The organism is Bacteroides sp. L10-4, from assembly GCF_013373675.1.
In the GTDB taxonomy this organism is placed as follows: Bacteria; Bacteroidota; Bacteroidia; order Bacteroidales; family Bacteroidaceae; genus Bacteroides; species Bacteroides muris.
The window spans coordinates 1-57,671 of sequence record NZ_JABXJH010000005.1 but is presented as its reverse complement, the minus strand read 5'-3'; the positions used below and the strand labels follow the sequence as shown (position 1 = coordinate 57,671).

At 46.7% G+C, this 57,671-nt stretch carries 38 protein-coding genes, 1 tRNA gene and 1 pseudogene (1 of these 40 running past the window's edge); 25 read left to right on the top strand and 15 right to left on the bottom strand.

The window, feature by feature from the left end; all coding sequences use genetic code 11:
• The 4 genes from HU824_RS03105 to HU824_RS03090 form a co-directional block, all read left to right on the top strand.
• Positions 1-2,846, top strand: the 3' portion of a protein-coding gene (locus HU824_RS03105; RefSeq protein WP_176468056.1) for a TonB-dependent receptor. It extends 400 nt beyond the left edge of the window; only the last 2,846 of its 3,246 coding nucleotides appear in the window; the start codon falls outside the window, past its left edge; the stop codon is at positions 2,844-2,846.
• A 13-nt stretch (positions 2,847-2,859) separates the two neighbouring features.
• On the top strand, positions 2,860-4,647 hold the full coding sequence (locus tag HU824_RS03100) for a RagB/SusD family nutrient uptake outer membrane protein (protein WP_176468055.1): 1,788 nt from the start codon (positions 2,860-2,862) through the stop codon (positions 4,645-4,647).
• A 39-nt stretch (positions 4,648-4,686) separates the two neighbouring features.
• Positions 4,687-5,526 (top strand): hypothetical protein, encoded by an 840-nt coding sequence (locus tag HU824_RS03095; RefSeq protein WP_176468054.1) that lies wholly within the window; start codon positions 4,687-4,689, stop codon positions 5,524-5,526.
• An 83-nt stretch (positions 5,527-5,609) separates the two neighbouring features.
• A complete protein-coding gene (locus tag HU824_RS03090; protein WP_176468053.1) occupies positions 5,610-6,014 on the top strand; it encodes a hypothetical protein in 405 nt (134 codons plus the stop codon).
• A gap of 327 nt (positions 6,015-6,341) precedes the next feature.
• On the opposite strand, the gene HU824_RS03085 is transcribed toward HU824_RS03090, so the two are convergent.
• Positions 6,342-6,983: an HU family DNA-binding protein gene (locus HU824_RS03085; RefSeq protein ID WP_151875114.1), complete on the bottom strand. Its 642-nt coding sequence runs from the start codon at positions 6,981-6,983 to the stop codon at positions 6,342-6,344.
• 358 nt (positions 6,984-7,341) lie between these two features.
• Between HU824_RS03085 and HU824_RS03080 the strand changes: the two genes are divergently transcribed.
• Positions 7,342-8,670 (top strand): VapE domain-containing protein, encoded by a 1,329-nt coding sequence (locus HU824_RS03080; RefSeq protein ID WP_176468052.1) that lies wholly within the window; start codon positions 7,342-7,344, stop codon positions 8,668-8,670.
• A 179-nt stretch (positions 8,671-8,849) separates the two neighbouring features.
• Here HU824_RS03080 and HU824_RS03075 read toward each other — a convergent pair whose 3' ends face one another.
• Positions 8,850-10,403, bottom strand: coding sequence for an ATP-binding protein (locus HU824_RS03075; protein WP_176468051.1), 1,554 nt, complete (start codon positions 10,401-10,403; stop codon positions 8,850-8,852).
• A 136-nt stretch (positions 10,404-10,539) separates the two neighbouring features.
• On the opposite strand from HU824_RS03075, the gene HU824_RS03070 reads away from it, so the two are divergent.
• The 11 genes from HU824_RS03070 (at position 10,540) to HU824_RS03020 (ending at position 24,354) form a co-directional block, all read left to right on the top strand.
• Positions 10,540-11,661 (top strand): Rid family hydrolase, encoded by a 1,122-nt coding sequence (locus HU824_RS03070; RefSeq protein WP_176468050.1) that lies wholly within the window; start codon positions 10,540-10,542, stop codon positions 11,659-11,661.
• An 11-nt stretch (positions 11,662-11,672) separates the two neighbouring features.
• Entirely contained in the window at positions 11,673-12,287 is a 615-nt protein-coding gene (locus HU824_RS03065; protein ID WP_176468049.1) for a DUF4369 domain-containing protein, read from the top strand.
• Positions 12,259-13,710 carry a DUF6057 family protein gene (locus HU824_RS03060; RefSeq protein ID WP_176468048.1) on the top strand — a complete coding sequence of 484 codons (1,452 nt, stop codon included), beginning with the start codon at positions 12,259-12,261 and terminating at the stop codon, positions 13,708-13,710. The genes HU824_RS03065 and HU824_RS03060 overlap by 29 nt, the downstream gene beginning before the upstream one ends.
• Before the next feature lie 3 nt (positions 13,711-13,713).
• Positions 13,714-15,189: a PD40 domain-containing protein gene (locus HU824_RS03055; protein WP_176468047.1), complete on the top strand. Its 1,476-nt coding sequence runs from the start codon at positions 13,714-13,716 to the stop codon at positions 15,187-15,189.
• A 50-nt stretch (positions 15,190-15,239) separates the two neighbouring features.
• The gene (locus HU824_RS03050; protein WP_176468046.1) at positions 15,240-17,006 is read left to right on the top strand and encodes a DUF6057 family protein; all 1,767 of its coding nucleotides are present in this window, start codon (positions 15,240-15,242) and stop codon (positions 17,004-17,006) included.
• A gap of 1 nt (position 17,007) precedes the next feature.
• Positions 17,008-18,477 (top strand): PD40 domain-containing protein, encoded by a 1,470-nt coding sequence (locus HU824_RS03045; protein WP_176468045.1) that lies wholly within the window; start codon positions 17,008-17,010, stop codon positions 18,475-18,477.
• Between the two features lie 130 nt (positions 18,478-18,607).
• Positions 18,608-19,723, top strand: coding sequence for a glycoside hydrolase family 26 protein (locus tag HU824_RS03040; RefSeq protein ID WP_136009693.1), 1,116 nt, complete (start codon positions 18,608-18,610; stop codon positions 19,721-19,723).
• A 23-nt stretch (positions 19,724-19,746) separates the two neighbouring features.
• The gene (locus HU824_RS03035) at positions 19,747-20,922 is read left to right on the top strand and encodes a glycosidase (RefSeq protein WP_176468044.1); all 1,176 of its coding nucleotides are present in this window, start codon (positions 19,747-19,749) and stop codon (positions 20,920-20,922) included.
• Positions 20,923-20,936: 14 nt separating this feature from the next.
• On the top strand, positions 20,937-22,331 hold the full coding sequence (locus HU824_RS03030; protein ID WP_016273957.1) for an MFS transporter: 1,395 nt from the start codon (positions 20,937-20,939) through the stop codon (positions 22,329-22,331).
• 25 nt (positions 22,332-22,356) lie between these two features.
• Positions 22,357-23,544 carry an AGE family epimerase/isomerase gene (locus HU824_RS03025; protein ID WP_176468043.1) on the top strand — a complete coding sequence of 396 codons (1,188 nt, stop codon included), beginning with the start codon at positions 22,357-22,359 and terminating at the stop codon, positions 23,542-23,544.
• Between the two features lie 18 nt (positions 23,545-23,562).
• Complete coding sequence (locus tag HU824_RS03020) at positions 23,563-24,354, top strand: GDSL-type esterase/lipase family protein (protein ID WP_176468042.1); 792 nt, start codon at positions 23,563-23,565, stop codon at positions 24,352-24,354.
• 313 nt (positions 24,355-24,667) lie between these two features.
• On the opposite strand, the gene HU824_RS03015 is transcribed toward HU824_RS03020, so the two are convergent.
• The 4 genes from HU824_RS03015 to HU824_RS03000 all read right to left on the bottom strand — a co-directional run bounded on the left by HU824_RS03015 (position 24,668) and on the right by HU824_RS03000 (position 32,339).
• Entirely contained in the window at positions 24,668-25,933 is a 1,266-nt protein-coding gene (locus tag HU824_RS03015; protein ID WP_176468041.1) for a DUF2264 domain-containing protein, read from the bottom strand.
• 167 nt (positions 25,934-26,100) lie between these two features.
• Complete coding sequence (locus HU824_RS03010) at positions 26,101-27,372, bottom strand: glycoside hydrolase family 88 protein (RefSeq protein ID WP_136009698.1); 1,272 nt, start codon at positions 27,370-27,372, stop codon at positions 26,101-26,103.
• Positions 27,373-27,440: 68 nt separating this feature from the next.
• A complete protein-coding gene (locus tag HU824_RS03005; RefSeq protein WP_176468040.1) occupies positions 27,441-29,159 on the bottom strand; it encodes a RagB/SusD family nutrient uptake outer membrane protein in 1,719 nt (572 codons plus the stop codon).
• An 18-nt stretch (positions 29,160-29,177) separates the two neighbouring features.
• Positions 29,178-32,339, bottom strand: coding sequence for a TonB-dependent receptor (locus tag HU824_RS03000; RefSeq protein ID WP_255260450.1), 3,162 nt, complete (start codon positions 32,337-32,339; stop codon positions 29,178-29,180).
• 458 nt (positions 32,340-32,797) lie between these two features.
• On the opposite strand from HU824_RS03000, the gene HU824_RS02995 reads away from it, so the two are divergent.
• The 3 genes from HU824_RS02995 to HU824_RS02985 are packed head-to-tail and all read left to right on the top strand — an operon-like array spanning position 32,798 to position 36,129.
• Positions 32,798-34,636 (top strand): heparinase II/III family protein, encoded by a 1,839-nt coding sequence (locus HU824_RS02995; protein ID WP_176468038.1) that lies wholly within the window; start codon positions 32,798-32,800, stop codon positions 34,634-34,636.
• Between the two features lie 56 nt (positions 34,637-34,692).
• Positions 34,693-34,926, top strand: coding sequence for a hypothetical protein (locus HU824_RS02990; protein WP_136009702.1), 234 nt, complete (start codon positions 34,693-34,695; stop codon positions 34,924-34,926).
• Positions 34,927-34,959: 33 nt separating this feature from the next.
• The gene (locus tag HU824_RS02985) at positions 34,960-36,129 is read left to right on the top strand and encodes a metallophosphoesterase (protein ID WP_176468037.1); all 1,170 of its coding nucleotides are present in this window, start codon (positions 34,960-34,962) and stop codon (positions 36,127-36,129) included.
• Positions 36,130-36,711: 582 nt separating this feature from the next.
• On the opposite strand, the gene HU824_RS02980 is transcribed toward HU824_RS02985, so the two are convergent.
• Complete coding sequence (locus tag HU824_RS02980) at positions 36,712-40,692, bottom strand: two-component regulator propeller domain-containing protein (protein WP_176468036.1); 3,981 nt, start codon at positions 40,690-40,692, stop codon at positions 36,712-36,714.
• Between the two features lie 149 nt (positions 40,693-40,841).
• Positions 40,842-40,915, bottom strand: a tRNA-Met gene (locus tag HU824_RS02975).
• 256 nt (positions 40,916-41,171) lie between these two features.
• On the opposite strand from HU824_RS02975, the gene HU824_RS02970 reads away from it, so the two are divergent.
• The 4 genes from HU824_RS02970 to HU824_RS02955 all read left to right on the top strand — a co-directional run bounded on the left by HU824_RS02970 (position 41,172) and on the right by HU824_RS02955 (position 46,040).
• On the top strand, positions 41,172-41,558 hold the full coding sequence (locus HU824_RS02970) for an START-like domain-containing protein (RefSeq protein ID WP_136009705.1): 387 nt from the start codon (positions 41,172-41,174) through the stop codon (positions 41,556-41,558).
• A 76-nt stretch (positions 41,559-41,634) separates the two neighbouring features.
• On the top strand, positions 41,635-43,536 hold the full coding sequence (locus HU824_RS02965) for an LptF/LptG family permease (RefSeq protein WP_136009706.1): 1,902 nt from the start codon (positions 41,635-41,637) through the stop codon (positions 43,534-43,536).
• A 14-nt stretch (positions 43,537-43,550) separates the two neighbouring features.
• A complete protein-coding gene (locus HU824_RS02960) occupies positions 43,551-44,765 on the top strand; it encodes a bifunctional 3,4-dihydroxy-2-butanone-4-phosphate synthase/GTP cyclohydrolase II (protein ID WP_136009707.1) in 1,215 nt (404 codons plus the stop codon).
• Between the two features lie 81 nt (positions 44,766-44,846).
• Positions 44,847-46,040: a pyridoxal phosphate-dependent aminotransferase gene (locus tag HU824_RS02955; RefSeq protein ID WP_176468035.1), complete on the top strand. Its 1,194-nt coding sequence runs from the start codon at positions 44,847-44,849 to the stop codon at positions 46,038-46,040.
• A gap of 336 nt (positions 46,041-46,376) precedes the next feature.
• Here HU824_RS02955 and HU824_RS02950 read toward each other — a convergent pair whose 3' ends face one another.
• From HU824_RS02950 to HU824_RS02940, 3 genes and pseudogenes are all read right to left on the bottom strand, one after another.
• The gene (locus tag HU824_RS02950) at positions 46,377-46,547 is read right to left on the bottom strand and encodes a DUF362 domain-containing protein (protein ID WP_005834872.1); all 171 of its coding nucleotides are present in this window, start codon (positions 46,545-46,547) and stop codon (positions 46,377-46,379) included.
• 467 nt (positions 46,548-47,014) lie between these two features.
• Positions 47,015-47,203: pseudogene (locus tag HU824_RS02945) on the bottom strand (ATP-binding protein); the annotation flags it as partial.
• Between the two features lie 165 nt (positions 47,204-47,368).
• Positions 47,369-49,183, bottom strand: coding sequence for a DNA polymerase III subunit gamma/tau (locus HU824_RS02940; RefSeq protein WP_136009709.1), 1,815 nt, complete (start codon positions 49,181-49,183; stop codon positions 47,369-47,371).
• A 141-nt stretch (positions 49,184-49,324) separates the two neighbouring features.
• Between HU824_RS02940 and HU824_RS02935 the strand changes: the two genes are divergently transcribed.
• Both HU824_RS02935 and HU824_RS02930 read left to right on the top strand, forming a co-directional pair.
• Complete coding sequence (locus HU824_RS02935; protein WP_136009710.1) at positions 49,325-49,633, top strand: septum formation initiator family protein; 309 nt, start codon at positions 49,325-49,327, stop codon at positions 49,631-49,633.
• The gene (locus HU824_RS02930; RefSeq protein WP_136009711.1) at positions 49,630-49,974 is read left to right on the top strand and encodes a hypothetical protein; all 345 of its coding nucleotides are present in this window, start codon (positions 49,630-49,632) and stop codon (positions 49,972-49,974) included. The genes HU824_RS02935 and HU824_RS02930 overlap by 4 nt, the downstream gene beginning before the upstream one ends.
• Before the next feature lie 88 nt (positions 49,975-50,062).
• Here the strand turns inward: HU824_RS02930 and HU824_RS02925 are convergent, their stop codons facing one another.
• From HU824_RS02925 to HU824_RS02910, 4 genes are read right to left on the bottom strand one after another with little or no spacing between them, the layout of a single operon-like run.
• Positions 50,063-51,394: a DUF5125 domain-containing protein gene (locus tag HU824_RS02925; RefSeq protein WP_136009712.1), complete on the bottom strand. Its 1,332-nt coding sequence runs from the start codon at positions 51,392-51,394 to the stop codon at positions 50,063-50,065.
• Positions 51,395-51,421: 27 nt separating this feature from the next.
• The gene (locus HU824_RS02920) at positions 51,422-52,933 is read right to left on the bottom strand and encodes a glycoside hydrolase family 30 beta sandwich domain-containing protein (RefSeq protein WP_136009713.1); all 1,512 of its coding nucleotides are present in this window, start codon (positions 52,931-52,933) and stop codon (positions 51,422-51,424) included.
• Positions 52,934-52,964: 31 nt separating this feature from the next.
• Positions 52,965-54,491 carry a RagB/SusD family nutrient uptake outer membrane protein gene (locus HU824_RS02915; protein ID WP_136009714.1) on the bottom strand — a complete coding sequence of 509 codons (1,527 nt, stop codon included), beginning with the start codon at positions 54,489-54,491 and terminating at the stop codon, positions 52,965-52,967.
• Between the two features lie 18 nt (positions 54,492-54,509).
• Positions 54,510-57,494: a TonB-dependent receptor gene (locus HU824_RS02910; RefSeq protein ID WP_176468034.1), complete on the bottom strand. Its 2,985-nt coding sequence runs from the start codon at positions 57,492-57,494 to the stop codon at positions 54,510-54,512.
• Positions 57,495-57,671: the final 177 nt, after the last annotated feature.

Sequence of the window (57,671 nt, the reverse complement as noted above, 5' to 3'; positions counted from 1 at the left end):
CAGGTGCTACTGTGGAGGTAAAAGGCGAAGACATCGCAAAATTAAATACTACGCAGGCATTGGGTGCTTTGCAGAGCCAGTCTCCGGGTGTAAATATTCAGGCCGTTTCCGGTCAGCCGGGTGATGGATTTAAAGTTACGATTCGTGGTGCCGGCACAAATGGTGATACAAAACCACTTTATATTATTGATGGTGTGAGTGGTGATATCAATAATCTAAATCCGGCAGATATTGAGCGTATTGACGTGTTGAAAGATGCAGCTTCTTGTGCAATTTACGGTTCTGCTGCTGCCAATGGTGTTATTTTGGTAACAACGAAGCAAGGTAAGGAAGGTAAGATTCAAATTAGTTATGATGGAAACATCGGTTGGCAGAATGTTTATAGAATGCCAGATTTGCTGACTGCTAAGCAATATATGGAAGTGCAAGATATGGTGCGTTTTAACAGTGGTGTTGAGCCTCATGATTGGGCACGTTTCATAGATGCGGATTTGTTGACTGCTTATAGGAATGGTTCGAATGAAGGCTCCAATTTCATGGAAGCTTTACGAAATAAAAATGCAGTAACTACAAATCATGCGTTGAATATTACCAGTGGTACGGATCGTACGAAATTCTCTACCGGTCTTGGTTATCAATATCAAGATGGTGTGTTCGGCAATATGGCTAAGTCGGATTATCGCCGTTTCACAGTACGTATGAATTCAGAACACGTGGTTTATCGCAATGATGCTGGTCTTGACGTGGTAAAAGTCGGCGAAAATCTTTATTTCCAACACAAACAGAATCAAGGTCTAGATAATGGTAATCAATATGGTAACATGCTTTCAAATATGTTGCGTGCCAATCCGTTGGTTCCTATCTATAATGAGGATGGTGAATATTTCGGTTATGAAGATTTGAAGAATTCAGGTACTGAAGGCTGGTTTAATTATAATTCATATACCACTAACCCCATTGCTTCTATGATGAATGGGCAGAGTGCGAATAACAAGAGTGCAAGTTTTGGTTTCAACCTTAGTGGATGGTTGGAGATTCAACCTATTAAGAATTTGACGTATCGCGGTCAGGTGAATTATAATCAAAGTTCTTGGTCATGGCGGACTTATTTGCCGGTTTATAAATTGAATGATCAGGGTGATAGCCGCACGATAGACCAGACAACCAATAATACTGGTTTGGGCTGGGGATGGAGTACAACAAATACCATTAACTATAAATTCAACATAGCCAAGCATGATTTCGATGTATTGGTGGGTACTGAATATGGTGAATCTCGTCCGGATTATGGATTTACTCTGAATGCGACAGCTACGAATTCCGTGTTCGGTGACTTGGATCATGCTTATATGTCCTTTGTCAAGAACAATACAGGAAAAGCTACGGTTTCAGGAAAACCTTATGGTGATACTCGTGGAATGTCCTATTTTGGCCGTTTGAATTATAACTTTAATGAAACGTATATGATATCGGCTATCATTCGTGCCGATGGCTCATCTGTGTTTGCGCCAGGCAAACGTTGGGGGTATTTTCCTTCATTCTCGGCTGGTTGGGTAGTGACAAACGAAAAGTTCATGGAAAGTACACAGAATTGGCTTGAATTTTTGAAAGTTCGTGCCGGTTGGGGACAGAACGGTAATAAGAATGCCGTTGATGCCTTTGCTTACCAGGCTACTTTCGCTTATGATGCTTATAGTAACTATTCATTCGGAAATAATAAGGATGGTTACACTTCCGGTGCCTCTCCTGCCCGTTTGGCCAATGAGGAGATTACATGGGAAACTTCAGAACAAACCAATATCGGTATTGATGCACGTTTCTTGAGTGGTCGTCTGGGAGTTACTTTCGATTGGTATGAGAAGAAAACTAAAGATTTGCTGTTGAAAGTTCCCGTAACCCCTACTACCGGTTTCTCAGAGCAACTGAAGAATGCAGGTACGGTTCGTAACCGTGGTGTGGAACTTGCATTGAATTGGAATGATCGTATTGGCAAAGACTTTACGTATGGCGTAAACTGGAACATGGCATACAATAAGAATGAAGTGACTGAAGTCAACAGTACCCGTAAATACAATAACGGCGGTAATGACCTCCTTTCTCAAGGTACTGGCTATATGGCTCGTTTTGAAGAGGGACATCCCATCGGTTATTTCTGGGGATATAAGACGGACGGAGTTATTCAGAACCAAACAGATTTGGAGGCTTATGTTGCAACATTGAAAGATGGTAGTGCTGCTAACTCTTTGCAAGGCAATACGCTGAAACCGGGTGATTTGAAGTTTGTAGATGTAAATGGAGATGGCATAATCAATGCGGAAGATAAGACGGAACTTGGTAATCCTCATCCTGATGTGACAATGGGACTTAGCCTGAACTTCGGTTATAAGGGATTTGATTTGTCTGTTACCGGCTTTGCGGCTTTGGGTCAGCAGGTTGCCCGTTCTTACCGTAAATTTACTGACGGTGAGCAGGAAAACTATACAACTGAGGTGTACAACTATTGGCATGGTGAAGGAACTTCCAATAAGTATCCTTTGATAGCCCGTATGAATGAAGGTGTGAACTGGCAGTCCATTTCCGATATTTATGTAGAAGACGCTGATTATTTTCGTTTGCAAAATTTGACAATAGGTTATGATTTCAAGAGATTGTGGAAGAGCTGTCCGTTCCAGCAACTGCGTGTATATGCAGCAGCACAGAATCTTTTCACTATTACCGGTTATAAAGGAATGGATCCGGAAAATGGTCGCGCCATCAATGGTAATGAGCCTTGGGTGACAGGGGTTGATGTGGGTAATTATCCTACGCCTCGTACCTATATGTTTGGTGTTAATGTTAAATTTTAAAATGATTACTCGTATGAAAAAAATAACCTATTTATTGACTTCTGCATGTATTGCATTGGGCGTTGTGTCTTGTGATATCAATAATGTAGAAAATATGGGTGAGCTTTCAACTGAAAACTTTCCTGTGTCCGAGGCTGATGGTATTGCGGCTTTGGCCGGTATTTATCAGAACCTGAATGCAGTACATGCTTATCCTCAAGAGTCGTTCTTGTATTATGCACAGTTGGCCAGCGATGATGCTTTGGGCGGCGGTGGAACCAATGATAAATTGATGCAGGCTATGGACTTGATAACCAACTATAACGCTGATATGACTAATAATTTCTGGACGTTACGTTATCAGGGTATTAACCGTGCCAATACATTGATTAGTGCATTGCCAAATACGGCTATGAGTGATGAAAGTAAAGCTAAATTTTTGGGGGAGGCACTTTTTCTTCGTGCATACTATCACTTTGATTTAGCTAGTATGTATGGGAATGTTCCTTTGGTTATTGTACCTTCCGGTGAGTTGGTTACGCAGGGTGAAGTTTCAACTCTTTATGGACAGATGCTGCAAGATTTGCGTGATGCCATTGAGATGATGCCTGCTGTTCGCAATACTGATGGTCATGTGGATAAATATACTGCAGAAGCATTGCTAGCCCGTATATTCTTGTTTTATACAGGTATGTATGGGAATGGTGAGACATTGGCTGACCTTACCAACTCTACTTATAATCCGATGTCTTCAGTTGCATTGCCCGACGGGACTACGTTGACAAAAGAAAATGTGATTGCTTATGTAGACGATTGCGTGAACAACTCCGGCTATCAGTTGGTCGACGATTTCCGTTCTTTGTGGGCTTATACGAATCGCTATACAGTGGAAGATTATGACTATACGAAAGGTCAAGAGTTGAAATGGGCAGAGGATGACAATGCCGTAAATCCGGAATCCATGTTTGCCATTAAATTCAATAAGTTGGCTTCATGGTCAACCACTATCGGTTATGGTAATGGAATTGCATTGCACATGGGTGTACGTGGTGGCCAATCCTATGAAAACACATTCCCCTTTGGTCAAGGTTGGGGAGCTGGTCCGGTAGCTCCTAATTTAGTGGATGACTGGAAGAGTGCCGATCGCGATGGTAAGGATGTCCGTCGTGAGGCTACTATTCAAGATTGGACTGAGAAATCTTCTTATACATATGGTGGTTGGGCCGACTTTGTGCAAGAAACTGACTACTACGCAAAGAAGTGGGCACCTATCTCATGCGTAAATGATGGTTCGCAGGAAGAATACATTAAGGTCAGTGATAATCCTTATGTATGCTGTTTTGAGAATCTGATGTATGGCGCTGTTGGCTGGGATCAAGGTGCTAATAATATGCAGTTGAACAATATCCACGATTTGGTGCTCATTCGTTTTGCTGATGTTCTGCTGATGCAGAGTGAGTTGAAGGGGGACGTGGCAGGCATTAATCGAGTACGTCGGCGTGCAGGCTTGGATCCGATTGCTGCATATTCACTGGAAGCCTTGCAGAACGAACGTCGTTGGGAACTGGCACTCGAAGGTATCCGTTGGAACGATATCCGTCGTTGGCATATTGCGGTAGAGGCATTGGAAAGACAAACTAACCAGCCGGTTTATTATTGTGGCATACCTGATAAAAATACAGCGCACAATGGAGGATATGCAACTCGCTATAAGGCTACTGCCGGATTCCAGAAAATGCCCGAAAGCCAGGTGGCTATAGGTAGTGTTGTACAGAATGAAGGTTGGACAGGTGCCGATAGCGAATATAATGGTTGGAAATAATGCCGACTAAATGTTTAATTTTAACAAGCAATTTATAGTATGAAAAAAATATTATTAGCAGCTCCGTTGTTGGCTTTGTTCTTTACGGCTTGCAATCCCATAGTCGAAGAAGTGGGAATGGACAGTAGTGTATCTGCCGACGATTTGAGTAATAGCTTTGAGCTGGTTGCCAAGAGTGAAGGTAACAACAATATTACGGTCAGGCAGTCCACTGCTCGTTATATCAAGGTCTGTTCTGCAGATAATGATGCGGTAGTCGTTGAAGGTACAAGTCAGAATCTTAGTTTTCAGGTTGTGCCTCCTGCACGTGAAGTAAGTTATTATATTTCTACTATCAATCAAGATGGTACAGTTGTAAAGTCTTCTGCGAAATCTTTGAATGTAACGACGTTTACGGACTTGCCTGTTATCTTTGATGCTATTTTTGGTGTTGATGGTGGATTTGGAACTACTACTTGGACGTGGGATGATACTCAATCTCGCTATTGGGGCAATGGTGCTTGGGGAAGTGATACGACGCCCGGTTGGTGGGGTGCGCCCGATCAAGCTGATATTGATGAGCAAGCTGCGGGGAAAGGCATGCCAAACGATGGAGCCGGTGCTTGGTTCTCGCTCAATTTGAGCGGTGTTAATACCAGTCGTGGTGAGAAAGGAACTGTTACGGTCACTACTGATCAAGCTGTAGTTGGTTGGGGAATCGGTACGATGAAATTCAATGGTACTGTGCCTTTGTTGGGTGTATTGCCTAATGATGGCAACCAACGTTGTTACACTTATCAGATTATCAAGGCTGATGGTGAGCATCTTGTGTTGGCGGCTCCTTCGTCCAATGGTTATGAAGGTTGGTTCTTCTGCTATAAGAAGATTCCCAACAAGTAAAAGTCGGTTTTTGAGTAGTTAAAAGCTAATATAGGGGGAACAATGTTATAGTTCCCTCTTTTGACTTACAAATTCTGTGTACAATGAAAAATATATTTTTTACTCTATCTTTTATTTTGTTTGCGTTAGCTGTAAATGCTGGCAATAAACAAACAAATGAGGTTTTTGGACCGTATTCAATGGCAAATAACCTTCCTACTCCGGAAGGATATGCAAGGGTTGTAATAACTTCGACACCCGAATTTACGGGTGGATCTATAACTCTTCTAAATCAGGATACTGATGAAAGTATTATGTTGCACGGAAGTGTTACATATATGAGTATGTGGTTCTATTTTATACCAAGTGGAGTGTATGTTGTTGAATCTATAGCTGATGGTTATTCTGCGGTCGTGAATGCTGATGGTGTCGTAGGCGTTGGTTCGACCGTGACATTTCATAAAAGTGGTCATGTTGGATTTGCAGTTATTGATAATTCCAATAAGTAATCGCTATTTACTGAATGTATGAAAGATTTTTAAACCCAAAGCAGTTGTCGTTACCCCCGACCTTATTGGTCGCCCGTAACATCGGATAATTGTAAATGCATTAACCGAATAGTACAATTGTTTAATGGTTAAATCAGGAAAAGGCGAGTCGTGAGATTCGCCTTTTCGCATTCATTCTCTATTGCCTTTTCGGATGCAATTCACATTCCTTTTTGTATTACCCCTGATGTCAGGGCGCAGAATGTTTCTTTTTATCCCTGCATCTCCTTCACCTCCTTCTCCCATCCTCCTGTTCATCGGCTTTCCCGGTGAAACCGCTTTCCACCCTCATCGCCCCGCCTTTGCATCGCGCGACACACCGTAGTATCCCGGCATGGCCCGGTAGATGGGTTGCGTGGGTTTCCCCACATTCTTCAGCTTGCCCTCTTGCTGCAACCGTTTCAGGTGGACGTTTGCGGTGGTGCGTGCCATGCCGCACAGCGCTTGGAAGTCACTGCGAATCAGCACGTCGTGGTCGGCAAAGTATTCTTTCAGCTTCATGTCTATCTCCACTTCCGAAAGCTTCAGGGAGTGGCGGGTGTATTTGCTGCGGATAGCACTGACTCCCGTCATCGCTTGTTTCAGCCTGACGTCGGGACGGAAGCTGATGCTCTTCAGCCGGAGTTTCAGGTGCTTGTTCGGGGTACTGCGGGTCACTTTCTGTGTGGCTTCCAGGGTGGGGGCGAAGTAGCCCAGCCCTTCGATGTGCACCTCGTGCCCGTCGCGCAGTTCTTCGCCGCAGATTTGCGTCAGACAGTCTATCGCGTTCATCACGTCGCCCACCGTGAGCGAGCTGCGGGCATGCACGCGGTTGTAGAGCTGCCGCATGGTTACTTTCCCGTTGAGCAACGGGCGGGGATGGAGGCCTCTCTCTTCAGGGGCTTCCTCATTGGTGCCTGGATTCTCATACCAGTCATATAGTATTGCCATATCAATAGGTTTTAGTGCGTTCAACGTATTTGTTTCTTCCCTCGGAAGTGTCTTCCTGTAAGTGAACGACTCCGGTCGGCCGAACGAACAACTCGGGCCGTTCGATTGGACGACCATGGTCAGCCGATTGAACGACCCGGGTCGTTCACTTATAAAGAACCTTGCAAAGGTACTGAAAATAAAGGGTTCCGCAGCATAAATAGGTATGTTTGTCAGCAGGAATGATTTTTGAAGAATAATCGGAGAATGGTTTGCAAAACGCCCTCGGCAGGCAGTAACTTTGGCGAAGAGGCGAGAGGAAAGAAAGGGTGATGCCCTTCCCCGGAACCGCCAAACAATCATTTTAATAAAAATACTTATGAAGAAAAAACTGATGACTTTGCGGCAGCACCGACTCTTGAAGGAGGCGGGCCGGCTGATTGCCTTTTCGGAAAGGCTGAAACACGTACAAAAAGAAACGACCGACCGAAACCGGGAGGAGCGGGAAGAGCAGCGCTGCCGGAGCGCGAAAGCCGCAAGCGCCGTGACTGCACTGAGCGGCGACATCGAGGAGTTCCTCACTTCGCGCTACGACTTTCGCTATAATCTGCTGACGGATGAAACCGAGTTCCGCCCCGCCGGACAACGCTCTGCCGCCTTCACCCCCGTGGGCAAGCGCGAGTTGAACACTTTCTGCATCGAAGCCCATGCCGAAGGTATTCCTTGCTGGGACAAGGACCTGAGCCGGTACGTCTATTCCACTTACATCCCTGCCTACCATCCCTTCCTGCTCTACATGGACGAACTGCCCGACTGGGACGGCAAGGACCGGCTGACTGCGCTTGCCTGCCGCGTCTCTTCTCGGCCTCACTGGGTGCGGGGATTCCATACCTGGATGCTGGGACTTGCCTCGCAATGGATGGGCGTGTCCGGGCTGCATGCCAACAGCGTGGCTCCCGTGCTTGTCAGCCGCGAACAGGGACGACGGAAATCCAGCTTCTGCCGTGCCTTGATGCCCGATGTGCTGGCACGCTACTACACCGACAACCTGAAACTGACCTCGCAGGGACAAGCCGAAAGGATGCTGGCGGAAATGGGGCTGCTCAATATGGACGAGTTCGACAAGTATGCCGAAAGCAAGATGCCGCTGCTGAAAAACCTGATGCAGATGTCGGTGCTCAACATCCGCAAGGCCTATCAGCAGAACTTCAGGCAACTGCCCCGTATCGCCTCGTTCATCGGCACCAGCAACCGCTTCGACCTGCTGACCGACCCCACGGGGAGCCGGCGTTTCCTCTGCATCGAGGTGAAGCACGACATCGACTGCACCGGCATAGAGCACGACCGGATTTTCGCCCAACTGAAAGCGGAACTCATTGCCGGACGGCGCAGCTGGTTCACCAAGTCGGAGGAGGAGGAACTGCAACGGCACAACGAGGCTTTCTATCGTGTCAGCCTTGCCGAGGAGGCGGTTCGCAGCTTGTTCCGTGCCCCGCTTCTGGCAGAGAAGAGCATCGACCTGACTGCCGCCGACATCTTTGACGAGTTGCAAAAAACGCATCCCGCCCTGATGCGTGGCAGCAATCCCGTGCAGTTCGGCTCGGTGCTGTTGCGGGCGGGACTGAAACGCCGGCATACGAAGTACGGCAACGTATACGAGGTGGTGAGAAGGAAAAAAGAAGTTTCACCGGAAAGGGTTGAACGATAGGGAAATAATGCGAAAGGTGAAGGGGTGAAGGAAGAGAAAGCCGGTTTATAGTCTCATTACGGATTGACATAGATTCCTATTAATTCAGACAGAAGAACAAAAAGACAAAAGAAAGAAAATATGTTCTTTTGTCTTTTTGTTCTTCTGTCTGAAAAATGTAATGATATGTCAAGCCTTTCTCAATCTTGGCATATCCATTTCTCAATATTGCGTGTCTGTCCGCTGAAGTTCACCCCTATCTTGAACAGTTGCCGTCCGTCGGCTTCGAAAGGCGAGGCGTAATGCTTCTCGTTGATTTGTCGCAACGCTTCTTCGGCGGTGCCTTCCAGCTTGAACTCCATGACGTAGATGTACTTGTCGGTTTTCAGCACGAGGTCTATCCTGCCTTGCGAGGTATGATACTCCACGTTTACATAGAATCCCAGCAGTTTGAACACGATAAAGAGCACATTCTGATAGTGAAGTTCCTGGTCGCGCACAAGCTCGTAGGGGGTGTCGGCAAAGAAGCTTTGAAGGCGGTGGAAGAAGGCGTCGTAATTGCCTGAACGTATTTCTCGAACAAAATTCTGTATCTCAAACGGTGCTTCTACCTTGTTGGTCTTGGCATAGAACGGCAGCAGGAAGCGGACAAAACCTTCTTCTACCTCACGGTTTGGAAAGCCTAATTTATAGATGCCAAACTCTTCATCGTAGTTCTTGATTGTCAAGTACCCGCTTTGGTAAATCACCGGAATGGGGTTGGTGGATTCGGAGTCGATGCTGTTCAGCACTTGGGCGTCGGTCTCCTCGTAGGCCATGCGTTCCAGGTTGTAGTGATGCTTTTTCAGCAGGTTCACTAAATAAGTGGGCGTGCCCGTCTCGAACCAGTAGCTGCCGAACTGTTTTCGGTCAAAGGCATTGAGCAGGCTGAAAGGGTTGTAGATGCCGATGGAGTTGGGGGTGAAGTGGTAACCGTCGTAATACTCCTTCAGCTTGTCGCAGAATTTGTCATACGTCATGCCTTGGGCTTCGGCAAATGCGTGTAATTCGTCTTCCAGATACTCATGCAGTTCCCGGTTGCTGATGCCGCATATGTCGATATACTTATCCCACATCGAAATGTCGTTCAGGTTGTTCAGGTCGCTGAACACGCTTACCTTTCCGAACTTGGTGACGCCCGTCAGTATGGCAAACTGGATGCAGCCGTCCATCGTTTTCAGTACGCCGTAGAAAGGTTTCAGCGTTTCGCGGAACTCCTTTTGCAATGCCTCGTTGCCGATGGCTTGCAGCATGGGCTTGTCGTATTCGTCTACAAGGATGGCCACCATCTGTCCCGTCCGTTCGTAGGCACGCTTCACGATGCCGGCAAAGCGCAGGCTGAGGGACTTCTCCCACGGTTCGGAATCGTAAATCTGTTCCCAGTCGGACAACGCGGCATTCAGGATTTTATCCAAGCTGTCCGGTGTGTCGTACTTTCCGATATTCAGGTCCAAGTGCAGTACAGGACGCTTCACCCAATCCTTTTCCAGTTTCTCTATGGCCAGTCCCTCGAAAAGTTCCTTCTTTCCCAGAAAGTAGGCTTCGAGCGTGGAGATGAGCAGGCTTTTGCCGAAACGGCGGGGACGGCTCAGGAAATAGTAGCTGCCCGTCTTCACCATCTTATATGCCAAGGCGGTCTTGTCCACATAGAAATAGCCGCCTTTGCGCAGCTTCTCGAAGTTCTGGATGCCGATGGGATAAATATTTTCGCTCATGATGACTGTATATTTTATAGATTTCTACAAAAGTAACTTCTTTATAAGAACAAAACAAGCGAAAGTTGCGATTTTCACTACTCCTTGTCGGATAAAAAACTTATCTTTGCGATTGAAACAATCTCTTGTTAATGATATGAAATACACATCATACTCTTATCCTTCGGGCAGGGCGGAAGTGGCTGCATTTGTTGTAACCGGCGGAGTGACGGAATACCATGTGATGATACATGCCACCGACCCGAAACAGACCTATCGCGAGCAGATGAATGCCGTGCTGGATGCGTATGCCGCTTTACTGAAAAACGAACTGTCTGGAGCCGTGGCGGTTTTTAAAAGATACTTCCTGAGTGATGCCGCCAACCAGGCGGAACTGTTGCTTGCCGCTACGGCGGAAAGCTCCGATTGCGCGCTGTCTGTGGTGGAACAGCCTCCGCTGGATGGTACCAAGATTGCTTTGTGGGCCTATCTGCAGACCGATGTGCAGACACGAGTGCTGCCCAACGGACTGTATGAAGTGAAACACGGTGCTTACCGCCAGCTCTGGATGGGAGGCAGTTTCAACCGTGCCGCCAATTCGGAATACCAGATGCGTCTTTTGCTCAACGACTATGCCATGCAACTGATGGAAGAGGGGTGTACCTTGGCCGACAATTGCCTGCGTACCTGGATATTTGTGCAGAATGTGGATTGCAATTATGCCGGTGTAGTCAAGGCACGTAATGAGATGTTCGTCACCCAGAACCTGACGGAGCATACGCACTACATTGCTAGTACCGGCATCGGCGGGCGTCATGCCGACCCCAAGGCACTGGTGATGCTTGACGCTTTTGCCGTAGCGGGATTAAAGCCCGGACAAATCAAATATCTCTATGCCCGCACACACTTGAATCCCACTTACGAGTATGGGGTCAGCTTTGAGCGGGGAACGGCGGTGGATTACGACGACCGCCGACAAGTGCTCATTTCCGGTACGGCGAGTATCAACAACCGGGGGGAAGTGATGTATGCCGGAGATGTACGTCGTCAGACAGAACGGATGTGGGAGAATGTGGAAGCTCTGCTGAAAGAGGCTGACTGCGGCTTTGGAGATGTGGGGCATATCATTGTCTATCTGCGTGATATGGCGGACTATACCGTAGTAAAGGAGATGTTTGACGAACGCTTTCCCGATACGCCGAGAGTGATTACGCTGGCTCCTGTCTGTCGTCCGGGGTGGCTGGTGGAAATGGAGTGTATGGCGGTAAGGAAACTCTAATCTGTATAAGGATGAAAACACGTATCTTGTTTTTCTGTATCAGTTGCCTTCTTTGGGCAAGTTGTGGAGATTCCGGACAGAATTATGTGATTGAAGGAACGTTGCCGTCGTTGAAATACGACGGGGAATGGATATACCTCGTGCCGATGGAGAATGCGCCGGGGCGGGTGGATTCTGTAAAGATAACCAATGCCTCTTTTTCTTTTTCCGGACAAGGGGAGGAGATGAGGGTGTTGCGTCTGCGCCATCTGCTGCGTATCTACATCCAGGAACTGCTGGTGGTGACGGAGCCGGGAACCATACATGTGAAGGCCGACTCTGTCGGCTCGGTAACGGGCACTCCGCAAAATGATGCCCTTCAGAAATGGAAAGAGGGGAGGGAAAAGAAGCAAGAGGCTTACCATTTCATCCGGACGGGACTGCGGAATGCCACCGGAAAAGATTCACTGCATCTGATGCAGATACGTGACAGTTTGAGGATGCAGGAGCAGGAAACGAACTTTCTTTTCCTGAAAGAGCAGGGAAACAATACGTTGGGGGCATTCATGCGGAAGATGGTGCGTGGCTCCTTGACAGAAGAACAACAAAAACTGTTGGATGAAAGCTTGCAGAAGGAAATACATTGAATGGGGAGCGGCAGGAATCGGTGCTTTGGCGTTGTTCCTTTTTTTCTTCCGGATATTGCCCTATCATCTGTTCCATCGGGAGCAGACACAGCTCTTTTTGCTTGCCACCGAACCATTGGCTGGGTATCTGCGGCATCCGGCGGCTCTGGCACGTCTGTCGGGAGATTTCCTCACTCAATTCTTTTATTACGAAGGGGGTGGTCCGGCCATAATGGCTGTCGTGCTGTTGCTTTGGGGAGTGGTGGTGTTTCGTTTGTTGGTTCCGTACATGGGACGTTGGGCCTGGATTCCTACGGTGTTGGCGGTGGCTTGGGAGGCAGGAAGGCAATGCGGATTGAGTTATCCGCTTTCCGGCACAATCGCTTTAACCGGTATCGGAGGTGTTTTGTTGTTGTGTCGTAGCTGCATGCGATGTTCGTGGAAGTCGGGCTTACCGGTAAGCATATTGGCGGTATTGTCCGGCTATTGGCTGTTTGGCTGTGGCGATTGGTCGTCACGATGGTACAATATGCCCGATTTAGGGCGGGAATATCTTTTGGCCTTGGATTCGGAAATGTATTTCGGCCGTTCGGAAAAAGTACGGCAACTGTTGGCGGAGGGTGAATACCGCTCTCCGTTCACTGCCTATTATTATAATTTGCTGAATGCACAGCAGAACCGACTTCCCGACCGGCTGATGGATGGTTATCAACCGGCTTCGCAAGGGCTGTTTCTGCCCGTGGCTCCCCATTCTACCTACCTCACTATTTATGCAGCCAATGAAGTCTGGTTTGCGTTGGGAGATATGACGATGGCTGAACATGCTGCCATTCTGGGAATGATTTTTTCTCCGCATCATACCGGAGCAAGAGCTGTCAAGCGTTTGGCGGAAATCAACCTGGTGAACGGTGATGAGGCGGCGGCTATGAAATATCTTCGTCTCCTGCAAAAGACAATGTGTTACCGTGATTGGGCAGAACGACGTATTCCTGGAAAACAGACGGCCGAAGTCTGCCAATGGCTGGAACGGAAGCGGTTGTTGTTGCCTGCAACGGATACTTTGCGTTCTTCTGCCGACATTCCGCTTTCACTTCGTCATCTGTTACGTAATAATCCTGATAATACGTTGGCATGCGATTACCTTCTCTGTTTTGATTTGCTGAATAAGGATATTGGGGCTTTCGCCGGAGATTATCGGGAGTTTGCTGCAAAGAAGTTTCCTTCCAGATTGTATGCCGAAGGTTTACTTATCTATCTTGCCGGGAAAAAGGCTTCGTTGGATGAAGTGGAAAAATGGAATATACCGCCTCAAGTATTGGATGAATTTGGCGATTATACCCGACTGTACGAGGCGAATGGTGGTAATGGTGCCCCTTTGCAAGCCAAATACGGAAAAACATATTGGTTTTATTTCCACTATGCTACGATGAAAAAGGGGAAGTGATTTATGATGAACATAGATATGAAATATATACAAGTTGTTGTGGGGCTGTTACTGTGCTACTGCCTATATGGTTGTAATCCCCGTCCGGAGTCTGTACAGCCTGCAGACCGGTTATTGGTGCTCTATCCGGAATATCAGGATGTAACCATTCCCTACAATGTGGCTCCTTTGAATTTCCTTGTGCGGAATGAAGGGGTGGATGCGGTGTGCGTGAGTGTAAAGGGAGCATCGGACAGCTTGCAGATAAACGCGCGCGGTAGCAAGGCGGTGTTCCCCTTGAAAGCCTGGCGTGCATTGTTGGAAGCGGAGAAGGGACACGTTTTGGAAGTGACTGTTACTGCCCGTACCAACGGCCGCTGGCTGCGCCATCCTTCCTTTGCATGGCAGGTGGTGGCGGACAAGCTTGACGCTTATGTCAGTTACCGCCTGATAGAGCCTGGTTATGAAGTATGGAATGCCTTGCAGATACGTGAACGTTGCGTTGAGAATTTCGAAGAGCGTATTTTGGCAGATAACAGCCGGACAGAGGGCAAATGCATGAACTGCCATGTGCACGGAGGAAATAGTGGCAACCTTTCGATGTTCCATCTTCGGGGCGAGGGAGGAGGAACTGTCCTGAACCGTGACGGCAAGCTCCGTAAACTTGCATTGAAGAATGAACAGATGGTATCTGCTGCTGTCTACGGTGATTTTCATCCCGGTGGGCGGTATGGCGTGTTCTCGTCCAATGTGATTATCCCTATGTTCCATACGGAAAGTAACCGCCGTCTGGAAGTCTATGACACTGTTTCCGATTTGGCTGTCGCCGATTTTGACGGGAACCGGATGATTCTATCTCCGCTCACGGCAGATTCCACCGTACTGGAAACTTTTCCCACATTCTCTGCCGATGGGAAATGGATATATTACTGCTCAGCTCCGACTGTGCCATTGCCGGACAGCGTACAGCAATTACGCTATTCGCTTTGCCGCATTGCGTTCGATGCCGATCACGGCACCTGGGGCGACCGCGTGGATACCCTTTGGAATGCCCGGCTGGAGAAAGGATCCGTGTGTCATCCGAAAGCCTCACCGGACGGACGCTACCTGCTCTATACCGTTGCCGATTATGGAACATTCCCCATCTGGCACCGGGAGACGGAGTTGCAGCTGATGGATTTGCGGACGGGTACTGTAGACTCCCTGCCAATGGTCAACTCCAACCGTTCGGACACTTATCACAGTTGGTCGTCAGGCAGCCGTTGGTTTGCCTTTGCCAGCAAGCGGGGCGACGGGCAGTACGGGCGGGTTTATTTTGCCTATCTGGATGCCGAGGGGAAGGCGCATAAGCCTTTTGTGCTACCTCAGTCCGACCCTGAAAAAGACGATCTGACATTGAAATCCTACAATATCCCCGATTTGTCGGCCACTCCCGTTCCTTTTGATGCTTCTTCCATCAAGCGGATAAACCGGCAACTGAAGGCAGAGGAATTCAAATGACAAAATATTCAATGTGACAAATGGTAAATTGTAAAATAGTAAATGATTCTATGTATATATTTCTGAAAAAGACTTGGAAGATAGGGGTGTCGATACTTTTCGGCATAGTGGTGCTTCTCTTCTGGGGAAACGTATATCCGGCCCATCTCTCCTATCAGGAACAGTTTCAGCTTTTCTTGTTCGATGCTGATTACTTTTGGGAACGGATGGCTGTTCCAGGCGGACTGGCTGATTATATAGCCGAATATCTGACACAGTTTTATTATCACGTGTGGGCAGGTGCCAGTATCCTGGCTTTTTTGTACGTGTTGTTGCAACGGTTGGTTTGGAAACTGGCGAAGGAGCAGGGTGCGGCTGATGTGTATTATCCGCTGAGTTTTCTGCCCATCATTGTCTTGTGGCATTTCATGGGTGATGAAAATGCGATGCTGTCATTGGTGGTGGCTCTGCTGTTAGCATTGTCTGCATCCTGCTGGTATGCGGATTTGAAGGGGAAGTGGCAGCGTGTCGCGTACATTCTGATAGTCCTTCCGCTGCTTTACTGGACAGCGGGTGCGGCACACTTCATCTTTATGGGCTGGGTGATTGTACGCGAGTTCCGGTTGAATCTTAAAGGTAAGAATTTCTGGGGTGGTGTCGGAGTGTTCTGGGGTGTAGGATTGTGGGGTATCGGCTGTCCGCTATTGGCAAGCATGTGGGTGCAATTCCCCATTTACCGTCTGATGGGCGGTATAGGATATTACCGTTTCCCGGCAGTGATTCCTTGGATAGAGATAGGGCTTGCCGTATTGCTGGTTGTCCTTCCCTTCTTGCTGGCAGCTTTGCCCGCTTTGAAGAAGAAGCCGGTGTTTTATGGAGTTCTGCAAGTGGTGGCGGTAACATTGTTCGGCTATTACTACGTGGCGGCCGGTTGCGATGTGGATAAAGAGGAGGCGATGGAGTATGATCGGCTGGTACGTAATAAACAATGGCAGGAGATTATAGAAAAGGCAGAAGAGAAGTCACCGGTTTCACCTTTCGGCGTGACCTGCCTGAATCTTGCTTTGGGAAAGACCGGACAGATGGGCGACCGCATGTTCGAGTTTTATCAGAACGGGACGAAAGGGCTGCTACCGGAGTTCCAGCGTGACTTTACTTCGCCGTTGCCCACCAGCGAGGCATATTATCATCTGGGAATGATAAATACGGCACAACGCTTCACTTTCGAAGCGATGGAGTCGATTCCCAACTTCAATAAAAGCAGTCGTTGCTTCAAACGGCTGGCCGAAACCAATTTGATTAACGGGCAATATGAGGTGGCCGCCAAATACCTGCGGGCACTGAGAAAGACCCTTTTCTATAAGGATTGGGCGGAGGAGGCTATGACTTATCTGTATGATGAAGAAAAAATAAATGCCCATAAAGAATGGGGCTGGCTGAGGCAGATACGTTATACGGAGGATTTTTTGTTCAGCGACCGGGAGATGGACATCATGCTGGGGTTACTGTATCAACATGACCACCGGAACCGGATGGCATTCGAGTATATGCTGGCATACGTCTTGCAACAGCGTGATTTGGAACGTTTCATGAAGTATTATCCGCTGGGCAAGCATGCCGGTTACGACCATATTCCCCGCAGCTATCAGGAGGCGTTGGTATATGTATGGACACAGACGCACAAGAACTTTCAGGGTATGCCGTGGAGCATTTCGCCCCAAGTGGTGCGGGATGTAACGGAATTTGCGCGGATATATACCTCGCAGCAGAATGCCCGGCAGATGTTGGAGGCGCGTTTCGGCAGTACATACTGGAATTATTTGCTACTAAGAAAGTAAGATGAAAAAGATGAAGAATATAGCTGTTTGCATTATGGCTGCATGGTGGTTTGCCGCTTGTAGCAATCCGGTGACTTCTCCGGAGAAGGTGGATGAATGGCCGGATATCTATCCCGACTATATCGGTGTGACCATTCCTGCAACCATTGCTCCCATGAATTTCAACTGTATCGGTGGAGCGTATGAACGCGTGGATGTGACTGTGACCGGAGGAAAGTCCGGAGAAATGCATGTTAATGATAAAATAGTATCATTCCCGCAAAAGGAATGGCGGAAACTTTTGGAAGAAAACAAGGGAGACAGCCTTTTGTTTACGGTGTGTGTCCGGAAAGACGGCGAGTGGAAACAGTACCGCTCTTTTCCCATGTATGTCAGTCCGTATCCGATAGACTATGGGGTGGTATACCGCAAGCTGGCCCCCGGATATGAAGTTTATAGCAAGATGGGCATTTATGAGCGCGACCTTTCTTCGTTCGAGGAGCGTCCCTTGCTGGAGAATACCATGGTGCCGGGCATGTGCCTGAATTGTCATGCTTTCAACAAAACCGACCCGGACTATCTGAGCCTGCATATCCGTGGAAAGAACGGAGGGACCTTGATGCAGATAGACGGGAAACGCGAAATGCTGGATACGAAAACGGATTCCACTCTCTCTGCGGGGGTGTACCCTTATTGGCATCCAAGCGGTAAGTATATTGCCTATTCCGTCAACAATACGCGCCAGTCTTTCCATGCAGTGAAGGACGAGCGCGTGGAGGTGCTCGACCTGGAATCGGATGTGTTGGTTTACCATCCCGAAACACATGAATTGTTGCTCTCTCCCTTGCTTCAGAAGAAGGAGGTCTTCGAGACTTTTCCCGTATTCTCACCGGACGGGCGCAAACTGTACTTCTGTGCTGCAGAAGCCAAGCCGATACCGGCGGAGTATAAGGAAATACGTTACAGTTTGTGCAGTATGGATTTCAATCCGGAAGAGGGAACATTCGGCGAAAAGATAGATACGCTGGTCAATGCGGCAGCTATGAAGAAAAGCATCTCCTTCCCGAGACCCTCGTACGACGGCAGGTATATCATGTTTACATTGTCCGATTATGGTAACTTCTCAATCTGGCACAAGGAAGCCGATTTGTGGTTGCTCGATTTGCATGATGGCGGTATGCGCCCTATAAATGAGGTGAACAGCGATGATACGGAAAGTTTCCATAACTGGAGCAGTAACTCCCGATGGTTTGTGTTCAGTAGCCGCAGGGGAGATGGGCTTTATACCCGTTTGTATCTGGCCGGTTTGGATGAGAATGGGGTGGTGGGCAAGCCTTTCCTGCTTCCTCAGGAAAATCCGTGGGAGTATTACGACCGCCTGGTTTACTCGTACAATGTTCCCGATTTTACAAACGAACCGGTGAAACTGGAACGTCGGAAAGTGGAACGGGGAATTGCCTCGAAGAAGCGTGTCCCGGTTAAAGTCAGATGATGTGTTTTTTCATATTCTGCTTTTTAATACAGTAAAGGGATAAAATTGTATCATTTTCCCTTGGTGCAATCGGCTATCTTTGTACCGCAAATCAATGTATACTGATAATACTGGATTGAAAAACATGGATATGAAAAAACAGAAATTTGTTATGATGATTCTGGCGGCAAGTCTGTTGACCGCCTGCGGTTCTTCCAGAAAAGAACAGAGTGTGAATGAAGTGACTGCTGCTGCACGTACGCAGGAAACGGAGAACTTGCTGGCTAACCTGAAGAAAATTCCTTCCGGAGGTATCATGTTCGGCCATCATGATGATACGGTATATGGTATCGGCTGGGAAGGTGAGGAAGGGCGTTCGGATGTGAAGAGCGTGTGTGGCGACTATCCGGCTGTCATCAGCTTTGATTTGGGGGAGCTGGAACTTGGAAATGCAGCCAATCTGGATAAGGTTCCTTTCGATAAAATCAGAAAAGAGATAATCAATCAGTATCAGCGGGGCGGGATGGTTTCGCTCAGCTGGCATGCGCGTAATCCCAAGACGGGTGGTGATGCCTGGGACGTATCGGATACGACGGTGGTGAAGTCCATCCTGCCCGGAGGTGAGAACCACCGGAAGTTTGCCGGTTGGTTGGGGGGAGTTGCCGACTTCCTTCATTCGCTGAAGACGGCGGACGGCGTGAAGATACCCGTACTTTTCCGTCCCTGGCACGAACACAGCGGCAGCTGGTTCTGGTGGGGTGAGAAGCTGTGTACCCCTGAGGAGTATAAGGCATTGTGGCACATGACGGTGGACAGCCTGCAGGCCAAAGGAGTGGATAATGTGCTTTATGCTTACTCTCCGGGTACGGAACCTAAAGATACCACGGAATACCTGAAGAAATATCCGGGTGACGGGTTGATAGACGTTATCGGTTTCGATACCTATCAGTTCGACCGGAATCACTATCTTGCCGGAATGGACAGGGCGCTTTCCATTATAGACAGTATAGGAAAAGCACATGATAAAGTGATTGCCGTGACCGAAACCGGTTACGAAGGAATTCCCGATGCAAAATGGTGGACTGGTACTTTGCTGCCTGTGCTGGAGAAGTATCCGCTTGCCTATGTGCTGGTGTGGCGCAATGCCCGTGAAAAGGTGACCCATTACTATGCCCCCTATCCGGGACAGGCATCTGCGGGAGATTTTGTGGAGTTTTATAACAATCCCAAGGCCCTGTTTGCTGCCGATGTAAATCTGTATCAATAAACAAACAACCTAATATAACAGACATGGAAGCTTTTAAAGAAAAGGTAGAGGGACTCTTTCGGAAACACGAAGAGTTGATAACGAGAAAGAATGTGGCTGTAGAAGACGGCAATGGCATATTCACACGCTATAAATATCCGGTAGTGACGGCAGCTCATACACCCGTATTCTGGCGGTATGATTTGGATGAGAAGTCCAATCCGTACCTAATGGAACGTATCGGTATGAATGCGGCCATGAACTCGGGTGCCATCAAATGGAACGGCAAGTACCTGTTGGTGGTGCGTGTGGAGGGCGCTGACCGCAAGTCGTTCTTTGCTATAGCCGAGAGCCCCAACGGCATTGATAATTTCCGTTTCTGGGATTATCCTGTCACCATGCCCGAAGACATGATTCCGGCAACGAATATATACGACATGCGCCTCACGGCTCATGAGGACGGATGGATTTACGGTATCTTCTGTGCCGAACGCCACGACGACAATGCGCCTGCCGGCGATTTGTCTTCGGCTACGGCTACGGCTGCCATTGCCCGCACCAAGGATTTGAAGAACTGGGAACGCCTGCCCGACCTGAAAACCAAGAGTCAGCAACGCAACGTGGTGCTGCACCCTGAGTTTGTAGACGGTAAGTATGCCCTTTATACCCGCCCGCAAGACGGCTTTATTGATGCCGGGAGCGGGGGCGGTATCGGCTGGGCATTGGTAGACGACATAACCCGTGCCGAAGTGAAGGAAGAGAAAATCATAGACCGGCGTTACTATCACACCATCAAGGAGGTGAAGAACGGTGAAGGTCCGCATCCCATCAAGACTCCGAAAGGCTGGTTGCATCTGGCTCACGGTGTCCGCGGTTGTGCCGCCGGGTTGCGTTATGTGCTCTATATGTACATGACTTCCTTGGAAGAGCCGACGAAGCTGATAGCCAGCCCCGGTGGTGCCTTTATGGTGCCCGAAGGTGAGGAGCGTATAGGTGACGTAAGCAATGTGCTTTTCACCAACGGCTGGATTGCCGACGAAGACGGAACGGTGTTCATCTATTACGCTTCTTCCGACACGCGGATGCATGTAGCCACTTCTACCATTGACAAGCTGGTGGACTATTGCATGAATACGCCTGCTGACGGCTTGTCTTCATCAGCTTCGGTAGAAACGCTGAAGAAGCTGATAGACAAGAACCTGAAGATAATGAAAAAATAAAAATACAACATACTATGGCAACTCTGAAAGAGAAAATCGGTTATGGTTTCGGGGATATGTCTTCCTCTATGTTCTGGAAAATATTCTCCTATTATCTGCCGTTCTTCTATTCGAATATTTTTGGTCTGAGCTTGGCTGATGCGGGATTGCTGATGCTGGTGACACGTATTTGGGATGCTGTGTCCGACCCGATGATGGGAGTCATTGCAGACCGTACTCATACGCGTTGGGGTAAGTATCGTCCTTATCTGCTGTGGATTGCAGCTCCTTTTGCCATCGCCGGGATGTTACTTTTTACAACGCCCGACATGGGGACGACGGGTAAGCTGATATGGGCTTATGTCACTTATATCCTGATGATGACGGTATATACGGCAATCAATGTTCCGTATGGTGCTATGTTGGGGGTGATGACTGATGATTCGAACACAAAAACGGTTTTCTCTTCCTACCGTATGTTCTTTGCATACGGGGGTAGTTTTATTGCTTTGGGAGCATGGGAGCCATTGTGCAATTGGTTTAAATCAATGGACTATGGCAATGCTTCCAGTTGGCAATATGCCATGGTATGCATTGCCACGCTCTGCTTTCTGGGCTTTCTGGTTTGCTTTGGCATGACGCGCGAGCATGTCAAGAGTGTGGCGTCCGAATCCATCGGCAAGGATGTGAAGTCGCTGGTGCGCAACTCGCCCTGGTGGATATTAAACGGTGCGGCATTGTTGTCGAATTTCTTCAATACGGTGCGTGGAGCTACTGCCGCCTATTTCTTCAAGGACTATATCAGTGCCAATGCATTCCTCGATTTTGGCCTCTTCAATCTCGTGTTGTATGCCGGCCTGTTCCTGATGGTAGGTGAAGTGTGCAACATGGCCGGTGTGGCATTGGCTGTGCCTCTGTCCGTGAAGTTCGGAAAGAAGTCCACCTATATCATTTCGCTCGTGTGCCTGGTAGTGTTCAGTGTGCTCTTCTTTTTTGTGCCGAATAACGGACTGGGATGGTGGCTGATGATGATTTTCCAGGTGCTTATCTCCATTTGTACCGGTATCGTGTCTCCGCTTATTTGGAGTATGTATGCCGATGTGGCCGACTATGCCGAGCAGAAAGACGGTACGTCCTCTACAGGGCTGATATTTTCTTCCGGCTCTATGGCGCAGAAGTTTGGCGGTGCATTTGCAGGCTGGGCAGTAATGGCACTGCTGGCATGCTTCGGTTACAACACCGCTGAGAATGCTGTGCAGACGCCCGAAGCGCTGGATGGTTTGAAGTATCTGATGAGCTTTATTCCTGCTGCGATAGCCGCACTTTCCATCGTTGTCGTATTCATCTATCCATTGAATAAGACGCGTATGGCAGCCATCAATGCAGACCTGAAAGAGCGCCGTGAGAACCTTCAGCAGAATAACTCATAACTTATAACTCATAACTCAAAAACTTGTGGATATCAAGAAGATGAAACAGGAGATGGAGGAGGAGCTGGTTTCCAATATCCTCCCCTTCTGGATAAACAAAATGACGGATGAAGTGAACGGCGGTTTCTACGGCCGTATCACGGGCTGGGAGGAGGTGAAGCCCGAAGCAGAAAAGGGGGCAATCCTGAACGCCCGCATCTTGTGGACCTTCTCGGCTGCATACCGCTTGCTGAAGAGACCGGAGTATCTGGAAACGGCTACGCGTGCCAAACGTACTCTTGTCGACCGTTTCTATGACAATGAATTTGGCGGAGTTTACTGGTCTCTCGACTATAAAGGTAATCCGCTCGATACCAAGAAGCAGATTTATGCTTTGGGGTTCGCCATCTACGGGCTGAGTGAATATGCCCGCGCCACGGGCGATGATGAAGCGCTGGCATATGCCATCCGCTTGTTCGAGACTATTGAAGAACATAGTTTCGACCCCGTGAAGAACGGTTATTGCGAAGCCTTGACCCGCGAATGGGGAGAAATAGCCGACATGCGCCTTAGCGCCAAAGATGAGAACGAGCGCAAGACGATGAATACCCATCTGCATATTCTGGAACCTTATACCAATCTTTTCCGGATATGGAAGGATGCCCGTCTGGAGAAGCAGCTCCGCAATTTGACAGCTCTTTTCACTGAACGGATTCTGAATATCAAAACCGGTCATCTGGAGCTGTTCTTCAATGATGATTGGGTAAGCAAGTACCGTATTGTCTCCTACGGTCACGACATTGAAGCTTCCTGGTTGATACACGAGGCGGCTCTGGTCTTGGGAGATAAGGACCTCCTCGAGAAAGTGGAACCGCTCGTAGAGTACATTGCCGCTGCTGCCGATGAAGGTTTGACGCCCGACGGAAGCATGATATACGAGGCTTTTCCGGATAAGGGAGAGACTGATACCGACCGCCACTGGTGGGTGCAGGCTGAGAACGTTGTGGGGCATGTCAACCTCTACCAGCACTTTGATGACGAAGTAGCCATGCAGAAGGCTCTCCGATGCTGGGACTTCATCAAGCAGCATCTGGTAGACTACGAGCACGGAGAATGGCATTGGAGTGTGCGTGCCGACGGCACGGTGAACACTGATGATGACAAGGCGGGGTTCTGGAAATGTCCGTATCACAACGGACGCATGTGCATGGAGATTATTGAACGTTTTTCATAGTTTTTTATTAGAAAAGAAATGAATAGATTAATGGTTTGGGGGATTCTTGTCTGGATGGGGATTGCGTTGAATGCGCAATCCCTTTATCCGGACTTCAGCAAGCTGAACTTCGGGTGCGACGGAAACAGCATCACCGCAGGTGAGCAATGGTCTAAGACTGTAGTGGATAAGCTCGGATTCGCCACACATCACAACGTGGCGGTCGGTTCTGCTACATGGGCATGCCACCCCGACACTCAGGATTATGGCTGCGAAGGCTTTGCCGGCATCTCCGGCGGTTGGCAGGCAACAGAGGATAGGCATGAGTTGCAGATGCGGCACAACAACGTATCGAAGGTACATATCCAGAAGTTCATAGCTGAGGTGGAAAGTGGCGCTTACCCTGCGCCCGATGTCTTTGTGTTCTCTATGGGAACGAACGACCGTAACCTGGGTAGTGCTGAAGAGGCCCTTAAGGGGAAGACACTCGACGAAGTGGATGTCAGTACTATGGCGGGCGGTGCCCGTTGGGCCATTCAGACCATTTTGGAGCATTATCCTCAGTGCCGTGTATTTGTGTGCACGCCGATTCAGACAGGCAACCCCGAACACAATGCACTGAATCTGCAGAAGATTGCCATTCTGCGTGAGTTGTGCCGGGCGCTTTCCGTGCAGTTGATAGATTGTTACTCCAATTGCGGCATTACCGAAAAGTTTGAGCAGTCTTCCGGTAGCGGACGCTATCTGCGCGACGGATTGCATCCCGACAAGCCGGGGCAGGAGTTGATGGGCCGTTACATAGCAAAGGAGATACGGAATAACTTCTTTTAGTCTTGTTCTGCATTCCAGTTGGAACAACTTATCATTAAGGGGATGTGTCAAAACACCAAAAATATGAAAATCACCCCTGTCACAGATATTAAGAAACCTAAGTCACCAGTGTCCCGTTAAACTTTCGTTTATGTCATTTTTGAGAAAATAAAAATCAGAACTCTTTGATATTGAAGAAAGCACAATTTCTATGAGATGAGTATTTTTAACGGAACACTAGTGAACATAAGGTGATTGAATAAGAGAGGGGTGAATCATAAATGTCATATTATGATACACTTTCATCAATCGGTAGTAAGATATTATCCTGAAATCAATACTCTACCTTGTAATCTTTAGGAAGATTTTCCCCTTTCCATGCCTTCTTGGTAGTCCAGTCGGCAGGTACATCTGTCCAGAAAGGATTGTCAGCGGGCAAGCCTAATGGTAAGAAACTTAAGGTAGCCATATAGAGGCTTCCGGTAGAGGTGTATCCGTCAGCGGCTTCCGGCTGATGTCCGTTGAAACCGAGAACCAGCCAACCGTTTTTGTCAAAATTCTGGTTTCCTTCGTACATATTGCGATGTACGGCGGTCAGCGCACAACGTACTTGTGCGGGAGTGAGATGTGTCGGCAGTTTTTCACGCAATGCAACATCAGCTAAGGACTGGAAAGCGGCGGTGCGGTAAGTTACGGAACGGCCGAAAGCCGGATAAGTTCCGTCCAGTCCTATGATACGTTCACAAAATTCGGAGTGGCGGATCATGCGTTGAAGTGCTTCATCCACCTCCTTCTGAGTGGCTCTCTTCTTGGCAGCCAATGTCTCCAGCATGGCTACATACATGGGATTCAATACGTAAGCATTGTAATAGTCCATGCTGAATTTGGGTCCGTCGCTGTACCATCCGTCACCCACGTACCATTCCCTTATCTTGTTTTTGGCTATTTTCAGGCGGAAAGGATCACATTCACCTCCTGCCCAGTTGATGAATGATTCGTTCAGGCCGGTAAAAATCAGCCAGTTGTTGTATGCACCCGTCCGGTTGCGTAGGGCTTTCAATGATTCTATATAGCGTTGTTTGGTTGTGTTGTCCAGCGGTTCCCATAGGGCTTTTGGGGCACGCAGAAAAGCATGCACCAAGTAGGCGGCATCCACAATGGGCTGCGGCTGCTTGGTGAAGTTCAGTTTGTCGGGAGAAGTTGGGTCAACTGCATTCTTCAGCCCTTTCAGTACTTCCTCACGCATTTGTTTACGGAGCTTTCCTTCTTCTGTGTCATCATCGGGTAGTGCTAACCATGGAGCTACACCGGCCAATGTACGGCCTACAGCTTCCAAGTGGGTCACTTCATCATAACCTCTCGGATTTCCGCTCCGGGATTCTATCGGCATATTCTGGCGCAAAGTCCCCTCTGCCAGGTTATGGATGACGGGGTAGGATATTTTCCACATCAACTTTACCCATGTGGCACGGTCTTCGGCACCGGTGGTTACCTGATGCTCTTTGGTTGCTTTGTCTTTCTTGCTTTTGGCCTGCAAGGAAGAGGTGGGCAATGTCATTACTGCTATTAATAGTAAAATGAAATAATGTAATCGTTGCATGTTTTCTTTATTATAACGGTTAATGTATCATTGGGACATTCAAAATTAGAAGGAATCCTTTATATGGAATCTATATACTCCCACCGATCTCTTGTTAATGTCATATTTTTTATGGAAGAGAGAATGGTGGGAGTAGGGAAAAAATGATTTAGATTGCTGAGATTAGATTAGAATAGTGGTTCGTTGTTCAATATTTTGTTGTAGCGATGCAGAGCTTCTATGAAATAATAGTCCGCATACGTCAGGGGTACGTCAAGTTCACTACCGTGAGGAATGGCACCCGTACTGTGCATCAGGATGAAGTTGGCATTCTCGCCCAACTTGGCACGATAGGCGGTGCTGCCCAAGGAGTGTAGAATCTGCTTGGCACCTTCCAAATACTTCTTGCTTTTGGCACCCTTCACGTAAGTGCTCAACTCCAGCAGTGCAGAGGCTGTGCAGGCTGCGGCAGAAGCGTCGCGATAAAGAATGGGCGTAATGCTTGCTCTGGAACGTACACCGGGCACATAGCCCTCTTCCCAAGCATTGAAGTCCCACCATGCTACCTTGTCGCTGGGCAGATTAGGATGGTTCAGGTAGTAGTCAGCCATGCCTTGGGCGGTTTTTAGGAAACGCTTGTCGCCCGTCTCACGGTAACACAAAGTGAATCCGTAGATACCCCATGACTGGCCTCTGGACCAGCAAGAGTTGTCGGAATAGCCCTGCGAGGTCTCGCCCTTGATGGGAGCACCCGTTTCTTTGTCGTAATAGATGATGTGGAAGTGACTGTAGTCTTTGCGTATCTGGTTCTTCATCACCTTTTCGGCGTGCGAGATAGCTATGTTCTTGTATTCGTCGTCACCGGTCACCTTGCTGGCATGGAACAGCAGTTCCAGATTCATCATGTTGTCGATAATGACGGGAAAATCATATACCTTGTCGCCATGCCAGGAACGGAAGCCGTTCCAAGACTGGATGACACCTGCTTTGGGACGGAAGCGGGTACAGAGAGACTTGGCCGATTCGGTCAGAATATCCTCGTAACCCTCTTTTGGTGCGAAGCGGTTGGCGTTGCCATAACTGCAATACATCATGAAGCCGATATCATGATTGTCAGTGAATGTCTTGCAAGGTTCCATATACTTGGTATAAACCAGTGCGGAGTCTTGCAGAGCCTTGTCGCCAAGAAAATCGGAGATGTACCACAAAGTGCCGGGGAAGAATCCGGCAGTCCACAGATAGATGCTGCCTTTGGATACTGTACCGTCCTTGCGCATACTGTGGGGCATGATTCCCTTGTTTTCTTTGCCTTGTGCAGGAGTCTTCATCATCAGGTGATACTGCTTGGCGGCAAATTCCATGTTTTCTTGAATGAATGACTTCTCGGCTTCTGTTTTCTGGCTGAAAGCCGGAAAACAAAGAAGCAGAGAGAGAGAGGTTGTAATAAGTTTACTTTTCATAAATGAATTATCGATAAATAAAGTTTTATGGTCAGGATATAAACATTTGCTAAATCTATCTCAAGAGGTTACCAACCGGGGTTCTGTTCGCCCAACTCAGAATTGCGTTCGAACTCCACAGCCGGAATGGGGAACAGATAATCACGGTCAACGAATTCACGCTTAAAGATGAATTTACCCAAAATATCGTCATATTCGTAATTCAGTTTCTCCTTGGCAAGTCCCCAACGTCTAAGGTCGCTGAAACGATGGCCTTCGCAAGCCAGTTCTATAGCTCTCTCGTGCATGATGCGCTCAAACACTTCTTCCTTGCTGTGAGCTTCTAGCCAAGCGGCACCGCTGTTCAAGGCAGGCATGTTGGTGGACGGGCGTTGGCGTACCTGATTAATCAGGGCAACAGCCTCATCTTGCTGGTCGACCGCGTTGTAGCACTCGGCAAGCATCAGCAATACATCAGCATAGCGGATAAGCGGGAAGTCCACCGGTGAACTGCTACGCTCAAGTAAAATGCCGTCCATATCACCTTCCGGCACAAACTTGCGCCAATAATAATTATTGTGGTTTTGATTGTCGCGCAAGAAACCGTTGGCTTCGTTCACACCTGTAGCCAGCACATATTCCATCTCCTTAGGAGTAAATCCGTTGCAACCCAAGAAGTGAGCATATGGAGTAATCAATGTCTGTTCCATACGTGGGTCGCGGTTCTTGTAGATGGCGCGGATTTTGTCCCTGTCTGCCGGATAAGATTCAACGCTCTTCTTGTCTGTGCTCAACTTCGCCTCAAAGATGCTCTTTTGCAATGCTCTGTCACCATAGAAACCCGGATAAATCTCATCCCAGCTGAAGGGGCGGCCGTCTTTGTATTCGTACATATCGGCTAAGATGTCGGTAGGCATATTGTTGTTCCAGCAACCGCCGAAAGCGGCACGACTGCCCAAGCGGAGGCAGTAAGCCAAACCATATTCATTGTCGGCACCATTCACACATTGAATGCTGAAAATCATTTCGGCAGACTGGTCGGCTTCCAGCGTAAAGAGGTCGGGATAGCTATCGTTCAGGCGATAGCCGTAGTCACGTCCTTGAGGATCTTTTACGATTTCCTCAAAGTCAGCCTTGGCACCGGCAAAGTCCTTCGTATAAAGTTTCACCTTACCGCGCAGAGCCACGGCAGCACCACGCGTGGCGCGTCCATAGTCAGAGCTTCCCCATTTCACGGGCAATACATTCACTGCCTCATCCAAATCGTCCAAGATGAATTTCTTGGTCTCTTCGGCTGTAGTACGGGGCTTCTTCATATTCATAAACTCCTGATCTACCACAGTTGTCTCGTCATAAAGGGGCACACCACCGTAGAAGTCGAGCAAATGGAAGTAGTGGAGAGCGCGCATAAACTTGGCCTCAGCCTTATAGAGCGCTTTCTTCTCATCGCTGGTATTTACCTTGTCAATATTCTGCAACAGTAAATTGGCACGGAAAATTCCATTATAAGAACTTTGCCATTTGCTTGTGATATAGGCGGTACGGTCATTATGAGTTCCTTTGATAATGGCAGGCATCTGCCAGTTGTTGTAATCCATGGCAATTTCGCCCAGTGCATCCAAGTTGTAGTAAGCGCCGAAAGTATTTTCGTTCCGCAAGGTTTCGTACATAGCCACCATACCTTGGTATGCGTGTTCTTCGGTTTGCCAAAAGGTTCCGGAACTCGTTTTGTCATGCGGAAATTGATCCAAGTCGTAGCAGCTGCTCATCAGCCCGGCTGCTGCCAGAAGTAATATATATTTTTTCATGATGTTATTGTTGTTTGTTTAGAATGAAACGTTAAGTCCGAAGGAAGCCTGACGGATGGCAGGATAAGTCAAACCGCTTGTCTCGGGGTCCATACCTACATAATTGCTGAAAGTGAAGAAGTTCTCTAAGCTACAGAACAGACGTACACGGTTCATCGCAGCTGCGTTTGTCCACTTCTTTGGCAAGGTATATCCCATCTGGATATTCTTTATCTTCAAGTAAGATTTGTCTGTTTCCCACATATCGCTGGCACGGGTGTTACGACTGTCGTTAATAAGAAAACGGGGATACTTGGCAGGCGTGTTACGTCCTTCATACCAACGTCCGTCCGCCACTTCCTTACCGATTTGGTAAGCACTGGCCGGAAGATTGGAGGAGTGCATAGATTGGTATTGCACTTTATAGCTGCCTGTACCGGACATCAGCATAGAGAAGTCGAATCCTTTGTATTCGAAGCCCAAATTGATACCGAAGTACAGGCGGGGCTTGTTTCCGTGACCTCTCACTACGCGATCATTATCGTCGAAAACACCGTCATGGTTGGTATCTTTATAGAGTACGTCACCCAATTCCGGACGTTTGTATTGGGTGAAAGGATTTACTTTATTTCCATCTTTATCTACTGAATTAGTGGCAAGCCATTCTACATAATCCAAGTCATTCTGAGTTTCGATGATGCGGTCAATCAGCAGTACGTATTCCGACCAGATGGGTAATCCTTCCTTTAGGATAGTGTTTCCGTTATAACTCGGTTCGTTACCTTTGTACTTGGTCACTTTGTTCTCAACGAAAGTAAAGTTCGTACCAATGTTGTAGTGGAAATCATTGATTTGGTCGTTCCAGTTCAGCGTCAATTCGAAGCCGTTGTTACGCACCTTGGCACTGTTCTGACGGGGAACTTTGGCATTACCGTGTACCAACGGAGCGGGCAAGTCAATCAAGATGTCCTTGGTGTTCTTGATGAAATATTCCACGCTACCGGACAAGCGGTTGTTCAGTGTGGCAAAGTCAACGGCAAAGTTGGTAACGGCTGTACTTTCCCAAGTCAGGGCAGCATTGGCAATGGAGCTGATATAGAGCCCCGTTTGAGCTACATTGCCCAAAGCATACTTTAAGTCGTTGTAGTTGGAGATAGACATATAGTTGGCAGAATAAGGGTCATCTCCCAAATAGTTGTTGCCCAGTTCACCGTAAGACATACGGAACTTCAAGGCATCCAGCCAGATACGGGTTTTCTCCATAAACTTTTCCTGGTCGATGCGCCATGCAGCCGAGAAGGAGGGGAAGTAACCCCAGCGGTTACCTTTCAAGAAACGTGAAGAACCGTCGGCGCGTATATTCATCTCCAACAGATATTTGTTGTCCCAACCCAAGTTGATGCGGCCGAAGTAGGAACGCATGGTCCATTCATTCTGATTTCCGGATGTGTTCGGATCAGATGTGGCACCGTCGATTACATCAACGTTTCCATTTATCGGGTCTTTTCTGCTGGCATTTATCTTGCGGTCACGAGACATCTCCTGGCTGGCACCTACCATCACATTCAAATCCAGATGCTTGTCGAAGAACTTGTTATCGTAACGGACAACCCCATCCATGAACATACGTTCTTCCTTGCGGTTATAGTTGTTGATGGAGTGTCTGGTGGCATCTGCTCTGACTATGTTATCCTGGGCAAAGTTCCAAAGGTTGATGGGCTGGGTTCTCCATGAATTGAACTTGTCGGTAAATTCGTATGAGTAAGAGCCTTGGAGAGTCAAACCTTTAACGGGAGTCAAAGTTGCATTGAATGCGCTACGGAAGTTGCGCACCTCTTTGTTGCCTTTGTTGCGATAGAGATACATAAAAGGATTGTTGACCTGAATGTCCTCACCCAGAGCCTGTGCACCTCCGAAGCGACCGTCGGGATGGCGGAGCACTACTCCCGGTGAACTGGCGTCACTATAAGTAAAGATGTCTTTTATGTTGTCGGAAGCGATGTCGTTGTTGGAGAGATAACCGTTAAGCTTGGCACCCAACGTCAACCAGCTGGCCACCTTGGCCTCTACATTGGAACGGAAGCTGTACTTCTCGTAACCGGCATTTTCAATGATACCCGGATTCTTGAGATAACCGAATGAAGTGAAGAAGGAAATCTTGTCTGTGCCACCGCTCAACGAAAGGTTGTGATTGGTGGCCACGGCTGTCTGGAACACTTCGTCCGTCCAGTCCGTATTGGGATAAAGCAGAGGATTGCGGCCTTTGTCATTTCTCCAGGCATCAATGGTTTCTTGGTTGAACTGGGCATATTCTCCTCCACCGGAATTACGATGAGCCTCGTTTCTCAGTTCCATGTAATCGGCATAGTTGGTTACAGCCTCCACTGTCTTTCCGATGGATTCCAAAGAGACGTAACCAGTATAATCTACGGAAATCTTACCCTGCTTACCCTTCTTGGTAGTAATCAGGATTACACCGTTGGCAGCACGGCTACCGTAAATGGAAGCCGAAGCGGCGTCTTTCAGCACGGTCATGCTCTCCACGTCTTGCGGAGACACGGTATTGATGTTACTCTCCACACCGTCGATGATGATGAGCGGGGCCGAGTTGTTCAGCGAGCCTTGTCCGCGCACTAGGATACTGGCGTTGTCGTTGCCTGGTACGTTGCTGCTGGATGTCACGGAAACACCTGCCGCCATACCGGCCAAACCGGAAGATAAGTTGGTGACGGGGCGCTTCTCAGCAATATCCGCCATGTTTACGGAAGATACGGATCCCGTCAGGTTTACTTTCTTCTGCGAAGCATAACCCACTACCACAACTTCATCAATCAATTCGCTGTCTTCTTGCAGCGTGATGTTGAGATTGCTTTGCGCGCCTACCTTGACAGCTTGTTCCTTGTAACCGACAAAGCTGATGACCAGCGTTGCGCCTTCGGGCACATTGTTTAATGTAAACTGACCGTCGATATTGGTAATGGAACCGTTGGTTGTTCCTTTTACCATTACATTAGCGCCAATGATGGTTTCTCCTTTATCGTCTATCACTATACCTGTAACGGTACGTCCTTGTTGTTGCACGATAAGTGAAGAGTTCACTGCATAAGAGTCGGAATGGTTTCTTCCGGTAGCATACACCGGACTTGTCGCCAATAAAAAGGCACCTCCAACTAAAAGTTTGGATAAGTTAGCATGAAACATACATCTGTCTTTTTTGTTTTGACACATAGTTTACTGTAATTTTAAGGTTTTTCATCGTTGCAAAAATAAAATCGTGAGGAATCACAGACGGACTACATTCGTTTCTTTAAGGGGAGAAAACAAACATATTCATACATTTAACACTTATTGCAAACGGGTGTATTTTGTATAGAGATGGGGTAGATTCGTACATGTATTAATGGTTAAAAAGTGTATAAACAATTGATTGCTAAGTGCCTTGCAAATTTCTATTCCACATATCCCAGCCTCCCTGTAGCACTGATATATCGTAATGTGGAAAGTGGTATGAGGGATATTATGGATAATCATTTAGGCCTGTTTAAGTGTGAATTTCGACAGGTAGTACGAAAATGTACCTAAAATTGGACGATACTTCTCTTGATTAATCTAATTTTAGGCTTCTTTTGTTCAAAGAAACTTTATTAGAATTAATCGCCATGAACAAATTTATTTTCTTGAAACTCCAAATGAACAGAAGCACAATGCTTTTATTTATGCTATTGTGGACTTGTATTGCATGGGGACAACAACCATGGTTGCAGAGTCATCCCCGCTTGTTGTTTACCGGAGCCGAGACCCCGGAAGTGAAGCAATTGATAAAAAATGACCCGCTGGCCGGAGAGCTGGCTTCCTTCCTGAAAGCGGAGGCTGACTCTGTTGCCGGATTGAAACAGCTTCCTTACGAAATGGATAAATATGGAAACATGCTCTATACGTCGAGGGGATACCTATTCAGGCTGGGTACATTGTCGCTGGCCTACCGGATGTATGGAGAACGGAAATACCTGGACGCTGCTAACCGGGCACTTTTATGGGTGTGCGGCTATCCCGACTGGAATCCCAGACACTATCTGGACACAGCGGAAATGACTGCTGCCGTGGCCATCGCATACGACTGGCTCTATGACGAACTGCCTCGTGCCACCAAGCAATTAGTGAAAGCCTGCATCTACAAGAACGCTTTGCACCGTGTGCTGGCGGAGTATGAAAAAGGAGGGCCGGGCAGTTGGGCCAAGCGCGAGACCAACTGGAACGTGGTGTGCAACACCGGCATGGTGCTGGGAGCACTGGCCGTGGCCGAGGATTATCCGGAAGAGACCCACGCCATTCTGGAGAACGCTGCCAAGTATATGCCCAATTGCTTGAAACTGTTCGCACCGGACGGGGTGTGCTACGAAGGCCCGGCCTACTGGGGATATACCAACCGTTACCTTGCCATGTACTTGAAAACTGTGACGGACAACGGAGGTGACAAGGGGAAGATTGCGGAATTGCCGGGCATTCCCCGCACGGCGCTTTACCAGATACGCACCCTTACGCCCTCGGGACATCCGTTCTATTTCGGAAACGCGGGTATCGGACATGAATCTTTCGGCGGTCCTGCCTATTTCCTTTACAGCAAAATGTTTCACCAACCCGAAGTGGCTGCATGGAACCGGAACGAGGTGAGCAAAGCACTGTATGGCACCCGGATGTTCGATCAGGTATTTTTCCTCTCCTTGCCATGGTTCGACACCGCTTCTGTGGAGGAAGTAAGCACTGTGCCTGCTCTGGAGGTCTATCACAACAAGATAAACGACATAGTGGTGTTCAACGGAGACCATAGAAAGAAAGGTTCCGTATATCTGGCTGCCAAAGGCGGATTGCCCAACCAGGCACATCAGCAGATGGACTGCGGCACGTTCATCGTGGAGAGCGACGGTGTGCTCTGGACGGAAGACCTCGGAGCGGACGATTACGACCTGCCCGGATTCTGGGACGGGAAGCCCGGTGGAGAGCGTTGGAAGTATTTCCGTAACAACAACTTCTCGCACAATGTCATCAACATAGACCATAGCTTGCAATATGCCAACGGACACGCTTTTGTTTGCGAGGAGCAACCGGAAGTCAAGCAGCCTTTCGCCACATTGAACCTGTGTGAGGTGTATCGGGAAAAGGCAAAGAGCGCATACCGCAAATTCACGTTGATTGACGACCGCACCATGGAAGTGGAGGATGAAGTCGAACTGCTTGATGCCTCTTCCAGAGTGACATGGGTGGCCGGTACAAAAGCTGAGGTAAAAGCAAACGGCAACAAGGCTGTCTTCGTGCGCAACGGCAAACGCTTCTACATGCAGATAGTGGCTCCGGCAGGAGCGGTGTTCAAGACTTATCCCGCCAAGAACACATACAAAGGTGAGAAGCCCATCAAGGGCATTACGATGCTGGAGGCGGAATGTATGTTCAAAGGAACTTCCGGTAAGGTGATTGTACGCATGAGCAGCCGGAAGCTTTAACGGAATGGCAGGTTTCAAACAACTTTTTAAAACCTTCCCCCAAAAACAGAAAAACAATGATGAAGAAACTGATTTCACTCTTCCATGTGCGTGTCGAGAAGGACACGATAGGTGGTATCAATGACCCGCGCCATGCTGAGTTTGCCGACCAATATGAGAAAGAAAAGACGATAGAGCGCAAAAAGATAAAGGATATCCGGGTGGAGCGAGGCAGAAGCGTGACCAAATTGGACAGTTTCCGATTCAAGTCCAAACAGGATGGATGCCATTTTTTGGTCTATACTATTTAAAAAATAAAATTCACTTTAAAAAACAAAATCAGTATGAAGAAATTCTTGTTATCTATTCTCATGGGGTGCTCTCTCTTGGAGGCAGCTGCCCAAACCGCATTCACCGTAAACCATGGCCCTTATCTGCAAGAAGTGACGCAGGACGGAGCTACCATCGTGTTCACCACTTCCCGGAAGGCATTCTCCTGGGTGGAGCTGAAACAGCATGATGCACCGGAAGCTGAGGCCGTGAAGCATTTCAACTCGAAAGACGGGCTGAAAGAGGCCTGGAACACCTTCAGTTCGGTGCGCGTGGAGCATCTGAAACTGGGCACAAGCTACGACTATCGCATTATCTCCAAGGAGATGCGCTCGTTTCAGCCCTACAAGGTGGTATATGGTGACAGTATTGCCACGAAGTGGCATACCTTCTCTACCATAGACCCACAGAAGAGGGGAGGTTCTTTTTTTATCACCAGCGACATGCACTTCGATGCCGCTAAACTGGAGAAACTGCTTCATGCGGCAGACTACCGGACATGCGATGCTTTCTTCTATGCTGGTGACATGACCAGCTACATAGATAAGTTCGAAATTCCGTTCACTTCGTTCATCGACACCAGCGTCAAGCTGTTCGCATCGTCCGTCCCGTTTGAGGTGGTGAGGGGCAACCACGAGACACGCGGCAACCTGGCACGCACCTATTCTTCTTATTTCCCGAAGAAGAACGGGAAGATTTACGGTTCCTGCCTGCTGGGCGACGTGATGGTGGTGATGCTGGACAGCGGTGAGGACAAGGCGGAGAACCATTGGGTATATGCTGGGCTGAACGACTATGATGCCTATCGCACGGAACAGGCCGAATGGCTGAAGGAACTGATGAATACCAAGGAGTATAAAAAGGCCAAATACCGCATTGTCATTTCCCACTTCCCCATGGTGATGAGCCAACAATGGAAGGACGAGAAAGAATGGGTAGGCTGGGAAGACGCTATACGCAAGTTTTTGCCTGTCTTGAACAAGGGGAACGTGGATCTCTTGGTGTCGGGACATACTCACCGGTATTTTTTCCATGAACAGAATGTGGACGGAAATAATTTCCCCGTGCTGGAGCAGGGTGAAAGCTCTGCCGTGCGTTTGGAACTGCACGGAGGCAAGGTGCAGTTTCAAGTTATAGGGGTGGATGGAAAGATACTGATGGAGAAAACCATAAGCAAGAAGTAAGTCTGTCATTCCACAATCTTCATCCGGTTCACCCCATTTGAATCCTCAGGAATATAGCGCCCGGCAAGAGTATGGTTGTCTATCTGTTTGACTACTTTCAGATAGGTGCCATTCTACATGATTTGGATATCCTTATTCAGTTATTCAGTTGCTCTCTAAGGGTGATAAGGAACTTCCCTTTATATTTGCCCAGGATTTGTTGCATTCTTCAAAAAATAGCCTTCCGGCTTTTGTGGAATCTGCTTCCGGTAGTTCCTAACCGTTTTATCGTCTTTGGTTCCGATGTATATGCGGAAATCGGCCTTAGGGAATTCTCCCGGCATTAATGAACGGAGCAGGGACAACGTGTTTTCGGTACTCAGGGAGTTACCGGACAGCAGTTGGTATTACAGGGAAATGTTGATGGAGTCATCTTGGGAAATATATTTGGGGGAGTGGATTGTATTCGGAATTCCTGTGCATGGATGGTTGCGGTTGCCAATAAACAGAAAGTGCCGAGTAGCAGTAGTTTCTTTTTCATAATGGATAAATTTGTAAATATGGAGAGAATAATGTGAATATGCCATATACATTCTTTATTTTTTAGCAGTCTCTGTACTCTTGGGGTGTCTGGTTGAAGTGAGCTTTAAAACAATGCCTGAAATAGCGTAGCGAGTTGAATCCTGTCTGGTAGGCTATTTCTGTTATTTGTAGCTCCGGACTGCTTTTTAGCAGTTCCGCGGCAAGCTTCAGACGGTTGTTCAAAATAAATTCATTGGGGGTCATGCAGCTTAAAGCTCTTAGTTTGTTGTAGAGTGAACTGCGGCTTACAGCCAATTCTTTGGCTAGCATATTGACATCAAAAGCCGGGTCGGCCAGATGCTTCTTTACTATATCTTCCAGTTTAGTCAGGAATTTGGCGTCAATGGGATTTAAAGCTAATGCCTGTATTTCTGTTTCTGCCGGGATGCCGGCAGAGATATCCTTTCCGAATTTCTGTTTCAGAAGTTTCCGGTTGCGTATGATATTGGCTATATGTCCCAGCAGCATTTTGCTATTGAAAGGTTTCTCGATGTAGTCATCAGCGCCGCACTGCAGACCTTCCATTTTTTTGTTGTCGGAAGTCAAGGCCGTCAGCAGTACAACGGGGATATGGCATAGTTCAAAATTGTTCTTGATTTTGGAACACATTTCGATGCCGGACATTTCAGGCATCATGATGTCGCTCAGGATAAGTTCCGGACGTTCTTCCATCGCTTTTTGCAGTCCTTCTTTGCCGTTTATGGCGATGGATACCCGGTATAGCGGTGATAATAAAGAAGTTAGTGCCTGCAATAGTTCTTCGTTGTCTTCCACTACTAATATGCAATCTTTGTCTGTGGGATTCTCTTGCGTTCCGGATTCTTCTTCTGTCTTTTCCATACAGTTTTCCTTCCCGGTGTTTTCTTCGTAAGGGACGGCATAGTCATAACCAGATGTTTCTTGGGTGGTAAACGTTACATAGTTGTCTTCTTGGAAGAGATTGTCTTTGGGTAAAGTAACGGTGAAGATGGTTCCGTATTGAAGGGCGCTTTGTACGCTGATTTTACCATGGTGGAGTGCCACCACTCCCTTTGACAGGGCCAGCCCTATGCCGCTGCCCGGAGAGGAGACAGCGGTATCTACTTGATAGAAACGGTCGAAAATGTATGGTAGCGCTTCTTGTGGAATGCCTTCACCCGTATCTATTACTTTGATTTCGACTGTTGTTTCCTTTTCGTGAATCTGCAACTCTATCTTACCTTTTTCAGGAGTATGCTTGAAGGCGTTTGACAGTAGGTTGGAGAATACTTTTCTCAGTTGTCGTCCGTCGCACCAGCACATCAGACTTTCTGTATCTGTCTGAAAATCAAAATGTATGTTCTGCAGCAGTGCTTGGTCGGTAAAGTCCAGATGGATTTGCTTTAGATAAGCTACAATGTCAAGCTGGCATACGTGTAGTTGCAACTTGCCTTGTTCCATTTTTCTGAAGTCAAGCAATTCGGATATCAGTTCCCTGAACTGAAAGGTATTTTTATAGATTTTCTGCAGGCGCGCCCGTAAGAACGGGGAATGGTTGCCGGACTGTAGCAGGGCTTCTATTTGTGAAATAATCAATGTCAAAGGGGTACGGAACTCATGTGAGATGTTGGCAAAGAATTGGAGTTTGGCCTGTATGAGCTCTTCATTTTTTTCTTTTTCAAGCTTTTCCTGTGCCAGCGAGGCGCGCAGCTGCATTCTGGTTTGCCAGTTGCTCAAGAGGATATAGACCATGGCTGCTATGATGCTTATATAGATAAGGTATGCCAGCCAGGTGGCCCACCAAGGAGAGTGGACCACAATGGATAATTCGATGGAGTGTACGTCGTCAAGTGAACCTTGCTGCTTTTCGCGTACGACAAGTTTGTATTTGCCTGGATTTAAATTGGTATATACAATCGTGTGGTTATAACTGGTACTCCACTCTTTGCTGAAACCTTCCAGCCGATATTCGTAGATTTTTCTGTCGGTGTTGTTTATATAGCTGTTGGAAGCAACAGTGATTAAAATGTTGTTTTCATTGTATTTTAGGTTTATCCGGTTGGCAAAAGGCAGCGCAGTGTCCAATATGTGGTTGGGCGTTTCGCATGAAATTAATCTGTCATTGACCGCCAAGGATGAAAAATACAGGTTGTATTGAGGTAATGGCGTAAGGAGGGAGGTGTTCATGAAGGAGGTCATGCCCGAAGCGCCTCCGACGAATGTTTCTCCATTACGGCAGACCAATAAACCGCATCCGTCGTTGATTGCTGATAAATGCAATTGGCTCTCGGCATCAATCATCCTCATTTCCAGGGTCTCGGGATGATAGATGAGCAAGCCCTTTTCATTGGAAATGGCTAGATAGCCGTGTGGAGTTACTGACAGGTTATAGCAGTAGTGGATATTGGAAACGGTGCACTGTTCAAAACAGTTTTCCTTGGAATTGAACTTATACAGGCCTGTGCCGTAGGTTCCCAAGTATAGAGTACCGTCGGGATATTCCGCCATTTCCAATACCTGAAATTTTCCTAAACCTTTTTCTCCATACTTATAGATGTATTTTTCCTTGGGGTTTTGCATATTGATTCTAACAATTTGCTTATGTTGGGCAATCCAGATGTTTTTTTTTGAATCAATCAGGAAAGAAGATCCTTCTCCGTGCGTTTCTTGAATGGATGGATATAGATAGTCGGTAGTTCCGGTCTGCAAGTTTTTTACAAGCATTCCTTTGCTGGAGAGTATGTAAAGGCTGTCTCCCCGCAAGGTTATTTTAGAAAGGGATGTCCCGGCGTCTTCCATATGATATTTTATTTTTCTTGTGGGAATGTCAAAACAAAAAAAGCCTTGTTTATGGGTTCCTACATAGAGACAATCGCGAAGCTTGTCATATTCTATACATTTTAAATTGTTGAAAGATAGTCCTTTAGTTTTAAGTTCTGTAAAATAGTGAGTAAATAGCCTTGTCTTCCTGTTTAAATAATTTAATCCTCCTCCTTCTGTACAAATCCAGATGTCTCCCCTTTTATCTTCTACCATATTGCCTACAAAAAAGAAACTGAGGCAATCTGCTCTGTTAGCATTTTCGGAATAATGTCTGAAGAAATTCATTTGGGGATTGAAGTACTGTACACCCCCATAATAGGTGCCTGCCCAAATGGTACCCTGCGAGTCTTTATAGAGTGAGAATATGGAGGAGTGTTTCAGGTTGCCGGGTTGCGTATCCTTTTTATAATATGACACGTTTCCTGCTGTGTCTATCTTGTTCAAACCATTGAAAGTTCCTATCCAGATGGAACCTTCATTGTCCTCTACAAAGCACCGTACATCATTGTTGGACAATGCAAAATCCTTCTCTATGACAAATTTCTGGCTGATTCCGTTTTCTATCTTGTACATGCCTTGACGGAATGCCGCTACCCACATCCTGCCTTTTGTATCCCTATAAAGTGAATGGACATTGACTTCGGCAATGACACATACCGTCGTGGGGCTGGCTAGGTTGTCTATACGGTATAGCCCGCTTGAAGTACCGAGCCATAGACAATCGTTGGTATCTGAATAAAGGCTGGTTATATATTGGTTTGGTTTGAGACGATAGACAAAGGAGAACTGTTCTTTGGCCGGATTCCACTTAAAGACGGAATCTTGTGTTGCTGCCCACACGGTATGGCCTTGTACATGGAGGCAGTTGACTTTCCGTTGCAAAGGGGAGAACTGCTCTTTGTGAAGGTCATAATGGAAGAGTACATTGTCTGAAGTAAAGAAGATATTTCCTTGTTTGTCACTTACAAGATTATGGATTTCATTCCCCAAAAAAAATCTAGTGGGCTCTGGCGATGGTTTATAGACAGTCATAGAGTTGCCGTCATAGCAGCCTAGTCCTTCTAAGGTACCAAACCACATTCTCCCTAATTCATCCTGGCAAATGGACATCACTGAAATTTGGGGCAATCCGTCTGTCTTGCCTATATGTTTGAAATAGACATTTCCTTGAAGCATAAGGGATACGACTAGAAACAGGTATAACAGTAAACCTTTTTTCATAACATTAAGGGCATTTTACTTTTAGGTTGAATATTTGAAAGGGCAAAAATAATGTTTTTACGCTGGCGCAAACCATAGCACAAACTGAGTATTGAAAATAAAAAAGACCGCCAAGAGTGGAAGCCTCCTAACAGTCTAAATCTTCTTTGTAGCGGGACCCGGGATTGAACCGGGGACCTCATGATTATGAATCATGCGCTCTAACCAGCTGAGCTATCCCGCCATTATTTCTCGATTGCGGGTGCAAAGATATAGCTTTTATTTAAATTGCCAAAACTTTTATGGATATTTTCTGCTTTTTCTTTTGATGATATAGTACTGAAGTGGTTGGTAGTGCTTTTTGTTGAAAGCATTTGTGTCACATTGTCAATGAATTAGAGGCGTGTGAAAAGGAAGATATAAATAATTTTGATGATTTGTATTCTGTAATTAGAAAAAAGTATTTATCTTGGCGGGCGCAATAAAAAGAAGAATAGACTATGGAAAGAAAGAAAATACATTTGGAATATCTCTTGAATGCAACTTCTAAAAGTATTCTTTGGGCAGCGATAAGTACTCCTACAGGTTTAGAGGGTTGGTTTGCTGATAGGGTTCAGTCAGACGATAGAATAGTGACCTTTTTTTGGGGAAAAACAGAAAAACGTGATGCCGAGATTATTGCCGTGCGGGCGTATTCATTCATTCGCTTTCGTTGGCTGGATGATGGGAACGGGCGTGAATACTTTGAACTGAAAATGACAAACAATGAACTGACCAATGATTTCGTGTTGGAAATAACAGATTTTGCTGATGCGAATGAAGTGGGGGATTTGCGTGAATTATGGGAATCACAAGTGGATACTTTGCGAAGAACTTGTGGTTTTTAGTTAACTTTAGATTAAAAATTTCCCGTACTCCCTTTTTTGTACTACTTTTGTGCTCTCATTGCATGAAACGAGTAAAATGCTGCGCATAAAAAAGTTAGATATATTTGTTCTGAAGAGCTTTTGCATGCTCTTTATGGGTACTTTTTTCATCTGCCTCTTCATCTTTATGATGCAGTTTTTATGGAGGTATGTGGATGAAATGGTAGGAAAAGGATTGGAGATGACTGTCCTTGCACAGTTTTTCTTTTATTCTGCGCTTTCGTTGGTACCTGCGTCGTTGCCGCTGGCTATTCTGCTGGCTGCCCTTATCACCTTTGGAAATTTCGGAGAACGTTTTGAATTGCTTGCCATGAAGGCGGCCGGTATTTCTTTGTTGAAAATCGTGCGGCCACTGATTATCTTTATTTGCTTCATTTGTTGTGTCTCTTTCTATTTCCAAAATGTCGTAGGGCCAAAAGCACAAACAAAATTATGGACTTTGCTTATTTCCATGAAGCAGAAATCTCCCGAAGTGGATATTCCTGAAGGTGTGTTCTACGATGAAATAGATGGTTATAATCTGTATGTGAAGCATAAGAACCGCAAAACTGGTATGCTGTATGACGTATTGATATATAATTTTGAGAAAGGTTTTGAGAATGCTCAAGTTATCAAGTCTGATTCGGGACGTCTGGAGATGACGGCTGACAAACAGCATTTATATTTGCATTTATACAATGGTGAGCAGTTTGAAAATCTGAAATCGCAGAATATGAACCAGAGGAATGTGCCTTACCGGCGTGAGACATTCCGCGAAAAGCATGCAATCATTGAGTTCGATTCGGATTTCAATATGGTGGATGCAGGCATCATGAGTAATCAGTCCAACAGTAAGGATATGAGAATGCTGCAGGCAGACATTGACTCCATGAAATTGCAGAATGACAGTGTGGGGCGTAGTTATTATAAAGAAGCTATGGCAGGAACTTATAAGGTAACAGCCAGCTTGTCTAAAGAGGATACATTGAAGATTGAAAAGGCTTATTTAGGTGAGTATAATGTAGACAGCCTCTACAATGTGGCTACTTTGATGCAGAAACAGAAGGTTATATCCACAGCCGTTAGCCGTGCAGAGAGTGCGGGGAGTGACTGGAGTTTTAAGAGCTTTAATATATCGCAGACCGAAAGCAGTCTTCGACGACACATGACTTCTTGGCATGAGAAACTGACTCTTTCTCTGGCATGTCTCATCTTCTTCTTTATTGGTGCACCACTCGGAGGAATTATCCGTAAAGGGGGCTTGGGAATGCCGGTGGTGGTTTCTGTATTGATTTTTATTATCTATTACATCATTAACAATACAGGGTATAAAATGGCCCGTGACGGACAGTGGGTGGTCTGGATGGGTATGTGGACCAGTACTGCTGTCTTAGCCCCATTGGGTGCATTCCTGACATATAAATCCAACAATGATTCAGTGGTATTGAATGCCGATGCCTATATAAATTGGTTCAAGAAGGTTGTGGGCATTCGTAGCGTACGGCATCTGTTCCGTAAGGAAGTTATCATTCACGACCCTGACTATGCACGCATTCCGGAAGAATTGAAGGCTTTGTCAGCCGACTGCCGTGAATATGCCGATAAGAAAGGTCTGAAACGTGCTCCAAATTATTTTAGATTGTGGATGACTGATAACCAGGATGAGGCAATGGAGGGTATTAACGAACGTCTGGAAAACCTGATAGATGAATTGTCTAACACAAAGTCTGTCACTCTGTTGACTGCACTGAACACTTATCCAGTCATTCCGGTCCGTGCGCATGTCCGCCCGTTCCGCAATTATTGGCCGAACCTGCTTTGCGGAGTTGTTCTCCCGATAGGCTTGTTCTTTTATTTCCGTATATGGGCATTCCGTATCCGTTTGAATAAGGATATGGAGCGGATTATCAAGACGAATGAAGATGTGATTGGAATCATAGAAAGAGATCAGAATAAATAAAAACAAAATAGATTATGGAAAATGTAAAGTTGAATACGATAGAAGAGGCCATTGAAGACTTCAAAGCCGGTGAATTTGTGATTGTTGTGGATGATGAGGACCGTGAGAATGAGGGTGATTTGATAATTGCAGCTGAAAAGATTACACCGGAGAAAGTAAACTTTATGTTGAAACATGCCCGTGGCGTACTCTGTGCACCTGTTACCGTTTCGCGTTGCCGTGAGTTGGATTTACCGCATCAGGTATCGGATAACACTTCTGTACTGGGTACTCCTTTCACGGTGACCATTGACAAGCTGGAAGGTTGTAGTACAGGTGTTTCTGCGGCAGATCGTGCTGCTACTATCCAGGCGTTGGCCGATCCGGCTTCTACTCCGGCAACTTTCGGACGTCCCGGTCACATTAATCCGTTGTATGCCCAGGAGAAAGGTGTGTTGCGTCGTGCAGGACATACGGAAGCGACTATTGATATGGCTCGTCTGGCTGGGCTTTATCCGGCCGGTGCTCTTATGGAGATAATGAATGACGACGGGACAATGGCACGCTTGCCCGAGTTGCGACGGATGGCGGATGAATTTGGATTGAAGTTGATTTCTATCCGTGACCTGATTGCCTACCGTTTGAAGCAGGAATCTATTGTGGAAAAAGGTGTGGAAGTAGATATGCCTACAGACCACGGTCATTTCCGTTTGATTCCTTTCTGCCAGAAATCGAACGGCTTGGAACATGTTGCCTTGTTTAAAGGTACGTGGGAACAGGATGAACCGATTCTGGTACGTGTACACTCTTCGTGTGCAACGGGAGATATTTTTGGTTCCAAGCGTTGCGATTGCGGCGAGCAGTTGCATAAGGCAATGGAAATGATAGAGAAAGCAGGTAAGGGAGTAATCGTGTATCTGAATCAGGAAGGTCGCGGCATTGGCTTGATGGAAAAAATGAAAGCCTATAAATTGCAGGAAGAAGGCATGGATACTGTAGAAGCTAATATTTGCTTGGGACATCTGGTGGATGAACGTGATTATGGTGTAGGTGCCCAGATTCTTCGTGAGATAGGAGTACACAAAATGCGGCTGATGACCAATAATCCCGTGAAACGCGTGGGCTTGGAGGCTTACGGTTTGGAAATAACGGAGAACGTTGCTATCGAGATTACTCCGAATCCATACAACGAGCGTTACCTCCGTACCAAGAAGGAACGTATGGGACATACACTCCATTTCAATAAGTAACTGTCTTTTTGTTTTCTTATATCAAAGAAAATCGCTTATTTTGCAACCGGATTTGCGTAACAATCATTAAATAGTAACAAAATGAATCAATTATCAGATCGTTTAAACAGTTTGTCGCCTTCTGCGACACTGGCTATGTCTCAAAAGAGCGCAGAGCTGAAGGCTCAAGGCGTAGACGTAATTAACCTGAGTGTGGGAGAACCGGACTTCAATACTCCCGACCACATTAAAGAGGCTGCGAAAAAGGCGATAGACGATAACTTTTCTCGCTATTCTCCGGTGCCGGGTTATCCTGCCTTGCGTAATGCAATTGTAGAGAAGTTGAAGAAGGAAAACGGTCTGGAATATACCGCCGCACAAATTTCTTGCGCCAATGGTGCCAAGCAGTCGGTTTGCAATGCAATTCTGGTATTGGTGAATCCGGGTGACGAAGTAATTGTACCTGCTCCCTATTGGGTCAGTTATCCGGAAATGGTAAAATTGGCCGAGGGTACACCGGTTATCGTACCAGCAGGTATCGACCAGGACTTTAAGATAACACCTGCACAACTGGAGGCTGCCATCAGCCCGAAGACAAAGGTGCTGATTCTTTGTTCTCCTTCTAATCCTACGGGTTCGGTGTACAGCAAGGAGGAGTTGGCAGGCCTGGCCGCAGTATTGGCAAAGTATCCTCAGGTTGTTGTGATTGCTGATGAGATTTACGAACACATCAATTATATCGGCGAGCATCAGAGTATAGCGCAATTCCCCGAAATGAAAGAGCGTACGGTCATTGTGAATGGTGTTTCCAAAGCATATGCAATGACCGGTTGGCGTATCGGTTTCATTGCAGGTCCGGAATGGCTTGTGAAGGCTTGCAATAAATTGCAGGGACAGTATACTTCCGGTCCTTGTTCTGTATCTCAGAAGGCTGCTGAGGCTGCTTATACGGGTACACAAGCTCCGGTGGAAAAAATGCGTAAGGCTTTCGAGCGTCGTCGTGATTTGATTGTAAAGTTGGCTAAGGAAGTTCCTGGTTTTGAGGTGAATGTACCGGAAGGCGCTTTCTATCTGTTCCCTAAATGTGATTCATTCTTTGGCAAATCTGCCGGTGAACGTAAAATCAATGATTCGGATGATTTGGCCATGTATCTGTTGGAAGTAGCTCATGTGGCTTGTGTAGGTGGTGCCTCTTTCGGAGCTCCCGAATGCATTCGGATGAGTTATGCAACCAGCGATGAAAATATAGTTGAAGCTATTCGTCGTATAAAAGAGGCACTGGCTAATCTGAAGTGATTCTAGCTTCTTCTACAAACTTATTTTAGCAAGACATCTGTCATGCTGTCACGAACAGTTCGTTTCATCAAAGCGAACTGTTCGTTTTGTTATGGCGAACACTCAGTTTCATTTAAGTAAACATTTTGTTTCATGTCGTATAAACACCTTGTTCCATACTGCACGAACATTTTATTTTCTACTGATGGAACAAAGTGTTCATATCTGTGAACTAACGTATTATCCGTATGTAGAAAATAACTATGAGGGGGGAGACTACTGAATCCTACGTGGGGATATAAAAAAAGCGCAGGCAATTTATCTGCCCACGCTTTTGTTTTTGATACTGGGATTGTATTATTCTCCCGGATGAATTGCTTCAGAAGGACAAACATCTGCACAAGTACCACACTCTGTGCAAGTCTCGGGGTCGATATGATAGATATCACCTTCAGAGATAGCGCCAACCGGACACTCGTCGATACAAGTTCCGCAAGCAATACAATCATCACTAATTACGTAAGCCATTTTCTTTTAGATTTAAATTATTATTAGTACTAATTCGTTCGGCAAAAATAGTGGTTTTCTTTATTAGTTGCTATCAATCTTGACTAAAAAACGTATAATTTGTATATCGTCTAAATAAGAATTCAAGAAAGCGGCATAGTATACCGCAGAGACTGAAAAATGTTTGTTTTTGAACTTTTTGTAAATGGATTGTTCTGATATTATTGGATTTAGCTGGAACTTAAACCGGTTTTCAGCTTTTAAGAAAGAGTAGGATAGGTAAAAGTAATCACTGCGATTTCTCTTTCTTCGGCATTTTCGGTTTGACAGATACCTTTGAAAGCTTTTGTCGATAGATCAATCTGAGTGGCAAGGGAGGCAGACCAGTCAGTTCAAAAGCCTTATTCAAGTAGCTGATTCCTTCCTGATATAGATTTCCAATTTTGGGATACCGGCTGGAGAAGCAAGATATATACGTAGCAGGTTCTCTTATTCAACTTTTCAAAACGTTGGAAAATATTGGCTTGCTTGTCTTTGGGAATGTGGCAACCGGTATCTGTTACCGTGAATAGTACGGTGTTGTCCGTTTCTTTTTCCAGCTTTAGTACAATGTTGCCTTGCAGGGTGAATTTGGTAGCATTTATCAGTAGGTTAATCTGGATTTGCTGTAGACGTGACCGTCAGCCTCTGTCTCAATAGCTCCATATAACCGTTCTCAAAATGCTTGTTTGCCTCTTTTGTTTATTGCCTGCGAAAATAAATATAAACGAGTAAAAAAATAGATGGATGTTTTATTCTTTATAATCAATTTGTTAGCAACTTTATGAGACGATTGGAAGGGATTAGTACAGTTCCAACCCAAACTCCTCTTTTAGTTGTAACAGGGCGCTATTCTTTTGTGCCATCATCTGGAATTTTTCAACGCGCCCATAGGCACGTACCTTTTCAGCAGGAGCACTAATCCGGACAATCATGGTGATTTTGCGGTTCTTTAGCCGGGTACGTAGGTAATTTTGCAGAGTGGGTATCATGCTGGTAAATTCCTTGGCAACGATTTCATTGTCTACCACGGCTTCAAAAGTTGTGTCATTTATTAACGTGATGCGCATGTTTTGCATGCGTTTGGCTATGGCTACTTGCTCCTTGGGCATACGTCCGGCATACTCCTGCCAGTAATAATTCAAATCTCTTTCATTGAAGATGTAGTCTTCTTCCGGTTGTGCTGCTTGGTGGGCGGCAGTAGAGTTAGATGAAGGGGTTTTTTGTTCTTCTTCTATATGGGGGCGTTTGATGGACACCCCTAATCCGGACATTTTCATGACCGGGATTTTTTTCTCTTCTCTCCCTTGCGCCATTAATACGGCAGTAGGTGTAGTATGTGGAGTTGTTGCATTACCCTGCTGTGTAGCAGCAGGTTGGGTAGTGCTGCTTGTTTGTACTGCCGGCTGTGCGGTTTGTTGGGGCATGGCAGTAGTGGCCTGTGGCTGCTGAGCGACGGCAGGCTGCGTGAATATAGGTTTTATAACTTGCTTAGGGCTGCGCCCATTGGCATCGTCTTCCCCCTCGACGGTCAGTTGTGTCACTTGTATCAGAGTGAGCTCTACTAGTAGCCGTTTGTTTTTACTGGCACGGTAGTTCAGGTCACAATCGTTGCAGAGCTTCATGGCACGGTAAAGAAAGGGGAGGGGACATTGCTGTGCCTGTGCCTGATAACGTTCGCGTATGCTTGCGCCCACTTCAAGCAGTGGCAGTGTCGCCGGGTCTTTGCTGACAAGCAAGTCACGTAGGTGGGATGAAAGTCCGGTGATGAAGTGGCTGCCGTCGAAGCCTTTGTTGAGCACATCGTTCAGTAATAGCAACGCGTTACTGATTTTGTTCTCGAGAAAGAATCCGGTTAGTTTGAAGTAGTATTCATAGTCCAGTACATTGAGGTTTTCAATCACACTTTTATAGGTGATATGTCCTCCGGTGAAGCTTACCACTTGGTCGAAGATGGATAGTGCGTCGCGCATACCGCCGTCTGCTTTGAGGGCTATTACATTCAATGCTTCCGGCTCAGCAGTGATGCCTTCTTTGGAGGCGACGTATGCGAGGTGTGCTACAGTATCTTCCACGCCAATCCGGCTGAAATCATATATTTGGCAGCGTGAAAGGATGGTGGGCAGTATCTTGTGTTTCTCGGTAGTGGCAAGGATGAATATGGCATGGCGTGGAGGCTCTTCCAGTGTTTTAAGGAAAGCATTGAAAGCCGAGGCGGACAACATATGTACCTCATCAATAATATATACTTTGTATTTACCTATCTGAGGTGGTATGCGTACCTGCTCCACCAATTGGCGGATGTCATCGACAGAGTTGTTTGAGGCGGCATCCAGCTCATGGATATTGTAGGAGCGCTGCTCATTGAAAGCAGTACAGGATTCACACTGGTTGCATGCCTCACCGTCTGCTGTGGGACTCATGCAGTTGATTGTTTTAGCAAAGATACGGGCGCAAGTTGTTTTTCCCACGCCTCTCGGGCCGCAAAAAAGATAGGCATGCGCCAGTTTTCCGGTGGAAATGGCATTCTTCAAGGTAGTGGTCAGTGCACGTTGGCCTACTACAGACTCAAAGGTCGAGGGACGATATTTCCGTGCAGATACAATATAGTTTTCCATATTCGGGATATTCTTTGCTTTTTGTGCAAATGTACACAAAAAAAAGAAATCTTTCGGTTATTCCTCTTATCTTTGTGACGTGAAGTTATATGATGGGAAGCTCCATCATGAATGATAAATTGCTAAATAGTAGATGACGAGATGGATAAACTTGCTTCTCTTTGGTCTTTTGTCCGCAAGCATAAATATCTGATTACGCTTGCGTTGTTTGCTGTAATTATCGGGTTTCTGGACGAGAATAGCGTGGTACGCCGTCTGGGTTATGCCCGGGAAGAAAGCCGCCTGCGCGATGAAATAGAAAAGTACCGTAAGGAATATGAAGAGAATACCGAACGACTCAATGAGCTTGCCGTTGACTCCGGTGCCATCGAACAGATTGCCCGTGAGAAGTATCTGATGAAAAAGCCCAATGAGGATATTTATGTATTTGAAGAAGATTTAGAAAAATGAAACAACTGATATCCGCCCTTTTTGCAGTAGGGGCCGTGATGCTCTTGGCAGGAGCTACCGTTTATATCACGGGATGGCCTCTTTCACCTTATATATATACTATCGGTGCTACGATGGTTGCTTTGGCCCAAATCAATTCTCCGTCCAAGTGCAGAAGTTCCATAGTCAAACGTTTGCGCCGGCAGCAAATATTCGGTGCGCTTTTGCTGGTACTTACGGGGGCGTTCATGCTCTTTACAAGGGGCAATGAATGGATTGTGTCTCTGACGATAGCTGCTCTTCTTGAACTTTATACCTCGGTGCGCATTCCGCAGGAAGAAGCGAAGGAAGGGTTGGATTAATCCAAAGCCATATATTCAGCATAAGCAAGAGGGGCTGAACTCTTTTATAGAGCCAGCCCTTTTTCTGCTATTCTTCAGCGTTATTCGTCTATCTTTCTACCTTTTCTACTGTCAAAACTGCTGAAGAGACACCTGCCGTTACGTCAACTGTGAACCGGTAAGTGACACCGTTTTCCAAGCTTTTGCCTTCTACAAGGCCCAAGTTGCCGGCATCACGTCCATTGGCACCGTCACCTATAAATACAAGGTCACTGGTGGTGGACAAGGCGTCATTCTTATATTCACCTCCCCAACCTTGTTGGTGGAAGAATTTGAAGTTGATGTTATCAGATTTGATCTGCTCTCCCGCTACTACTGTTACTTGATACTTCTTCGCTTCAATCTGTGACATGCAGAGCCCTTTTTCTGTAGTCCAACCTACGGCATTGGTTGTTACGGAGGGTTTACCGATACCGTCACCAATAATCCAGAGGGCACCAGTTCCGTCACCGTTCAGAGAGTCGGTGCTTGTTCCGTTCATTTTCAATACTTCCAGATAATTTAGGGCCAGGTTGGCAATGACGCGATAAGTTCCATCAATGGACAGGAACTTTAGCGAACCGTCTTCATCTTTTTCGAAAAAGTCGGGGTCTATCCAGTATTGGTCGAAGTTGGGAATGTTTGTAGTGATATTGTCTCCTTGCTTCAGATTGAGATCGATGCTGTAATGGTCATCATCCACCATCTCCATTTCAGAACCGTTCAGCAGTAGCTTTACAAAAGGAGCGGCTGCATAAGTCAACGTATTGAAGGATATGGAATATTCTCCAGCTGACAGGTTGGAGAAGGTAATTTCACTGGAGGTACCTTGTGCAATGGCGCCGTTGCTCCATCCGAAGTTGATTTCATTCCCGTTGGCGCCTACTTTAGGAGCTTTGATGTAACCTTTCACTTTTTGTGCAAATTCACCGGTCACGCTATACTGATTGGCTGCGACTTTTTCCATGCGGTATTCCTGGTCTCCTGAAACTAGAGTCAGGTAAGGGAAGTCTGGACGGCTCAGCGCCACATCATAACTTTTCTCTGTAATTGTGAAATTGGTGTTCTGCAGAATGAACTTCAGTGTGGCCGTTCCGTTGGGAATATTTGTCAGGTAGGGAACAAAGATTTTTCCGGTATAGTCTTGACCGTTCACTTTTGTACGGATTACAGTCTCTGACACCATTTCGTCGCTGAAGTATAACCGCGCTTTTAACGTGGAAAGAGGTACATCTGCGTCCGATGCCTTGATTGTAAAAGGCAGGCTGTCTCCGAACAAGGCTGAAGAAGGTTCTGCTTGAAAGTTCATTGTCGGGTTGCCGGGAACCGGATTGTCATCGCTGCAAGCATTCAGCATGGTTATGCCTACCATTGCCATTAGATAGTATTTTAAGCTTTTCATTATAATCTTCTATTTAAATTATTAGTTTTATTTTTTCCAACGGTAAGAAATGATTGCTTTGGCCGGAACTTCGTAGGAGAAGTAGTGTGTGCCGTCGCTTACGGTGATTCGTTTGTCCTCTGCATTGTTGTTGGCTAATACGAATGCATAGGTACCATCCGTATTCTCGAAGGCGGAGTAGGTGATGCCGTTGGCTGTGTAACCAGTTGTTCCGATACGTACAGCGCCCGGTTTTACAACTGAAGACATGTGACCGATAAGGTAGTAGTGGGAGTTGCGGACAATTTTGGAATAGTTTGTATTGTCAATATCCACTGCACCATAGCAGGTCTTGCAAGAGCCGTTTGAAGGACTTACCGGTCCCAGGTCGCTGTCCAGTACCAGATTCCACACAATGGCACCGCGGCACCAGTTGTTAGCTGTTCCCAATGTAATTTCTTCCATATCATTAAGCAGGCGTGTTTCCAAATCGCGGCCAGAGTTCCAAGTACCGATGGAGGTTTCCGTAAAAAGCAGCTCCTTGTTGGGGTAGAGTTTATGGATATTCAGCAGCTCAGAACGGTTACCGCCATAATTATGGTAGGCAGCGCCCGCAATATATTGTGAGGCTTCTGCATCGTCATAAATTTTGGTGGGGTAACTCTTTTGGTCGGTCAGATTGTCGTAGTTGTAGTTATGGTCGAAAACATAAATCTTTGCGGCAACTCCGGCTTCTTTGAAGGCAGGACCCAGGCCGGTCTTGATGAAGTCACGGGCTTCTTCCCATCCCATAAACAGGGATGCCGAGTTACCGTGATTCAGCGGTTCGTTCTGCGGAGTCACAGCGTGAATTTTGATTCCTTCCTTTTCGAAAGCTTGTATCCATTTTACGAAGTAGTCGCCATATGTTCTGTAATATTCGGGGTTCAACTGTCCGCTGGTCCATGAGTCAAAAGGTATACGTTCTTCCAAGCTTTTCACTTTCATCCACTTTGGACATGTCCAAGGAGCGGCAATCACTTTGACGGCAGGATTGATTGCCAGAATTTCCTTCAATATAGGAATTACATATTTGGTGTCTTCCATCGGTAGGGCAAAGTGCTCAAGTCCCTTTTCGTCACAGCAAGTGAATTCACTGAATGAGAAGTCGGAACAACCGATGGCAATACGTACATAGCTGAATCCGTAACCTTCTTTGTCCGAGAAGGTTTCTGTCAGGAACTTCGTGCGGTTCTCTTGTGTCATCTGCATCAGGTTGTAGCCGGTGGAGCCGGTGATGGCTGCACCGAAACCGTCCATTTCCTGATAGCGGGTGGCAGGGTTGAGTGTCACGGTAGAAGGTGACATGTTGCTTCCGGTGCCGAAGGTCAACCCGGACTTTGTCAAATCATAAGTACGGCTGGTGTTCGTTACGTAAAGGGTAACATCCTTTGCCTCTTCCGTGGGTTGGTCCGGCTTGGGTTCGGGTGTAGGGGTGATGTTATTGTCATTGTCATTGCCACAGGCTGCCAGTATGGTGAAGCTGCCTAATGCGGTAGTGAATATATTTCTTAAATTCATATTTGATTGATTTTTATATTACTCATTAATATTAATACCCCGGGTTCTGTATCAAGTTCCCGTTTTGGTCGATGGCACCCTGAGGGATAGCCAGCAGATAAGAATTTTCATTGAATAGATTTTCTTGTGCATGGCGACCATTGTCTTTGGCATAAACAGCGTTCATCACTTCTTCAACTTTGTTGAGACGGCAAAGGTCGTACCAGCGTTGTCCCTCAAAGGCTAGTTCCATACGGCGTTCGTCCATATAAGCTTGGAGCAATGCTTCTTTACTATTGCGGGTGCTTGGTGGAAGTTTGCCCAGTCCGGCACGATTGCGGATGAGGTCGATAATGTCGGCTGCACCGTTCAGGTCGGGAGTTTCTCCCATAATCTTGGCTTCAGCCTTAAGAAGTAAGATGTCGGCGTATCTCAGATAAATGATGTTGTTGAACGCAGAGCGGCATTTGTACATGAAGGCATAATGGTCTGCCGGATAATAGTTGCTCCATCCGCAGTCGTACCATACAACTGATTCATTGTAACGTTTCGTGTCTCCTTGTTCCTCATAAAGGCGGATAAGGTCACGGGAAGGGGTAATCCATTTGGCCCAGGTGAAACTTTCATCCCAGTTGCTCAAGTTGCGGCCGAACATCCAAGTACACCAGTTACCGGAACCGGGAGGAAAATGAGCTTCGAGAATTGCCTCCTTGGTATTGCGTACCCGGCAGTCTTTTTTTTCTGTATCATAAGCCCAAAGGTCGCTGAAGTCTTCCACAAGGTCAAAACCGTCGGCAGCCAGTTCATTAGCGTACTTGATAACCTTTGCATAATCGCGTAGAGGTTTTTCTGCATAGACTTTGGCTAGCATGGCACGTGCCACCGATTTGGTAAGTATGCTTTTGTCGGATGCATCGTTTGTCGGGGTGTTGGGGTTTTCCACTGCTTCAGTCAAGTCTTTCTCTATTTGGGTGTAAGCTTCTTCTGCTGTGTTCTGTGGAGGGAAGTAGGTCGGATACATCTCTTCTACGTTGTCTTCGGTGATGTCACCGCCCACAGTAGTGATAACCGGGAAGTTGCCCCATAAGCGTACCATATCGAACATGACCATGGCACGGAATATTTTGGCTTGTGACTGATATTTACCGCGTTCGCTTTCACTGAGGGCCTTGAGCTGATTACAACCTATGATGATGCGGTTGGCTGTGGCAATATCACCCAGAAAACGGTCCCAGTCACGTTTTAGTACGGAATTGGATCCTTCAATGGAATTGGTTTCGTAAGGTACTACTTCTGCACCCGTTGTTCCGGCATATGCATTGTCGGAATGGGCATCACCGATAAGCAGTTTGTCGACATACCAGTGTTCCTGCTGGTCGCGGAATTTTTTGTGAAGGGTTACCATTGAGGTTTCCACATCTTGTACACTGTTGAAAATAGGTTTTTCATCTGCTTTGTCCACTCCTTCCGTTACATCCGAGTAGGTGTCTACCGGATTGTAGTCCAAGTCACACGAGGTTGCGGTCATTGCCAACAATATACCGCAAGCTATACTTTTATATATATGCTTTAATTTCATAAGTTATTTCTCCCTTTTTTAAAATTCAACATTGATACCGAAAACGAATGATTTGCTCTGCGGGTAAGTTCCATAGTCGATGCCCTGTACAGAACCGCTGTTGCCATATTGGTTCACTTCGGGGTCCATGCCTGAATAGCTAGTCCAGGTCAGCAAATTGCTGGCGGTAAAGTAAGGCTGTACGCGGCTGATACCCCATTTCTTGAATTGGCGGCAACGGATGTTGTAAGAGAGTGAAATGTCTTTGACACGCAGGTAGCTGCCGTCTTCTACAAAATAAGTGGAGTTCTTGATGTTGAAGTTGGCTTTTGGGACATTCGTAATCTGTCCGGGTATTCTCCAGCGTTTCAATACTTCCGTTGACTGGTTTTTACCGTCATACATACCCTCAGTTTCCATACGGGACACATTGAAGATGTCGTTTCCATAGCTTCCTTGGATAAAGATGCTCAGGCTGAGGTCTTTCCACGTAAAGGTATTTGTCAATCCGTAGATGAAGTCAGGATTCGGGTCACCGATATAGGTACGGTCGGAAGTGGAAATCTTACCGTCTTCGTTAAGGTCGCGATAAATCAAGTTACCAGTTTCAGGGTCTACGCCGTCGCTGATGTAACCGTAGAAACCACCCAAAGGACGTCCGGGTTCATTGCGTACGATATTCTCTTTCACCACCTCGGCACTGCTTGCTGCTGTATAGATTTTCTGCAACGAGAGCTTGGTCAGCTTGTTCTTATTGAAAGAAATGTTGAAGTCTGTATCCCAGGAGAACTCGCCGGTAAGGTTGTGGGAGTTTATGGAGAATTCAAATCCTTTGTTGGTCATCTCGCCTTCGTTACGGGTGATGCTGGTGGTTGCTGCTGCACCTGCAGGCAGACTTACATTCATTAACATGTCTGTTGTCTTTTTGTAATAATAATCCATGCTGAAGGTCAGTCTATTGTTCAGTACAGTTAAGTCAAGACCGATGTTGGTTTGGTTGGTGGTTTCCCATTTCAGGTCACTTGTTCTTAGGTTGGCTTGGCTGATACCGGGAACTGCATGGTCGTTGCCTTCTTCAAACCATGGTATGCGGTTGATGTTATAACGTTGCAGATACGAGTAATCACCTATGCCGCTTTGGTTACCGGTCTGTCCCCAGCCGCCGCGGAGCTTCAAGTCATCAATCCAAGTAATGTCTTTCATGAATTTTTCTGATGAAATGCGCCAAGCAGCTGAAAAGGACGGGAAAATGCCCCAACGATGGTCGGGATGCAGTTTGGATGAACCGTCGGCACGCATGTTCATGGTAAGCATGTACTTGCTGTCATAATTGTAGGACACGCGGGCGAAATAGGAAGAGATAGCCCACTGTGAAGCTCCTGTTCCGGTACCGTCCCATGAAATTTTATTGGCGGCATTCAGAGTCTGTATTTTATCGTTTCGAAAGTGTGAGCCGTTTATCCAGCTGTTGGTATAGTCCGATTGGGTATAGGAAGAACCAGCCATTATATCAATGCCGTGCTTCTTGATATTGGTGTTGTAAGTCAGTATATTATCGAAAACCAATACGGTATTCATATTCCGGTTGTCAGAGGCTGTACCGAAGCTGTTGCGCCCGTCGGTGGTCGATATTGGATTGAGGAATGTGGTGTTTACCCCGTTGCGACGGTCTAGGGCTACAGATGATTTCAACTTTAGGTTGGGCAGAAAGCTGACGGTAGCAGATCCGGATGCAATGAGGCGGTTCTCCTTGTTCTTGTTGTTTTTCTGGCGGGCCAGGTTTTCCATCGGATTCATGATATTTACCCCATAGAAGTTCTTATTGTATTGATTCGGCTTTTCAAGGTCCCAAATAGGAGCATAGGTCGGTGTGTTGATAACTGAGAGGACTACACCGCCACGGTTGGCACCCGTACCAGAAATGATGCCGGTGTTTCCGATATTGTCGGAGTAGGAGATATTGGCACTTACATTCAGCCAGCTGCGTATTTGGTTGTCGATATTGGCACGGAAGCTATATCGTTTGAAGTATGTACCTTCTAGAATACCTCTTTCATTCAGATAACCAGCAGAGAGAAAGTATTTCATCTTTTCGTTTCCATTAGATACAGCTACTTGGTAGTTTTGGGTCTGTCCGGTTTTGTAAACTTCATCAAACCAATCTGTCTGGTCTGTTAAACCTTCAAGAGCCGTGGGGTTGACAGCCCCGATTTCTTCCTGTAACTCACGGTACTGTTCTGTATTCAGGGCATCCATGCTTTTGGCTACTTTTGTCATACCATATTGTACGTTCAGTGCCACTTTGGCATTGCCTTCTGTTCCGGTTTTGGTCGTAATTAGTACCACACCGTTGGCTGCACGTGAACCATAGATGGCTGCCGATGAGGCATCCTTTAGGATAGAGAGACTTTCAATGTCGTTGGGAGAGAGAAAGTTGATGTTGTCCACGGGCACACCATCCACTACGTAGAGTGGGTCGTTACTACCGTTGAATGAGGTGGTACCACGTACGCGGATACTCATGCCTCCGCCCGGTTCACCGCTGGGTTGCATAACCGACACACCGGCTGCTTTACCTTGCAGGGCTTGGGCTGCCGACACTATGGGCCGTTGGTCCAAATCTTTTGTAGAAACCGTGGATACGGCAGTGGTTACATCTTTACGCTTCACACTCCCATAACCGATGACTACCACTTCGTCAAGCAGTTCGTTGTCTTCCTGCAATGTGATATTCATGTTGGTGGCTGCTTTTACCTCTATCGTTTTGTAGCCGATGAAGGATATTACCAGTGTGGCATTCTGTCCTACACTCAGGGAAAACTCCCCATCCAGATTGGTAACAACACCGTTGGTTGTTCCCTTTTCCAATACAGATGCGCCAATGACCTCCAGGCCTGCGGCATCTACTACTTTACCCGTAGCTGTCAATCGTTGGGCAAATGCATTTGTTGACATTAGCAGTACGAGTAATGTCAGAAGGAGCTTGTAACTCCGCGTAAGAAGATTTCTTGTAATCATTCTCATAGTACTTTAATTAAAAGATTTAATTTATTTTAGAAAAGTATGTTCTAATAGTAACTATTCAGCGAGAACAAAGGATACGAAGAATTAGCCCGTCAGTTTAGACGAGCGCCAATATAGCTTTAAGAGGGGATTGTCCGTTTTTCCAGGCCGTGTCAGCGATAGAATGTAAAGCGTGGA

Bases quoted from the DNA above. Each gene is read 5' to 3' on its own strand.
- HU824_RS02960 (WP_136009707.1), top strand. From the start codon at position 43,551: ATGGAAAATGTAAAGTTGAATACGATAGAAGAGGCCATTGAAGACTTC.
- HU824_RS03060 (WP_176468048.1), top strand. From the start codon at position 12,259: ATGAAAGCTTGCAGAAGGAAATACATTGAATGGGGAGCGGCAGGAATC.
- HU824_RS03015 (WP_176468041.1), bottom strand. From the start codon at position 25,933: ATGCAACGATTACATTATTTCATTTTACTATTAATAGCAGTAATGACA.
- HU824_RS02935 (WP_136009710.1), top strand. From the start codon at position 49,325: ATGGATAAACTTGCTTCTCTTTGGTCTTTTGTCCGCAAGCATAAATAT.
- HU824_RS02995 (WP_176468038.1), top strand. From the start codon at position 32,798: ATGAACAAATTTATTTTCTTGAAACTCCAAATGAACAGAAGCACAATG.
- HU824_RS03005 (WP_176468040.1), bottom strand. From the start codon at position 29,159: ATGAAAAAATATATATTACTTCTGGCAGCAGCCGGGCTGATGAGCAGC.
- HU824_RS03070 (WP_176468050.1), top strand. From the start codon at position 10,540: ATGAAATACACATCATACTCTTATCCTTCGGGCAGGGCGGAAGTGGCT.
- HU824_RS03095 (WP_176468054.1), top strand. From the start codon at position 4,687: ATGAAAAAAATATTATTAGCAGCTCCGTTGTTGGCTTTGTTCTTTACG.
- HU824_RS03010 (WP_136009698.1), bottom strand. From the start codon at position 27,372: ATGAAAAGTAAACTTATTACAACCTCTCTCTCTCTGCTTCTTTGTTTT.
- HU824_RS02940 (WP_136009709.1), bottom strand. From the start codon at position 49,183: ATGGAAAACTATATTGTATCTGCACGGAAATATCGTCCCTCGACCTTT.
- HU824_RS02930 (WP_136009711.1), top strand. From the start codon at position 49,630: ATGAAACAACTGATATCCGCCCTTTTTGCAGTAGGGGCCGTGATGCTC.
- HU824_RS03065 (WP_176468049.1), top strand. From the start codon at position 11,673: ATGAAAACACGTATCTTGTTTTTCTGTATCAGTTGCCTTCTTTGGGCA.
- HU824_RS03090 (WP_176468053.1), top strand. From the start codon at position 5,610: ATGAAAAATATATTTTTTACTCTATCTTTTATTTTGTTTGCGTTAGCT.
- HU824_RS03000 (WP_255260450.1), bottom strand. From the start codon at position 32,339: ATGTTTCATGCTAACTTATCCAAACTTTTAGTTGGAGGTGCCTTTTTA.
- HU824_RS03055 (WP_176468047.1), top strand. From the start codon at position 13,714: ATGATGAACATAGATATGAAATATATACAAGTTGTTGTGGGGCTGTTA.
- HU824_RS03080 (WP_176468052.1), top strand. From the start codon at position 7,342: ATGAAGAAAAAACTGATGACTTTGCGGCAGCACCGACTCTTGAAGGAG.
- HU824_RS02990 (WP_136009702.1), top strand. From the start codon at position 34,693: ATGATGAAGAAACTGATTTCACTCTTCCATGTGCGTGTCGAGAAGGAC.
- HU824_RS02965 (WP_136009706.1), top strand. From the start codon at position 41,635: ATGCTGCGCATAAAAAAGTTAGATATATTTGTTCTGAAGAGCTTTTGC.
- HU824_RS02920 (WP_136009713.1), bottom strand. From the start codon at position 52,933: ATGAATTTAAGAAATATATTCACTACCGCATTAGGCAGCTTCACCATA.
- HU824_RS02910 (WP_176468034.1), bottom strand. From the start codon at position 57,494: ATGAGAATGATTACAAGAAATCTTCTTACGCGGAGTTACAAGCTCCTT.
- HU824_RS02915 (WP_136009714.1), bottom strand. From the start codon at position 54,491: ATGAAATTAAAGCATATATATAAAAGTATAGCTTGCGGTATATTGTTG.
- HU824_RS02980 (WP_176468036.1), bottom strand. From the start codon at position 40,692: ATGAAAAAAGGTTTACTGTTATACCTGTTTCTAGTCGTATCCCTTATG.
- HU824_RS03035 (WP_176468044.1), top strand. From the start codon at position 19,747: ATGGAAGCTTTTAAAGAAAAGGTAGAGGGACTCTTTCGGAAACACGAA.
- HU824_RS03045 (WP_176468045.1), top strand. From the start codon at position 17,008: ATGAAAAAGATGAAGAATATAGCTGTTTGCATTATGGCTGCATGGTGG.
- HU824_RS03085 (WP_151875114.1), bottom strand. From the start codon at position 6,983: ATGGCAATACTATATGACTGGTATGAGAATCCAGGCACCAATGAGGAA.
- HU824_RS02970 (WP_136009705.1), top strand. From the start codon at position 41,172: ATGGAAAGAAAGAAAATACATTTGGAATATCTCTTGAATGCAACTTCT.
- HU824_RS02985 (WP_176468037.1), top strand. From the start codon at position 34,960: ATGAAGAAATTCTTGTTATCTATTCTCATGGGGTGCTCTCTCTTGGAG.
- HU824_RS03050 (WP_176468046.1), top strand. From the start codon at position 15,240: ATGTATATATTTCTGAAAAAGACTTGGAAGATAGGGGTGTCGATACTT.
- HU824_RS03020 (WP_176468042.1), top strand. From the start codon at position 23,563: ATGAATAGATTAATGGTTTGGGGGATTCTTGTCTGGATGGGGATTGCG.
- HU824_RS03040 (WP_136009693.1), top strand. From the start codon at position 18,608: ATGAAAAAACAGAAATTTGTTATGATGATTCTGGCGGCAAGTCTGTTG.
- HU824_RS03075 (WP_176468051.1), bottom strand. From the start codon at position 10,403: ATGAGCGAAAATATTTATCCCATCGGCATCCAGAACTTCGAGAAGCTG.
- HU824_RS02950 (WP_005834872.1), bottom strand. From the start codon at position 46,547: ATGGCTTACGTAATTAGTGATGATTGTATTGCTTGCGGAACTTGTATC.
- HU824_RS02925 (WP_136009712.1), bottom strand. From the start codon at position 51,394: ATGAAAAGCTTAAAATACTATCTAATGGCAATGGTAGGCATAACCATG.
- HU824_RS03100 (WP_176468055.1), top strand. From the start codon at position 2,860: ATGAAAAAAATAACCTATTTATTGACTTCTGCATGTATTGCATTGGGC.
- HU824_RS02955 (WP_176468035.1), top strand. From the start codon at position 44,847: ATGAATCAATTATCAGATCGTTTAAACAGTTTGTCGCCTTCTGCGACA.
- HU824_RS03030 (WP_016273957.1), top strand. From the start codon at position 20,937: ATGGCAACTCTGAAAGAGAAAATCGGTTATGGTTTCGGGGATATGTCT.